The sequence below is a fragment of the Oerskovia turbata genome, from assembly GCF_000718325.1.
Lineage (GTDB): Bacteria > Actinomycetota > Actinomycetes > Actinomycetales > Cellulomonadaceae > Oerskovia > Oerskovia turbata.
Genome location: NZ_JOFV01000017.1, coordinates 1 through 56096, shown reverse-complemented (window position 1 = coordinate 56096; position 56096 = coordinate 1). Strand labels below are relative to the sequence as shown.

Sequence of the window (56096 nt, the reverse complement as noted above, 5' to 3'; positions counted from 1 at the left end):
GACGACGAGGTGCTGGTCATCATGGAGCGCGGCAAGATCGTGCGGTCCTCGGTCGACGAGGTGAAGCCGACGGGCCGCACGTCGCAGGGCGTCATCTTCGCCAAGCCGGACAAGAACGACAAGATCATCGCGGTTGCCCGTAATGTCGAGCGTCGACTGGGGGAGGATCGGGATACCGTGGACGAGGACGCGTCCGAGCAGGGGCAGTCCGACGTCGCCTCTCCCGCCAGCACCACCGGGCAGGAGGCTTCGTCGGAAGCGGCCCCCGGAGCCACCGAGGATGGTAGATGAGCAGCGAGAAGAAGTCCCCGCCGACGATCGTGCCGAAGGCGGTGCAGCCACGTCCTGACGAGGTGACGAGCACCGCGACCCGCCCACCGGCGAGCGACGGCACCGCACGGACCGCAGGGGGCGGGACGACCAACGGTGCGCAGCCCGGGGCGAGCGCCCCGGTACCGCCGCCTCCTCCGGCGACCGGAGCGATGCCGTCGGGCGCGGTGCCTGCGGGCGAGCAGCCCGTCCCGCCGCCACCGGCCGCGAGCGGTCCGTCCGCCCGGTCCGGCGCGCTGAAGGCGGCCGCGGCGGCCATGGCGACCGCCAAGGCCGCCGCCAAGAAGCTGGCCGAGCCCTCACCGGCGCCCGTGCCCGCGACGCAGAGCGAGAAGTCCTCCGACGAGATCGACGACCGAACGGTGCCACGCGTGAACACGACCCCGACGAGCGCAGGCGCGCCCCCTGCGGGCGGTACCCAGGAGGTGCCCGCCATGCACTACACCGCGGCGGGCTTCAGCGGGTCGGCGAGCCCGGTCACGGGTGCGACGCCGGCGGCCGCGGCGCCGGCCGGGCAGGCTCCGCGACCGGCGCAGCCGACGACCGGCGCGACGCCCGCGGCGCGACCGGCCGACGGTCCTCGTCGGGTGCGGCTCGCGATCTCGCGCGTCGACCCCTGGTCGGTCATGAAGCTGTCGTTCCTGCTCGCCGTGGCGATCGGGATCATGACGGTCGTGGCGACGGCGGTCCTGTGGACCGTGCTCGACGGCATGGGCGTCTTCACCGAGACCGACGCGCTGATCCGCAGCATCGTCGGTCAGGAGTCCACGGTCGACGTGCTCCAGTTCGTGGAGTTCAACCGGGTGGTCGCGTTGTCGACCCTGATCGCGATCGTGAACATGGTGCTCATCACAGCGCTGTCCACGATCATGGCGTTCATCTACAACATCGTCGCGGCCATGGTGGGCGGAATCCACCTCACGCTGACGGACGACTAGGACAAAACGCACCATACCGGGACGTCGTCCGGGGGCCCTGGGCCCGTTTCGGAGGACGTCGGACGATGTCCCGGTTTGGGTGCACCCCGAGAAGTGCGGTAGTCTCAAGCGCTGCCGCAGCACAGCAAGGGCCTATAGCTCAGACGGTTAGAGCGCTTCCCTGATAAGGAAGAGGTCAGAGGTTCAAGTCCTCTTAGGCCCACTGCAGGAAACCCACCCGAGGGGGAACGTCATGAAGAAGTTCTTCGTACTGCTGCTCGTTGCCGGAGCCGGATTCTTGATCTGGCGCAAGGTGTCCGAGGACAACAACGAGCGCGATCTCTGGGCAGAGGTCACCGACACCTTCGAGTGACGGTCTCTGCGAGGTAGTCCGCACGATCTGGGGCCATGGCGCAATTGGTAGCGCACCTGCTTTGCAAGCAGGGGGTTAGGGGTTCGAGTCCCCTTGGCTCCACAGAGTGAACAGGCCGTCGGCCGGGTCTCGACCCGGCGGGCGGCCTTTCGCGTGCCCTGACCACGCATCGGCCGAGGGGCGCGGGCCGCGAACGCAGAGAGCCCCGACCGGCGCCGCCGGTCGGGGCTCTCTGGCTCTGCGGGGTGGACTCAGACGGTCGGCTTCTTGCCGTCCGTGGCGTCGCCCTCGTCGCCCGACGGCGCAGCATCCTTGGCCCGCGTGGTCGCCTTGCGCGTCGCCTCCTTGGCGTCGCTCACGGCCTCCTGGACCTTCCCGGTGATCTTCTCCCCCGCGTCGGTGACGGCCTCCTGGACCTTCCCGCCCGTCTCGCGCCCCTTGGCGACGGCGGCACCTGCGGCCTCGCCGACGGCCTCCGCCGCGTTGTTGACGGCCGCGCGTGCGTCGTCGAAGGTCGAGGCGGGCACCTGGTCCCAGGGCTCGGCCCAGGGGTCGGTCGTCGGCTGCGCGCGGCGCCACAGGACGTAGGCGCCGCCCGCGGCGGTGACTCCGCCGACGACCCACCACAGGGTCTTGCTCTTCTTCTGGGGGTCGGCCTTCTCCGCGGCGGCCGTGAGCTTGGCAGGAGCCGCCTTGGCCGCCTTCTTGGCGGACCCGGCCGTCGCGTCGAGCCCCTTCTTCGCAGCCTTGGCGGCCTTCTTCGTCGCCCTCCTGGACATCTTCTCGGCGGTCGCCGCCGACGCGACCGTGGCCGCTGCGGCGGCCTCGACGTTGCGGGACGCGGCCTCCGCGGCGGCTGCCGCTGCGGCGTTGAAGCTCGCGACGATCTTCGGCAGGACCTCGTCGACCAGCTTGTCGTGGGCCGTGTCGATCGCCGGGCTGGCCTTCTCCGCAGCCTTCTCCACACGCGGGGCCGCTGCCTGGAGGCTGTCCTGCCAGGCCTTCTCGAGGCGGGGCGTGACCCACTCGACGAACGCCTCGACCTTGGGCTGGCCCCACTCCTTGGCCTGGTCGGCGAGCTGGGCCGCGGTCGTCTGGGCCTTGGCTCCTGCGTCACCGACGAGCGCGGCGACGTCGGCTGCCTGATCCTTGATCTTCTCCGAGTCGATCGACGAGATCGTGTCGTTCACGACACGAGCGGAGCGGCGGGTGCGGTCGGACATGGAGACTCCTGATGTTCGCTGTGCTGGTCATGGGCGCTGGAACTCCACTCTGCCACCGTGCCAAGGGACCCGCGAGACAAGCGCGCCGAGGCCCCCGGACACCAGTCGGGCGACTGGCCGTGGCCACAGCCCGTCGTGTGAGAATGAGGGCATGTTCGCAACCCTCCACACCACTGCTGGTGACATCCGCATCGAGCTCCTGCCGAACCACGCGCCCAAGACGGTGGCGAACTTCACCGGTCTGGCGAAGGGCACCACGACCTGGACGGATCCCCGCACGGGCGCCGAGAGCAACGCGCCGTTCTACGACGGGCTGATCTTCCACCGCGTGATCCAGGACTTCATGATCCAGGGCGGTTGCCCCCTGGGCACCGGGACCGGCGGTCCTGGCTACACGTTCAACGACGAGATCCACCCCGAGCTCCAGTTCGACCGCCCGTACCTGCTGGCCATGGCCAATGCCGGGTCGCGTCGCAACCCGGTCTCGGGCGAGGTCGAGGGGACGAACGGTTCGCAGTTCTTCGTCTCGACGATCCCCACGCCGTGGCTCAACGGCAAGCACACCATCTTCGGTGAGGTCGCGGACGACGAGTCGCGTGCGGTGGTCGACGCGATCAACACGACGCGGACGCGTCCGGGTGACCGCCCGGTCGAGGACATCGTCATCACGTCGGTCACCATCGAGGACTGACCATCTCCGTCCCCGCCTTCGGGACACCGGAGCCGGCCCAGCCGGCTCCGGTGTGTCCCCGACACCCCGACCGAGTCTCCTACGTCCGCTGCCAGCGCTGCGGACGTCCGGCCTGCCCCGAGTGCCAGCGGCCTGCCGCCGTCGGGGTGCAGTGCGTGGACTGCGTCCGGGAGCAGGCGCGCAGCGCTCCGCGCACCCAGACCGTCCTGGGGGGCGCGGTCCGTGGCGGACGTCCCGTCGTCACGTTGACGATCGTCGCGCTGTGCGTCGGGAGCTGGTTGCTCCAGCTCGCGACGGGCGGTGAGTGGACCCGGCAGCTGGCCTTCGCGCCCTTCATCGGTGAGGCCGAGCCGTACCGCTTCCTCACGGCCGCGTTCCTCCACTCCACGGGTGTCTTCCACATCCTGTTCAACATGTACGCGCTGTGGATCACCGGGCCGTTCCTCGAGCAGATGCTCGGCCGGGTGCGGTTCGTGGCCCTGTACGTTCTCGCGGCCCTGGGGGGCTCGGTCGGCGTCCTGCTGCTCGCGGACCCGGCGTCGCAGAGCTGGTACACGGCGGTCGTGGGGGCGTCCGGTGCGGTCTTCGGGCTCTTCGGCGCGATCCTGGTCGTCCTGCGCCGCCTGGGCCGGAACGCGACCCAGATCCTGGTCCTGATCGGGATCAACGTGGCGATCGGCTTCATCCCCGGCACCAACATCGCGTGGCAGGCGCACCTGGGCGGGCTCGCGGTCGGTCTGGTCCTCGGGGCGGGGTACGCCTACGCGCCCAAGGCGCGTCGTGCGGTGTGGAGCGTGGGCGTGACGGTGCTCGTCGCCGTCGTGCTCGTGGCCCTCACGGTGCTCAAGTACTCGTCGGTCCCGGGGTATCCGCTGTTCTGAACCGACTACTCGACCTCGAATAGTTATCCACAGAGTTACTCACACCTGTGGAACTACAGCGGTGTAGTTATCCACAGCCTCGGTCGACAGGTCGGATCGAGCACAGGGTGGGTCCGCAGCACTGCGGACCCACCCCGCATCGAGACCCACGACCGGCGGAAGACCCGTGCGACCGGCTACTTCCAGCGCGTCGTCAGGACGAATCCCGCGATGATGAGCGCGAACCCGATCGCCAGGTTCCACTGGTGGATCGCCGGGATCGGCAGCCCCAGGCCGCTGCTCGTGAGGTAGAAGATGACGATCCATGCCAGGCCCAGCAGCATCAGGGAGAGCATGGTCGGGACGAGCCAGCGGGGGTTGCCCGTGTCAGGCTTCTTCACCTGCGGGGCCTTCACCTTGACTGGCTTCTTGCGGGACTTCGACTCGGGCACGAGAGCTGGCTCCTGTCCTCGGTATGCGTGTTCCTGGCACGTGAGCTGTGCAGGAGCTGTGTCGGGTGGGACGAAGCGGCGCTGCGCGACGTCGTGAACGGCAACGCCATTCGACGTCTAGCGTAGTGGGCGGACAGAATGGCCGTGTGCACGGTGACCGGAGGTGAGTCAGGGAATGAGCCAGGACGACCGGAGTGACGACCGGAGCCTCGACGCGCCTCACCGCAGCGTCCGGGGCGACGGCGGCCGGGACGCGCCCGTCGAGGGCGACGCTCCCGAGGTGAGCCCACCACCGACCTCCCGCGGACGACGCATCCGGTCGGGCGTCACGGTGCTCCTGGTGCTCGCGCTCTCCGGACTCATGTTCACGGCGAGCGCCCGGCTCGCTCGCAACCAGGACGGGCGCCACCCCCAGAACCTGACCGACCTCGTGCAGAACGAGGAACGCCGCGTCGAGACGATGACCGGCCAGGTGGTCGCGCTCGAGACCGAGGTGACGGCCCTGGCCCAGGAGCTCGCCCCTCCCGAGCCGACCGTGCCCGAGGTCGTGGTGAACACGGGGATCGTGGCCGGGTCGGTCCCCCTCACCGGACCGGGCCTCAGCGTGACCCTCGACGACGCGCCGCCCACCCAGCAGTCCCGGAGCGCCAGCGTCGACGACCTCGTGGTCCACCAGCAGGACCTGCAGGACGTCATCAACGCCCTCTGGGCCGGAGGCGCGGAGGCCATGACCCTCCAGGGCCAGCGTGTGACCCCGACGACCGCGTTCCGCTGCGTCGGCAACGTGCTCAACCTGCACGGGCGTGTCTTCTCGCCGCCGTACGTCGTCGCCGCCGTCGGCGACCCCGCGGCCCTCCAGGCCTCGCTCGACCGTTCGCCGGCGATCAGCATCTACCAGGAGTACGTCGACGCGTACGGGCTCGGGTGGAAGGTCGAGAAGTCGACCTCGCTGGACATCCCTGCGTTCGAGGGCTCCACCGACCTGCGGTATGCAAGCGTGCCCGGCGAGAAGGACCAGGCGTGACGGCGTCGTCGGGACCGGTGCGCCACGTACGCCCCGACCGCGGCCGACCGCGCGCCCGCCGCAGCGCCGTCTCGACGGTCGCCGGGGTCGTCGGCGAGGCCCTGATCACCGTGGGTGCCCTCCTCGGCCTGTTCGTCGTGTGGCAGCTCTGGTGGACGGACGTCCAGGGGGCTCGCGAGCAGGCAGAGGTCCTGCAGAGCATGGGATGGGAAGTACCCACGGACGAGGCCGTCGAGGTCCGGCGCGACGAGCCACCGGTCGCCGAGCAGCCCGCCGTCGGTGACGTGTTCGGTCAGCTCTTCGTCCCGCGCTGGGACGACGCCGTGATCCCGCTCGCGCAGGGGACGGACAAGCGCACGATCCTCGACAAGGCGATGGCGGGCCACTACCCCGAGACGGCCATGCCCGGAGCCGTGGGCAACTTCTCGCTCGCCGCGCACCGCATGACGTACGGGGCCCCGTTCCACCGGGTCGAGGAGCTCGAGGTCGGCGACCCGCTCGTGGTCCGCTCGGACGACACCTGGTACGTGTACCGCGTGGCCGAGGGTTTCGTCGTCCAGCCGCACCAGGTCGAGGTCATCGCGCCCGTCCCCGGCGAGCCGGGCGTCGAACCGACGCAACGTTTCCTGACGCTCACGACGTGCCACCCGATCGGCCTGAACTCCCTGCAGGAGCGGTTCATCGTGCACGCCGAGCTCGACTACTGGCTGCCCGTCGCCGACGGGCTGCCGCCCGACCTCGTGGGCCACGTGCCCGACGAGCTCGTCGCGGCGCCCCCGGAGGCTGCCGAGGGCGCCGACGGGCCCGCTCCTGCGGGACGCGCAGGGGCGCGCGCCGTGGACACCGTGACCGGCCCGACGAACGGGGGACGATGATGTATGGAGCGCTCTGGCGTGTGCTGCCAGGTCCGGCGTGGCTCCGGGTGCTGCTGCTGCTCGTCCTCGCAGCGGCCGTGGTGCTCGTGTGCTTCGAGTGGCTCTTCCCGATCGTCGCCGAGTACATGCCGTTCAACGAAACGACCGTCGAAGGAACAGGTGGGTAAGGGATGGTCCGCATCCTCGTCGTGGACAACTACGACTCGTTCGTCTACACGATCGTGGGGTACCTGAACCAGCTGGGTGCCCGCACGGTCGTCGTGCGCAACGACGCCGTCCCTGCCGTGGGCGCGGACGGCCGTTTCCGGGACGACGACGGCGCGTTCGACGGCGTCCTCGTCTCGCCCGGTCCCGGCACCCCCGCCGAGGCAGGGCAGAGCGAGGACGTGATCCGGGCGTGCGCCGCCTCGCGCACGCCGATGCTCGGCGTCTGCCTGGGCCATCAGGCGCTCGCCGAGGTGTACGGCGCGACCGTGACGCACGCCCCCGAGCTCATGCACGGCAAGACGAGCCTCGTCGAGCACGAGGACACGGGCGTGCTCGCGGGCCTCGCCTCTCCCTTCACCGCGACGCGCTACCACTCGCTCGCGGTCGTCCCCGCGACGGTTCCGGCCGAGCTGGTCGTGACCGCCGCGACGCAGAGCGGGGTCGTCATGGCCCTCCAGCACCGCGACCTGCCGCTGCACGGCGTCCAGTTCCACCCCGAGTCGGTGCTGACCGAGGGCGGGCACCGGCTGCTCGCGAACTGGCTCACGCTGTGCGGGGCGTCGGACGCCGTCGAGCGCTCGGAGGGCCTCGCGCCGCTCGTGCGCCGCTGAAGGGGCGCCGGCAGGGTCTGCTGAGGGGGCGCTGCGGGCCGAGAGGTCGGCCCGGGGCGGACGGGCGCCGTAGGTCAGCTGCCGTGTCGCCTCGACACCTGCACCACGCGTGCGAGGGCCCGGCACCACAGGGTGCCGGGCCCTCGCACGTCGTCGTCCTACGGCTCGTGACGGGTCGTCACGGGGTCGAGTTCCCGCCGCCTCCGTCGTCCCCGCCGCCGCCGTTCCCGCCGCCGGCGGGCGGCCCGCTCGAGATCACGAGGTCGACCTTCGCTCCCTCTTCGAGGACGGCATCCTTCTCAGGGTTGGACGAGATGACCCGGCCCTTCGGGACCGTGGCGGACTCCTTCTCGGTGATGTTGCCAGGGTTGAGCTGGCGGCCGCCGAGCGCCTCGATGGCTTCCTCACGCGTCATCCCCACCACGTCGGGCACGTTCGTCATCTCCGGACCCGTCGGCGCGGGGGCCTCGGCGATGGTCAGCGTGACCTTCTGGCCTTGCTTGCCCGGGCCCGGGCCCGGGTTCTGCTTGATGACCGTGCCCTCGGTCTTGGTGCTCTCCTCCTCGACGATCGCGTAGCTGAGGTCGAGGTCGTCCAAGGCCGCTTCCGCGTCGGCCTGCGGAAGGCCGACCAGTTCCGGGATGTTGATGAGGCCGCTCGAGATGAAGATCTTGACCGACGATCCTGCCGGGGCGCTCGCACTGGCCGCAGGGTCGGTCCGGGTGACCAGCCCCTTCTTCACGGTGCCGTTGTCCTCCTGGTCGACCGTCGGGTCGACCACGAGTCCGGCGTTCTCGATCTCGGCGCGAGCCTGCTCCTGGGTCAGGCCCGCGACGTCCGGGACGATCACGGCGTCAGGGCCCGCCGAGAAGTACACCGTGACCTCGGTCCCCTCCTCGACGGACTCGCCGCTCGGGGGGGTCGAGCTGACGAACGTGTCCTTCGGAAGGTCCGACTCCTGGTCGATCGCCTTCAGGAACGTGAGCCCCACCTCGTCGAGGGCTTGCTCGGCCTGTTCCGGTGTCGTGGTCGCGCTGAACGGCGGGACGGTGACCATCTTCGGCTCAGGGGGCTGCTGGTTGAGCAGGAACATCGTGATGATCGCGGCGATCGCGACCGCGCCCACGGCGATGAGCGCCCACATGAGGCCGCGCTTCTTGCCCGACCCCTCGTCGTCGGGCTCGCCCTCGGTGAGCGGCCCGCCGGGCTGTCCCGGGGGGACGGCGGCGGGGACCCCGGTGGTCTCCCACGGGTTCGGCGGACCCGCGACGGCCGGACTCATGACCTGCGTCGCGTTCTCGAGGGGGCCCTGCACCTGGGTCGCGGCGAGAGCCGCGGCACCTGCGGCAGCAGCCGCTGCCACGCCGAGCGCGGGCGCGGTGATGTGCCCCCCACGGACGGCGTTCTCCAGGTCGTTGCGGAACTCGGCGGCGCTGCTGTAGCGGGCCGTGCGTTCCTTGGCGAGCGCCTTGAGCGTGATGCGGTCGAGGACCTCGGGGACGTCCGGGGCGAGGTCGCTCGGCTTCGCGGGGGCCTCGCGCACGTGCTGGTACGCCACGGCGACCGGTGAGTCGCCGATGAACGGGGGACGCCCCGTGAGGAGCTCGAAGAGCAGGCAGCCCGTGGAGTACAGGTCGCTGCGCGCGTCGACCGTCTCACCGCGGGCCTGCTCGGGTGACAGGTACTGCGCGGTGCCGATCACGGCGTGCGTCTGCGTCATGGTCGCCGCGGAGTCCGCGACGGCACGGGCGATGCCGAAGTCCATGACCTTGACGGCGCCGGTCGGCGTGATCATGACGTTGGCGGGCTTGATGTCGCGGTGCACGATGCCGGCGTGGTGGGAGTACTCGAGGGCCGACAGCACGCCCGCGGTGATCTCGATGGCCTCGTCGATCGGGACGGCCTGGCCGTCGCCGAGGATGTCGCGGACCGTGTGGCCCTCGACGTACTCCATGACGATGAACGGCACGTGCGCCGTCCCGCCGCCGGGCTCGACGTGGGTGTCCTCACCCGTGTCGTAGACCGCGACGATCGCGGGGTGGTTCAGCGCCGCTGCGGCCTGTGCCTCTCGGCGGAACCGGGCCAGGAACGACGGGTCGCGCGCGAGGTCCGAGCGCAGGATCTTGATCGCCACGGTCCGTCCGAGACGGGTGTCGTGGCCGATGTGCACCTCGGCCATACCGCCTCGGCCGATGAGCTCACCGACCTCGTACCGGCCGGCGAGTACCCGGGGAGCGTTGTCCACCACTTAGGAGTCCTTCGATGTCGTCGGGGCCGAGGACCCAGAAGGGCTCGGCACAGTACTGAGCATCATCCCATCGTCGGACGGAAGGTCCGGGGACGAATGCAACGATCTGGTCACGTTCGGGGCGTGTGCGGCCCCCTCGGAGCGTTCGTCGCCGCCCCCCACGAGGGTCGCGACGAGCACGACCAGCAGGAGCCCGAGGAGGGCGAGCAGCGGCCACGAGAAGCCCTTGGCGAATCCACCGATCCGCTGGCCCGTCGTGGTCGACGTCCTGACGGGCGGTGCGTCCTGGGACGCGCGCCGACGCTCGGCGCGGGTGACACCGGCAGGGGCCGCCCTGCCGGGGCTGCTCGCCACGGTGGTGCGCGACGGCGTCGGGCGGGGGTCCATGCGACGGGGACGTGTCGCCGACGCGCCACCGTGCATCTCCCGCCGGGGCGGGTACGAGCGCGGGGCGTCCGGAGGCGGGTCCGCCGCGACGGGGGCCGAGGCGCGCTCCCACGGGAGCGCGGTCGACTCGGCCGGTCCGGGAACGGGAGGTGCGGGAGGCGGCGGCGGTGGGGGCGGGAACGCCTGGCCGTCGAAGACGGGGGTGCTCGACGGCGCGACCGGCGCGACCGGCGCGACCGGGGCCACGGCCGGCGCTGCCGCCGATGCCGCGGACGGAGCCGAGAGCGCCGAGTGGCCCGTCTGGGCGGAATAGCCCGACGGGGCCGAGTAGCCCGACCGCGCGGAGTCCTGCGACCGCGGGGACGAGACCGTCGGCAGCGGGCGCGACCGCAGCTCCTCGGGGATCTCGAGCGGCGTCGGCGAGCTGGGCGGCGGCGCCGCGCCGTGACGGGCGGGCTGCGTGCGGCGCGACCGGCGCGACGGTCCGCCCGCGCGAGCGGTCGCCCCCCACGGGTCGCGTGCGATGGTCTCGACGAGGTCGTCGAGCGTCTGTGCGAGCGCCGACGCCGGCATGGGGCGCGCCTTGGGGTCCTTCGCGAGCATCGCGTAGATGAGCGAGGCGAGCGACGGGTGCACGTGCGCAGGCAGCGGCGGCACCTTCTCGTTGACGTGCGCGACCGCGATGTCCACAGGGGTGGACCCCGTGAACGGCCGGTTCCCGGCCACCGACTCGTACGCCACGATCCCCAGCGCGTACACGTCGGAGGCGCCCGTCGCGGCCTGCCCGATCGCCTGCTCGGGCGACAGGTACTGGGCCGTGCCCATGACCATGCCCGTCGCCGTCATGGGGATCTGGTTCGCGGCGAGGGAGACCCCGAAGTCGGTGATCTTCACGACCCCGCGCGGCTCGAGCAGGATGTTGCCGGGCTTCACGTCGCGGTGCACCACGCCCGCGACGTGCGCGGCGTGCAGCGCCCGAGCGGTCTGCGCCAGGATGGGCAGCAGCTTGGACGGCATGAGGACGGGCTCGCGCTCCAGGAGGTCCGCCATGGGTTCGCCCATGACGAGCTCCATGACCAGGTAGCCCGACTGGTTCTGCTCGCCGTAGTCGTACATCTGGGCGATGTTCGGGTGCGACAGCGCGGCGCTGTTGCGCGCCTCGGTGCGCAGGCGCTCCAGGAAGTCCTCGTTGCCCGCGTACTCCTCGCGGAGCAGCTTCACCGCGACCTCACGGCCGAGCGCGCTGTCGTTCGCGACCCACACCTCGCCCATGCCGCCGATCGCGATCCGGCGCACGAGGCGGTAGCGGTCGCCCAGCGCGAGCCCTTCCACGGGCCTCACGTGTTCAACACCGCCTCCATGACTGCCTTCGCGATCGGAGCAGCCACGGCGCCACCCGTGGCCTCGTTGCCGCTGTCACCGCCGTTCTCGACGATCACCGCGACCGCGACCTGCGGGGCGTCGGCGGGGGCGAAGCCCGTGAACCATGCGTGCGGGGCCTTCTCCGGGTCGTTCTCGGCCGTGCCGGTCTTCCCGGCGACCTGGACGCCGGGGATGCGCGCGGGCTTGCCCGAGCCGTTGTCCACGACCCCGACCATCATCGACGTGAGCTGCTGGGAGACCGTCGGGGAGACCGACGTGCGCAGGAGCGACGGCTCGGTCTGCTCGACCACGTCGAGGTCCGCTCCCCGGACCGTCTGCACCGTGTAGGGCGTCATCTGCTTGCCGCCGTTGGCGATCGCGGCCGACACCATGGCCATCTGCAGGGGCGTGACCTTGACCTCGCCCTGGCCGATCGAGGCACGCGCGAGCTCCGCCGCGTCGTCGGTGACCTCCGTGGACGGGAAACGGCTGGGCGTGACCGTCATGGGGACGGAGAGGTCCGTGTCGAACCCGAAGGCCTCGGCCTGGTCCCGGACGGCCTCGTCACCGAGCGTGACGCCGAGGTCCGCGAACGCCGTGTTGCACGAGATCCGCAGGGCGTCCGCGAGCGTCTGCTCGCCCGTCGGGGAGCAGCGGGTGCCGCCGAAGTTCAGGAGCGTCCTCGTCGAGTTCGGGTACTGGTACTCGTCCGGGGCGGGAACCACCGTGTCCGGCGTGTACTGCCCGGACTCGAGGGCCGCCGCCGAGGTCACGACCTTGAACGTCGAGCCGGGCGGGTACGTGTTGCCCGCGATGGCCCGGTTGACGAGCGGGTCGCCGTCGGCGTTGATGAGGGACGTGTAGGCCTCGCTCGCAGCCTTGGTGTCGTGGCTCGCGAGGACGTTCGGGTCGTAGGACGGCTTGGAGACCAGGGCGAGGATCTTCCCGGTCGACGGCTCGATCGCGACGACGGCGCCACGCTGCTCACCCAGCGCGTCGTACGCGGCCTGCTGTGCCGCGGGGTCGATCGTGAGCTCGACCGACGCCCCCTGAGGCTTCTGGCCGGTGATCATGCCCTGGAGCCGGTCGATCCACAGCGTGCTCGCCTGGCCGTTGAGGAACGCGTTCTCGCTGCGCTCGATCGCGGACGTGCCGTTGACGATCGAGAAGAACCCGGTGACGTGCCCGAACACGGGCCCGTTGGTGTAGGAACGCTGGTAGCCGTACGGGTCGTCGACCGGGGTCGAGAGCGCGACCGACTCCCCCGCGACGACGATGGGCCCGCGGAAGTTCCCGTACTCGCGGTACACCTGGCGCTTGTTGCGCGGGTCGTCGTTGAGCGAGTCCGCCTGGACGAACTGGATGTAGGTGGTCGAGACCATGAGCGCCAGGAACATGACGAGCACGACGGTCGCCACGCGGCGCAGGGGGACGTTCACAGGTTCTTCCGCTCGGTGTCGTCGATGATCTCGGTCGCCCCGGTCATCGGGTCGCCACCGTCCTGGGGGCGGTCGGTGCGCACGACCTGCGTGGGCAGGTCCTGGGAGGGAGCACCACGCGAGGGCCCGACGACGGCGCTCGCCTCGCCCGCCTCGACGGCGACCTGGGAGCCCGCTCCCACCGCGACGGGCTGGCTGCCAGTGGTCGGACCGGTCGCCGCCTGCGACGGGGCGACCTGGCCGCGCACGGGGAGGGACGACGGGCGGCGCGCGTTGTCGGAGATCCGGAGCAGCAGGCCGACCACGAGCCAGTTCGCGAGCAGCGACGAACCGCCCTGCGCGACGAACGGCATGGTCAGACCGGTGAGCGGGATGATGCGGGTGATCCCGCCGATCACGACGAAGAGCTGCCACGCCATGACGAACGCGAGACCGCCCGCGAGGAGCTTGCCGAACCCGTCGCGCACGCCGATCGCGGTCCGTAGTCCGCGCTCGACGAGCACGAGGTACATCACGAGGATCGCGAGCAGACCTGCGAGCCCGAGCTCCTCACCGAGGGACGTGTAGATGAAGTCCGAGTAGGCGTACGGCACGAGGCGCGGGTAGCCCTGCCCCCAGCCGGTGCCGGTCAACCCGCCGTTCGCGAGCCCGAACATCCCGCCCACGAGCTGGCCCGAGCCTCCCGGGTCGCGGCCGAAGATCTCGGGGGCCAGCGGGTTGAGCCACACGTCGACGCGCGCCTGGACGTGGGGGAACGCCGACGCGGCGACGACCGCACCCACCGCGAACATGCTCAGGCCGATCGCGACCCAGCTGAACCGCTCGGTCGCGATGTACAGCATGGCGACGAACAGGCCGAAGAACAGGAGCGAGGTACCCAGGTCGCGCTCGAAGATGAGGACCGCGAGGGAGGCTGCCCACACGATGACGAGCGGGCCGAGGTCGCGCAGGCGCGGCAGCTGGAGCCCGAGGACCTTGGGACCGGCGAGCGCGAGCGTGTCCCGGTTGGTCACGAGGTAGCCCGCGAAGAAGATCGCGAAGGCGATCTTCGCGAACTCGGCGGGCTGGAGCGACATGCCCGCGATGTTGACCCAGATGCGGGCGCCGTTGATGTTGCGGCCGATGACCGGGAGCAACGGCAGGACGACGAGCACCAGGCCGACGATCATCGCCGTGTACGAGTACTTGCGCAGGGTCCGGTGGTCCTTGAGCAGCCAGACGACGCCGCACGCCGCGACGACGCCGAGCACTGTCCACATGAGCTGCTTCGAGGCGAGGTCCGACGGGGACCCGACGAGCGAGCCGCCGATGGCGATACGACCGATCATCGCGAGGCCGATGCCGTTGAGCGCGACCACGACCGGCAGGATCACCTGGTCCGCGTAGGGCGCCTTGATCCGCAGGACCACGTGCGCGCCCACGGCGAGCACGACCAGGACCAGGCTGTGGACGACGAAGTCGTCCGGGAGCGCGTCCTGGAGCCCGAACCCGACCGAGGCGTAGGCGCCGATGCCGATCACGAGGGCGAGCACGAGCAGGCCCGCCTCGGCCCGGCGCGACGGGCGCCTCGTGGAGGGTGCGGTGTGCGGCTCGACCGTGGCCATCAGGGCGCCGCCGGGGGGACCGTGGTGTCAGCCGGAGGGGCTGCCGGATCGACGGGGGCTGCCGGATCGAGCGGTGCTGCCGGGTCGACGGGTGGCACCGTCGCGGTGTCCGCGGGGGCCGCGGGCTGCTCCGTGGTCTCGGAGCCGGTGTCGGTCTGGGCGTCGGCCACCAGACGGGTCGCGCGTTCGAGGGCGTCGTCGAGCGACGTGGCGCTGATGGTCTCGTGCAGGCGGTCGACGACGTACGGCGGCAGGTCGTCGACCTTGTCCCCCGTGAGCTTGACCGGGGTCGACAGCGTGAGCGGTCCCGCGCTCGTCGGGACGCCGCGGAAGACCGCGACCTGGCCGTCGGCGACACCCACGTAGTACTGCTCCTGGGTCCAGCGGTACCCGTACAGGGCGCCGGCACCGATCACCGCCAGGACGACGAGGGTCACCACCGGGGCGATCCATCGCCGGGTGCGCCTGGCGGGCCGCACGTCCGCGTCGTCGCCGGCCGGGACCGCGGTACCTTCCGTGCCGTCGGGCAGGGCCTGGGAGGTGTCGGTGGGCTCCTCGTCCGCGGCGGCCTGCTGCTGGGCGGCGCTCGCCGTCGCGACGAGCGAGGCCGCCCGCGCGGCCGGACCGTCCTGGGCGGACGTCGGGCGGTCGCGGTCGATCGCCGCAGAGCCGACGACGACCGGTGCCGTCGAGGGTCCGGCGCCGTCGGGCAGGGTGTCCAGGTCGACGACGTCGACGACGACGACCGTCACGTTGTCCGTGCTGCCCGCGCGCAGCGCGAGGTGCAGGAGTCGCTCGGCGCACTCGTCGGTGTCCTCGACCGCGACCAGGGTCTGCTCGAGCGTCTCGAGGCTGACGAAACCCGAGAGGCCGTCGGAGCAGAGCATCCAGCGGTCACCCGGCCGGGCCTCGCGGACCGACATGTCGGGCGTCAGGTCGACGTCGAAGTCGCCGAGGACCCGCATCACGACGTTGCGCTGCGGGTGGTACTCGGCCTCCTCCGGGGTGATGCGGCCCGTGTCGACCAGGTGCTGGACGAACGTGTGGTCGGTCGTGACCTGGTTCAGGACCCCGTCGCGCAGCAGGTACGCGCGCGAGTCGCCGAGGTGCGCCATCGCGAGCGTGTTGCCGCTGCGCAGCAGGGCCGTGACGGTCGTGCCCATGCCCGCGAGCTCAGGTGTCTGCTCGCTGCGCTCGACCAGGTCGAGGCGGGCGTTGTCGATCGACGACTCCAGCAGGGCGAGGGCCTCGTCGGGGCCGTGCGACTCGCCGTCGAGCGGGGCGAGAGCCGCCACGGCGAGCGACGACGCGACGTCGCCCCCGGCGTGACCGCCCATCCCGTCCGCCACGACGACGAGGTGCGGACCCGCGTAGCCCGAGTCCTGGTTGTTCGACCGGACCAGGCCCACGTCGGAGAGAGCGGCGTACTTCAGCGCGATGTTCATGCCGGGCGCTACCGCTGCAGCTCGACGATGCTCTGACCGACCCGCACGCCCACACCCGGAGGAAGGGCTTCGATACCGGTGATGCGTCGATCGTCGATGTACGTGCCGTTCGTCGAGCCGAGGTCCTCCACGTACCAGGACCCACCCTGGGGGAAGATCCGGGCGTGCCGGGACGACGAGTAGTCGTCGTCGAGGACGAGGGTGCAGCTGGGAGCGCGCCCCAGCAGGATCGAGGAGGCCGAGAGCGGGACGGTGGTGCCGCGCAGCGGGCCCGCGGTCACGACGAGCCGCGTCGGCCCGGTCGGCGCAGGAGCCGCCGGCGTGGGGCCCGACGCCGCAGCGCCACGCGACGGCGCGGAACCACGCGACGGGGTCGCCCCCGTGGTGGGATGCGTCTCCTGGGTGCCCCGGCCCTTGCGCGCCGTGATCTTGGTGCCGTACAGGTCGCGTCGCAGCACACCGATCGCGGCGAACACGAACACCCACAGGAGGACCAGGAATCCCAGCCGCAGCAGGGTGAACGTCAGCTCGGTCATGCGGAGGGGATCACCAATCCTCGTTGTCGGGCGCACCCGTCCAGAACATGATGCGGGTCCGCCCGATCGTCAGGCTGTTCCCGTCGAGCAGGGTAGCGGCCGGGACCTGGTGGCCCTCGACGAAGAGGCCGTTGGTCGAGCCGAGGTCCGTCGCGATCACACCGTCCGGCGTGACCCGGATCTCGAGATGGCGACGGGAGACGCCCGGGTCGTCGACCACGATGTCGGCCTCGGAACCACGCCCGATGACCGTCACGGGACCCGTGAGCAGGTACCGCTGCCCGTCGATGTCGACCAGGGGATGCCGAGCACTGGGCGCCGAGCTCGTCGCGGGCGCGACGTTCCCTCGCACGCTCGCGGACCGCAGCTGGAAGCGCCCCGTGTCCAGGGAGTCCTCCCGCTCGAACGACACGCTCACCGGACCGACGAACGCGTAGTGCTGCGACGCCGCGTGCTCCGTCACGTTCGCAGCGAGCTCGTCGGCGAGCGACTCCGCCCCCCAGCCCTCGACCTGCGCGTAGTCGTCCGGCGACAGCTCGATGGTGAACTGGTTGGGCACGACCGTCCGGTCGCGGTCCACGACCGCGGCCCGGTCGTCGACCTCACGACGCAGAGCGCTCGCCAGCTCGACCGGCTTGACCTCGCTGCGCCCGACCTTGAAGGCGTTGTTGACGACGCGTTCGACGCCCTTCTCGAAACGATCCAGGACTCCCATGCCACCTCCTCCCACATCGACGGTGCTTCGACCGGGTACACGGTCCCCGGGCAGACTACCTAGATCGTAACGACCCGGGGCCTCGCCGAGCCGGTGATCGACTGAAGTGGACGGGGAGATCACGGGGAGATCAGGTGCCGCGCGCGTGAGACGCCCGCCGGAGCGGGGTACTGTTCTCTCTGGTGCAACACCGGGCTCCGGCTCCGGCGAAGCACCAGCGGAAGACCTCTCGAAGGTGGTCCGACGACCGATGCAGGTCCGGACCGGCTCTCGTGATAATCTTCTGCGGCACGCGCGAGTGGCGGAATGGCAGACGCGCTAGCTTCAGGTGCTAGTGTCCGAAAGGGCGTGGGGGTTCAAGTCCCCCCTCGCGCACGTGAGAAGGGTTTCGGCTTTCGAGCCGGTTCGCCTTCGGGAAAGTCCCGGTCAGGTTCTCCTGGCCGGGATTTTTTGCGTCCGGGGGCGTCCGGGGGCGGTCGTGGGCGCGGTCGGTGGCCGCAGTGACTGGCCACTGCGCGGTGCGCCGGCCGGATGTGCGCTGATCTGGGGTTGTGCGGCTGGTTCGTGGCGCGACGGTGCGTCCTGGTGGTGCGAGGCCTGGGGTGTGGTTGCTCAGGTGGTGGTCGTTCGGGTGTGGCGTGGGCCTGGTGGGGCCCGACGGTGTCCGCGGGCGGATCGGGTGGTGCGGCCGAGGGGCGTGGACCGGAGATCGACGGCGATCATCACGGGATCGATGCCGATGCTGAGTTCGCGTTGACGGAACACTCCCGCCCAGATCCAGACGTTCTCGTAGAGGCTTGCGTGCAGATCCCGCAGCATCCAGTCGGTCAGTAGGTCGGCCAGCGGCAGTTCGCCTTCCGCGGCGCGTAGCACGAACGCTTCGCGCACGGCATCCTCGGACGCTTGCTCCAACTCGTAGACCGCAGCCTTGGTCGGAGGGGTGCTGATTGCCTCGGCAACTTCCGGCAGGAGGGCGTCAAGTTCCTCGAAGTCGAGCGGAGTGCCGCCGTAGTCCGGGTCGAGCCCCGTCACTTTGTGCGTGCGGGGCGCGCGGCGACGTAGCGGCTTGTCACCGCGGAGCGTTTCGCGAAGCTGACGACGCGAACCTCGAGCTTCGCCGTCGCCTTTGTCGAGCGAACCGCTGCACGGGCCGCGCCGCTCGCACTGACCTTCTTGGCCATCTGGCCCACCTTCTTGACCGGTCGCCTCCAGGACAGCGCTGAGCTCTGGCCCTCGATTCCGTAGATCCTCCTCCTGCCGTGGGTACCGCTACGTGCGAGGAGGTCAGGCCGTTGAGCGCCCTGGGGCCCGGCTCGTGTTCCACCACGACGCGACCCGCCCACATGATGTGCGAAAGGCCCCGGATCATCGATCCGGGGCCTTCGTCGCACCTGGCGGTCTGCGCGGTCTGCGCGGTCTGCGTGGTGTGCGCAGCCTGGTGTCCGCCTCGCTCGGTCTGACGTGGTGTCAGCCGAACACGTGGTGGTAGAACTGCCCCACCCAGTCGGCGAACTCGGGGCTGATGTTGACCTCTTCGTCGACCGAGTACTTGCTGAAGACGCCGTTCACCACGGTGGGGTCCTCGGCCGTGAACCACGGCCCCCCGCTGCCTCCGGCGGTGAGGTTGTCCTCCTTGGTGACGGTCGACGGGAAGGTGTCTGCGACGCGCCGTCCGAGGCTGTGCCACATGTGCTCGCCGTCGAACGGGAACCGGGGGGTCGGGCGGGCCGGGTAGCCCGTGTTGTCCCAGGTGGTGCCGGTGCTCCCCCACCGGACGCCGGCCGTGCCGACGACGTCGCCGACGCCTCGTCCGTCGCCGTCGGGGGCGACGACGCACAGCCCGAGGTCCCATGCGGACGACTCGTCCGTGGTCCACGCGCTGGGCCACACCGACCGTGTGACGGCCCACTTCTCGTAGGGTGCGGCGCCGGCCGTGTAGGCCGGGACGAAGACGATGTCGGTCGCCTGGTTTCCCCCGAGCACGAGGCAGTGCGCGGCGGTCATGATGCCGAAGCGGTGGACGACGACGGCCGACGCCGTGTGCGGCTTGCCGCCCATGACGAAGAAGAGCTTGCCGACGGTCCGTTCGGGGAAGGACTGGGGGTCCTTGACCCGGGAGGTCTGGGCTGCGCCGAGCAGGTCGAGCCGCCCGCCCTCGGACGAGGCGGTGCCGGAGATCGTGCCGCCCGCGCCGGTCGAGGTGACGTCGGTGACGGCCAGGGAGTCCCGGTCGATCGTGACCGAGCGGTCGAGCGGTTCGGCCTCTTCCATGCGCTCAGGGGTCCAGTAGTCGGTGCCCTCGGCGTCGGTCGCGTGGAGTGCGCGGGCGAGCGCGTCGGACTCGACGAACTCCGGCTCGTGCGTCGCGGTCAGCGCCCAGGGGCCGGCCGGGTACAGGTTGGCGTCGACGGTGTACCAGACGATCGTCCAGCTGCAGCCGCGGTCGTAGTCGCTCTTGACGTAGACGTTGCCGTTGTTGCGACCGATGATCGTGGCGCTGCGCTTCTGCCAGTCGCCGCCGTTGTCGGTCCAGTTGCAGATCACGTCCCACCCGACGATCACCTTGGAGGTGTCGCGGAACGTGAACACGTTCTCCCGCCATCCGATCTTCCAGTCGGCCGCGTAGTTCTGGGTGACGCTGGCCACGTCGATCCCCGGGGCGTTGCCGCGCTGGAACCCGTAGCCCCAGCGCACGCGGCCCTTGTCGGCGTCGAAGTTCTCGCTCTCGGCCGGCTCGGTCTTCGCTGCCGCGACGACCTGGGTGTAGAACGTCTGGCGGTTGGCGACGACGTCGAGCTCGCCGAGGAGCCGCTTGGTGTCGGCCGTGAAGGCCTCGATCCGGGGCTGGTCGGTCGGGAGCGAGGCCTGGTAGGCCTCGAGGTCCTTCTCGAGCTTGCGGAACGGGTCGTCGACGAGCTTCTTGCCGAACTCGGGGCAGGTCTTGACGCGGCTCCGGGCGAGCCAGAACTGGCCGTAGAGGTAGCCGATCTGCGAGAACACGTCGGGGCTGATGGGCACCTCGCCCGAGATCGACGGGTCGATCATGCGGTAGGCCATGAGGTAGGACTCAAGGGGGGCGGGCGTCTGGGCCCCGTTGAACCAGGGCAGGAGCGTCGAGACGATCGTCTCGGCCGTCCACGTCGATCCTGACGGCGGGTCGGGGAAGCCACCCTTGACCCCGCGTGCCGTGATGTGGATGCTGACGTTCGCGCCGTGCTCCGAGGCGACCTTCTCGAACGCGGAGCTGCCCTCGGTGCTGAACACCTGCGGGACCTCGGCGGCCACGGCGGCCGAGAACTTCGTGCGCTGCTCGGTGCTCGTGAACCGGCACTGGTAGGTGACGTACAGCGAGGAGCCTGAGCGGTAGCCGGCCACGAAGTAGTCACCGTACTTCTCGCGGAAGCCGGGTCCGGGCTGGACCGCGAGCTCGTACGACGGGGCGAGGGAGTACTGGCCGTCCTCGACGGACACCTCGGCGACGAGGGTCACCGCGAGGTCGGAGACCGCGAGCTCGTCGAGGAACGAGGTGCTGGCGCTGACCGTGATGCCCTCGATGTTGTACGAGCCCTTCAGCGAGGCGCTGATGAGGGACTGGACGTCGCTCTCCGCCTGGATGAAGGAGTACATGAACTCGGGGTTCTGCGTCGTGCTGGGCGTGACGGTGAACGGCTTGACGGCCGAGGCGCGGAGCTGGCCGGTCACGGCGTCGACGCCGAGTCCCGGCTTGTAGCTCGGCTGCCACGGCTGGCCGACGACCGTGGTGTTGAGGAGCGTGGTCGGTTGTGTGTTCGAAACCTGTCTCATCATCGATCCCCTTGCGTGTGCGAGTGACTACGGATGGTCGTGCTCAGCTCGTCATCGATGCATCACCGGTCCCCTGGTCCGGGTGGCTGCGAGGGCCTCGTCGTCGCCGCCCGGGAGGGGCGGTGGGGCGGGAGCCTCGCGCACGTCGTCGTGCGTTCCCCACTCTGCTCGACGGCGTCAGGTGTCGTCGTCCCCAGAATTGGTGAACTGTGCCGGGGCCTCGTGGAGCCAGGCCATGTGGCCGGAGCGGCGGGCGACGGCCACGGCCTCGAGCTGGGACCGCACCTGGAGCTTGGTCAGGATCGACTTGATGTGGCTGCGGATCGTGTGGGTCGAGAGGTAGCGCTGGTTGCTGATCTGCGCCGCGCTGAAGCCGGCGATCATGGCGCGCAGGATGCCGTCCTCGGCGGTGGTCAGGCGGCCCAGGCCGATGTTCTCGTCGCGTCGCCGCTGCAGCGTGCGGGAGAACGCGGCGGACTCGTGCTCGGTCCGACCGGGCGCCAGGTGCGCCCTCTCGACGAGCCGGAGGAGCGAGAGCAGCGACGCGGACTGGTTGAGGACGGTGGCGCCCCGCCCGTGCAGCGTGAGGAGGACCGACACGGAGCGCACCGAGCCGACGCAGACGCAGGTCGTGAGCGACCCGGACGTGGGCAGGTCCAGCCGGGGGGTGCCGTCGTCGTCCTCGATGACGACGACCGTCCTCGTCCGCAGGTGCGTGGGGTCGGCTCGAGAGACGGTGAGCAGGTCGGCCGTCCACCCGCGGGCCACGAGGCCGGCGTGGAGCGCGGGGCCGAGGGCGGTGCCGTGCGGCGCGAGGACCGTGATGCTCGGCCGCGAGTTCTCCACGGTCGTCTTTCTGGCACGGGTCGTGAGGGTCGGCAACCGCGCGGCCTGTCGGAGTGCCCCGCGACGCAATACCTAGATCTGCTAGGTTAGACACCCCTAGCAGTCCTAGGTATTGGAGCATCATGCACATCGACAAGGACCTCGTCGCCGCCTCGGCCACGCCGCTCGTCCTCGGCATCCTCGCGGACGGGGAGTCGTACGGCTACGCGATCGTCCGACGCGTCAACGAGCTCTCGGGCGGTCACATGCAGTGGACCGACGGGATGCTCTACCCCCTGCTCCACCGGCTCGAACGCCTCGGGTTCGTCGAGGCGACGTGGGGAGTGTCCGACGTCGGGCGGCGGCGCAAGCACTACGCCCTGACGCCTGCGGGCCACGAGGCGCTCGCCGAGCGCCGCGCGCAGTGGCAGGTCGTCGCCGACGCGCTCCAGCAGGTGTGGAAGGACATGGGCGACGCCCAGCCACCCCGCGCCGTGGCCGAGGGGTGGGCATGATGGTCGGCACCCCTGAGCTCGAGGCCCAGATCGACCAGTGGCGCAGCTACGTCCAGCGCCGTCAGGCGATCTCCACCGCCGACGTCGACGAGATGGAGGACCACCTGCGGGAGCAGGTCGCCGACCTGACCGCGACGGGCCTCGACGACGACGAGGCCTTCCTCGTGGCGGTCAAGCGCATGGGCAACCTCGACGAGGTCTCGCGCGAGTTCGCTCGCGAGCACTCGGACCGCCTGTGGAAGCAGCTCGTGCTGGTCCCCGACACGGCCGCGACCGGGCAGGGCGGGCGGTCGTGGCGCGAGCTCGCCGTCGTCCTCGCGCTCGCGGTCGGCGCGGGCGTCGCGGTCAAGATCGCCTCCGAGACGATCGGCGACGAGACGGTCCTGCTGCGCAACATCAGCCTGCTCGTCCTCCCGTTCCTCGCGGGGTACTTCGCCTGGAAGCGCCGCCTCACGTGGGGCGTGGGCGCGATGCTCCTGGTCCCGTTCGCGGTGCTCGCGGTCGTGCTCAACGTCTACCCGTTCGAGGCCGACGGCTCGACCCTGCTCCTCGCCGCACTGCACGCCCCCGTCGTCCTGTGGGCGCTCGTGGGGATCGCGTACGTCGGCGGGCGGTGGCGCTCGGACAGCGGCCGCATGGACTTCGCCCGGTTCACGGGCGAGCTCGCGATCTACTTCACGCTCCTCGCCCTGGGCGGCGGCGTCCTGCTCGGTCTCACGTTCGGGACCCTGAACATCGTGGGGATCGACCCCGAGCCGTTCTTCGAGGGCTGGGTCCTGCCCTTCGCCGTGCCCGGCGCGCTCGTCGTCGCGGCCTGGCTCGTCGAGGCCAAGCAGAACGTGGTCGAGAACATCGCCCCCGTCCTGACCCGCGTCTTCACGCCGCTCACGATCGTGATGCTGCTCGTGCTGTTCGTGGTCCTCGCGTCTTCCGGTTCGCTGCTCGACGCCGACCGCGGGCTCCTCATCCTCCTGGACGCGATCCTGGTCCTCGTCCTGTGCCTGCTGCTCTACTCGGTCTCGGCACGCGACCCGCTCTCCCCGCCCCACCTGTTCGACGCGCTCCTGCTCGCCCTGGTCGTCGCGGCGTTCGCGGTCGACGCGGTCGCGCTCGCCGCGATGGCGACCCGCATCGCCGAGTTCGGGTTCAGCCCCAACAAGGTCGCGGCGCTGGGGCTCAACCTCCTGCTGCTCGTGCACCTCGTGGGGTCGGCGCTGCTGCTCACCGGGTTCCTGCGGGGACGGCGCCCGTTCGCGGCCCTCGGGCGCTGGCAGACGCAGTTCCTGCCGGTGTACGCCGTGTGGGCGGCGGTCGTGGTCGTGGTGTTCCCGCCGGTCTTCGGGTTCGTCTGACCGGTGCCCCGACGGCGCAGAGCGACCCTGCGCCGTCGGGCCCGAAGGGACTCCCGACGGACGGACTTCCTTCCTCTCCCCCGGTGTGTGACAGTGGGCCGGATGCCCTGGGCGCACCCGCGCCCGCGCTGCTCGACCCTGGAGGAGCCATGACCGACGTGCACGTGCCCGTCGCCGCCGACCACGTCGTGACCGTCGACACCGACGGGAACCGCAAGGGGACCTTCGCGCGCAGCGACGTCCACACCACGGAGACGCCGCTGCACCTCGCGTTCTCCTGCTACGTGCTCGACGGCGCAGGTCGCCTCCTCGTGACACGTCGCGCCCTGTCGAAGCGCACGTGGCCGGGCGTGTGGACCAACTCGTTCTGCGGTCACCCGCGCTGGACCGAGACGACCGAGGAGTCCATCACGCGGCACGCCGCGCACGAGCTGGGACTGCGGATCGAGGGTCTCGAGGTCGCCGTGCCGGGGTTCCGGTACCGGGCGGTGGACGCGTCTGGCGTGGTCGAGAACGAGATCTGCCCCGTGTACGTCGCGCGCGCAGCGAGCGACGTGACGGCCAACCCGGACGAGGTCGCCGAGCTCGAGTGGGCCACGCCGGGTGCGCTCGGGAGCGCGGTCGACGCGACGCCGTGGGCGTTCAGCCCGTGGATGGTCCTGCAGGTCACGGCGCTGCGCGACGCGGCGAGCGGGCCCGACGGCGCCGTCTCGCCCCTGCTGGCCGAGGTCGCCGCGGCCCTGGACTGAGCGGGCTCAGCCGACCCGGGCGCCGACCTGGACGATCGTCGAGCGGAGCCGCTCGGGCAGGCGCAGGTGGTCGGCGTCGGCGACGCTCACGCGAAGCCGCCGCGCAGGCAGGGCGTGCGGCAGCACGAGCTCGGCACCCGGTTGGCCGGACCGGTGCAGCGCCTCAGCGAGCTCGTGCACCAGGATCTCCTGGCGACGAGCGTCGCGCACCGAGAACACCCACAGATCCTGCTCCTCGGGCTGGGGCTGCCACGTCCCGGTCCTGGTGAACGCGCGGGAGGACTCCGCCGTCGGCCCGACGAACGTCACAGACCGCAGCGACCACAAGGCCGTCCGGTTGGTCGCCGACGCCCCCTGGTCGGCCTTGAGCAGCGTCACCGGACGCTGGGTGCCGACGATCGCCGAGACGCTCGGCGCGACGACGTCCGCGTACGGCACCGCGTAGGGCGTCATGAACGGTCCGAACGAGCCCACCACGAGGCCACGCTCCAGCACGAGGAGCTTCTCGCTCGCGACGAACCGCAGGACCACGGCCAGGACCAGACCCATCGCGAGGGCGAAACCGATCACCTCGACGACGCGCCCGTTGAAGACCATCGTGGCGACGACCGCGGCGAAGATCCCGGCGACCGTCCCGATCGCGCGCGCCGAGAGCGTGCAGGACTCGACGTGGCGCAGCTCGCCGAGGGTCGCGCGGTGGCGGTCCGCGACGGCACGGACCTTGCGGGTCGCGCGGTCGCTGAGGGGGTGGGGTGCGGGGCTCAGGGGGATTCCTCGGGTCGGGCGGGCTGTGCGGTGCGCGCACCTGCGCAGAGGCGGCGCACGAAAACTACCGCTTCGTCCCGGTCCGTGGCTATGTCGAGGGCGGCGGTGGACGGCGCTGGTGGACGGCGTCGGTCGACAGCGGCGGTGGACGTCGGATGGACGTCGGGTGGACGTCGGGCGGACGGCGCCCCGGGTCGTGCGGGACGGGCGTGCCGTTTCGACCGAGCGTGCTCCGCCGGGGGAGAATCGACGCATGTCTGAAGCCGGAGTCCTGCCCGTCCCCGACCGCGCCGCCCCGTTCGAGGCGCACGTCGAGTGGGCGCGGGCGACGCCGGTCGTGGGCTTCGACCTGTCCCCCATCGACGACCGCTGCATCGAGGACCCCCTGCCCTGGGACTACCTGGTGCTCGCGCGCGAGCTCGTGGGCAGCGGTCGAGGTCCGGTCCTGGACCTGGGGACCGGTGGTGGCGAGGCGTTCGGCTCGCTCGCGCCCTTGCCGGAGGGTTCGGCCGCGACGGAGGGCTGGCCCCCGAACGTCCCCGTGGCCCGACGGCGCCTCGAACCTCTGGGCGTGGACGTCCGGCAGGTGGGGAGCAGCAAGGGCGAGGGGCTCATGCTGCCGTTCCTCGACGGCCGGTTCGCGGTCGTGCTGGACCGGCACGAGGAGTTCGAGCCGTCCGAGGTCCTGCGCGTCCTGGAACCGGGAGGCGTGTTCATCACCCAGCAGGTCGACTCCCGGGACGGCATCCGGGTCAACACCGCGCTCGGCGCGCAGCTTCCCTGGGACCCGGACGACGTGACGCTCGAGGGCGCGGTCGCCGACCTGGCCGAGGCCGGCTTCGTGATCGACGTGGCGCGCGAGCACGTCGGGACCCGGCACTTCCACGACCTGAGCTCTCTGCTCTGGTACCTCAAGGTCATCGCGTGGCAGGTCCCGGAGATCGCGAGCCTGTCGTCCGAGGCGATCGGGCGCTTCGAGGCGCCGCTGCGCGCGCTGCACATGCACTTCGCGGCGGGCAACGACTTCGTGGACGAGGCCCCGCGGTTCCTCGTGGTGGCGCGCAAGCCGTTCTGATCGCCGAGGGTGACGGTCCCGCGTGCCGAGGGTGACGTCGGGACCCGCCGAGGGTGACGTCGGGACCCGCCGAGGGTGACGGTCACGCTCGCCGAGGGTGACGGTCACGCTCGCCGAGGGCGTCCAGCCGGAGACGGCGCACTCGACCAGGGCGTGAAGAAGCCCGCGGGCCGGTGGATTCCTCCACCTGTCGCGCTGGACAAGGGCGCGACTCCCGCGGGCTCCGGTGGTTGCTCGGTTCTCGCTGGTCGTGGGTGACGTGACGGTCACCTGTCGGCCGCGGGTTCCTCGCAAGGTCCGTTGCTCGATGGCACGACTAGCGTGCAACCACCTCATGCGTCCGAAGATTCTTCACTTCGTGGACCACCTCCTTTCCCTTGTGCCGACGACGCTACGCCCGCCGTCCGCCGGGTCGCCAGGGTATTTCTCGACAGGTTCGGACCCGTCACCGTCGGCACCTGAGTCGGTCACCCTCGGCGGGTGGGGGCGTCACCCTCGGCGTGCGGAGCCACGGGCTGGGCGGTCAGGCCGGGAGGAGGCGGTCCCACTCCTCGGGGTAGTCGTCGAGCCACGCGGCGAGACCCTGGGCGGGGCGCCCGGCGAAGCGTTCGACGACGTCGCTCACCCCGGCCAGCTCGCCCGCCGCGATCGCGGTGTAGGACGAGACCCAGCCGTCGACCTCGAACGGCGGTGCGGCGTAGACCGCGCGCGACGCGTAGGCCTCCTCGATCGTCTCCGGGTGGTACGTGATGGTGCGGCCCGTGACGCCGGAGAGCACGCTCGCGACCTCGGTGAGGGTCAGCGCCTCGGGGCCGGTCACGTCGTACGTCTTCCCGTCGTGCACGTGGGGGCGTTCGTCGAGGAGGATCGCGGTCGCGACGTCGGCGATGTCGTCGTGCGACACCGACGCGAGCCGCCCGTCGCCGCCCGGGCCGCGGATGACGCCGTCGTCCCCGACCATGTGGACGAGGCCCTGGTGGTAGAGGTTGTCGCGCAGGAACGTGTACCTCAGTCCCGTGCCTTCGATGTACTCCTCGGTGTGCCAGTGGTCGCGCGCGAACGTGAACGTGGCCTCGGGGGACGCGCCCACGAACGACACGTAGACGATGCGTTCGACGCCCGCTGCGACGGCCGCGTCGACGGCTGCCCGGTGCTCCGCGACACGGTCAGGAGCCTCGCGCGCCGACACCAGGAAGACCGAACGGGCGCCGCGGAAGGCGCGGACCATGCGCTCGGTGTCGGTGTACCCCGCGGTGACCGCGACCTCGGAGTCCGGCAGAGGGGCGCCGTCGGGCAGGCGTGGCGTCCGTGCGGCGTCCCGCACGACGAGGCGTTGGGCGGCGCCCTCGGCCGCGAGCCGCATCGCGAGCTTCGATCCGAGCTGCCCGCTCGCGCCGGTCACCGCGACGATCCCCGAGTCCGTCCTGATGGTCATGCGTCCACGGTAGGCCGGGCGCGCGGGAAGTGCCCGGGGGCGGGCGCGCGGCTCGGGCAGACTGGTCGGGTGACGACTCCCCAGGACGCGACCCCCGACCCCGCCCACGGCCCCTACCGCGTGATGACGGTCTGCACGGGCAACATCTGCCGCTCACCCATGGCGGAGATCGTGCTGCGCGACCGGTTCGAGGCCGCGGGGCTGGGCGGGCGTGTGGTCGTGGACTCGACGGGCATCAGCGCGGAGGAGCACGGCAACCCGGTGGACCGCCGCGCGCGTCGGGTCCTGGCCGAGCACGGGTACGACACGGGCGACGGCCATCGGGCCCGCCAGGTCCGTGCGAGCGACCTCGTGTCCCGCGACCTGGTGCTGGCCATGACGTCGCAGCACGCGCGCGCCCTGCGCCGGATGCACGGCGACGGGAACGTGCGCATGTACCGGACGTTCGACCCGGCCGCGCCCGTCGTGCCGGCCGAGCGGGCCGAGCGCGACGAGCACCTGCTCGACATCGACGACCCCTGGTACGGCGGCATGCAGGACTTCGAGGACTGCCTGGCGCAGGTCGAGGCCGCCGCGGACGGCGTGGTCGACCTCGTCCGCGGGGAGCTCGCGCGACGTCAGGCCTGAGGCCCCGCCCCGGGCACGTACCCGCGCACCCATGTCGCGATCTGCGCGTAGGCCGCTGCCCGGACGGGAGCGGCCGAGAGCACGACGTCGTGCAGCGCACCCTCGATGCGGGCGAGCACGACGAGGCTCCCGAGGTCGGTCGACCGCCGTGCGATCCCGACGACGTCGAGCGCGGTGTCGCTGTGCATCATCTCGGGGGTCCACCGGGGCAGGAGCGTGCTGCTCGTGGACAGCAGCACGAGCACGGGTACGCGGATCCCGAGCCCCAGCTCGACCGCGGCCTGCCCGCGCAGGATCGCGGCGAGCCACCCGCCGTGCACGACGAACCCGCGCACGGGCCGCCACGTGAGGTCGTAGTCCCACTCGCCGTCGAGCGTCCTGGACACGGACCGCGTGTAGAAGCCGAGGTCGACCTGCGGCAGGGGGACGCGGGGGTCGAGCCGGGCCCGGAGCGTGATCGCGGGGGCGAGCACCTTGCGCCCGATGTCGCGCGCCTGGAACTCGAGCCACGGGCTGTTGAGGACGAGCCCTGCGACACGTCCCTGGTGGCGCGCGGTCCACAGGCTCAGCGTGAGCCCGCCCGTGGAGTGGCCCATGAGGAGCAGGGCACGCTTGCGCATCACGGGGTCGGCGGTCAGGACGCCGTGCCCCGTCGCGGCGAGCGCGGCCTCGATGTCCTCGTCGTAGGTCAGGAGGTCCGTCACGAACCCGGGGGTCTGGCCCGGGCGCAGGCTGCGGCCGTACTTGCGCAGGTCGAGCGCGAAGAACCGTGCGCCCTGCGCCTCCCAGAAGTCCGCGAGCCCGGTCTGGAAGAAGTAGTCGGACCAGCCGTGCACGTACAGGACGTCGATCCCACGGTCGGGCACGCCTGCGGGGTGTGGTCCCCCGGGGAGCGCGGTGCCGGCTTCGTCGTCCTCTGCGCCCCGACGGCGTCGCACCAGCGTCGCGACGACCTCGCCCTCGTCGTCGGGGTCGAGGGGCAGGGTGAGCTGCTCGAACCCGTCGAGGACGTCGGGTACCCAGCCCGTCGTCTCGGCGGTCGGGGCGTGAGGTTCGGGCATGTCCCGAGGGTAGGAGCCGGTGGGTGGGCGCGCGCGCCGGGAGCGGGTGGTTCAGGTCGCCTCGGTGCCGTCCGCCGGTCCGCCCCGCCGACGGCGCCACCACCGTCGCGTACCCGTCGCGTCCGAGCCGTCGCCCGCCCGGGGCGAGCGGTCCCGGGGCGAGCCGTCCCGGGAGGTGCGCTGCGCCGTCGGGCCGGAGGACGACGCAGCGCTGCGTGCCGCCCGCCGTCCGTGCCAGAGCGACACCTCCTCCTCGACGTCCCGCAGGGGCGTGACCACGGGCGGGCCGCCCAGGAGCTGGCGCCGCGCGTCGACCACGCGTGCGTTGAACTCGGCGAGGACCTCCCGCACCGACTCCTCGGAGAGCTGGCGGTCGAGGTCGTCGCGCAGCCGGGCGTCGTCGGCCCGCAGCTGCGCCGGCGGCAGGATGCCCGTGATCTGCTCGCGCTCGACGAGGTTCTTGAGCCACCAGTCGGGGTCGTACCGGGCGCCCAGGCCCGGGATGGGCTTGCCCGCGAGCGGCAGGTCGTCGAACTCGCCGCGGGCCATGGCCTGGCGGACCAGCTCGTCGACCCACTGGCCGCGGTTCTCGAGCGGGAGCCGCGGGCGCGCGGCGCCGTCACCGTCGGTCGTGCCCCCGCCGTCCGTGCCCTCGCCGTCCGACGGGGCACCCGCAGCGGCCGAAGCCTCCGCCGCCTCGCGCGCGGTCTCGCGGTCCACGCGGTACTGCGCGGCCCGGCGCACCGGGTCGTCCTCGGTCATCGGGTCCTCCCACGGTCGTCGCTCGACGGGCACTCCTCCCATCCTCGCCGATCGCGGGCGTTGTACGCTGGGCCACCCGTGCATTTCCTGACGGGCGTGCTCGTTCCCGGTGATGAAGCCCGCTGGGACCTGGTCGGCAGTCCGCTGCCGTGAACGGCCCGCACCTTGCGGGAGCTGGAGTGCACATGACACAGAGCACCGACGAGGAGCTTCTCAGCCCGGCCGAGGCGATCGACCTCGAGAACTGCGCGCGCGAGCCCATCCACGTCCCCGGACGGATCCAGCCCCGGGGCGTCCTCCTCGTGGTACGGGAGTCCGACGGGCGCGTGCTGCAGTGCTCGACCACCGTGCACGAGGTCCTGGGGTCGGCCGTGGAGGACGCGCTCGGCGCCCACCTGGCCGACGTCCTCGGCGCCGACGACGGCGCGAGACTCCTCACGCACGTCGCGCAGCACCCCGACCTCGCGCCGCACAACCCCGTCGAGATCCGCACAGGGGCAGCCCGCGACGTCGCGACCGACGCGATCCTGCACCGCCCGCCGCTGCCGGACGGCGCCGAGCCCGTCGTCGTGATCGAGCTCGAGCCCGCCGTCGTGCGCCCCCTCAGCTTCCCCAACACGTACCAAGCCGTGCGCGCGGCGCTCGCAGACCTCGACCGGGCCGCGACGCTGCCCGCGCTGCTCGGGAACGCGGCGCAGCACGTGCGGCACCTGACGGGCTTCGACCGCGTGATGATCTACCGCTTCGACGCCGACCACAACGGCGAGGTCGTCGCCGAGGCCAAGCGTGAGGACCTCAACTCGTTCTACGGGCTGCACTACCCCGCGACGGACATCCCGCGCCAGGCCCGCGCGCTGTACGAGAAGAACTGGATCCGGTTGATCGACGACGTGGGCTACGTGCCGTGCGACGTCGTCCCGACCGCCCTCCCGACCACGGGGCAGCCGCTCGACCTCACCTTCTCGACGCTGCGCAGCGTCTCCCCGATCCACCTCGAGTACCTCGCGAACATGGGTGTGGGCGCGTCGATGTCGATCTCGCTGCTGCGCGACGGGAAGCTCTGGGGCCTCATCGCGTGCCACCACTACGCGGGGCCGCACCACCCGCCGTACGCGGTGCGCGCGGCCGCGGAGTTCCTGGGGGCCGCGCTGTCGGTGCTGCTCGTCGCGCAGAGCGAGGAGGACCGCCTGGCCGCGTCGCGTGCGTCGGCGCGCCTGCTCGCGGGCCTCGTCGCGGACAGCCGCGACGAGGACACGTCGCTCGTCGAGGCGCTCACGGCCGACGGCCGGCTGCTCGACCTCGTGGGCGCCGACGGGGCCGTGGTCGTCGCGGAGGGCCGCTCGGCCTCGGTCGGGCACGTGCCCGACGACGCGGGGGTCGCGCTGCTCGCCGGGTGGTTCGCGGACCGTCTCGCGGCCGCGGACGACGAGGTCGTGGCGATCGACTCCCTGCGCGTGGCCGCCCCGGACCTCGCGGAGCGCCTGCCCGACGTCGCGGGGGTGCTGGGCGCGCACCTCAACGACGGTCAGGTCGTGCTCTGGCTGCGCGACGAGGTGCTGCGCAGCGTCGACTGGGGCGGCGACCCGCACAACAAGGCCATCGCACGCAGCGAGGGCGACACGGTCCGGCTCAGCCCTCGTAAGTCGTTCGAGCGCTGGCGCGAAGTCGTGAGCGGGCACAGCGAACCCTGGGCCGAGGAGGCCGTCGAGACGGCCGGAGCCCTGCGCAGCCACCTCGTCGAGGCGCTCTACCTGGCAGGGCGCCGGGACGTGCGTGCGGCCGAGGCCCTGCAGCGAAGCCTGCTCCCCGCGTCGCTCCCGGACACACCGGGCTGGACCGTCACCGCGCGGTACGAGCCGGCGGGCGGCGGTTTCGTCGGCGGCGACTGGTACGACGCGCTGCGCCTGCCCTCGGGGTCGCTCGGGCTCGTCGTCGGGGACGTCACGGGCCACGGGCTCCAGGCTGCCGCCTCGATGGGGCAGCTCCGCAACACGTTGCGCGCCGCCCTGGTGCAGGCCGGGACCGCGCGCGGGGCCGTCGAGCAGGTCGCCGAGACCGTGCGATGGACGATGCCGGGGCAGGTCGCGACGCTCGTCGTCGCGGTCGTCGACCTCGACGAGGGCTCGGTCGAGTACGTGACGGCGGGTCACCCGCCGCCCTTCTTCCTCGTGCCGGGCGAGGGCGTCGTCTGGGGGCGCCTGCTGGGCGGTCCGCCGCTCGGCCTGGGTGCGCTGCGGTTCGAGGCCGGGACCACGTCGGTCGCGCCCGGCGGTGCCCTCGTGCTCTACAGCGACGGGCTCTTCGAGCGCCGCGACGAGTCGCTCAAGGTGGGGTTGCGCCGGCTCGCCGGGACGTTCGCCGAGCACGTCGGCGACGTCGACGCAGTGCTGCGCGAGACTCGGGACCCTACGTCGGAGGACGACGCGACGCTGCTGGTGCTGCGCCGTCGGACAGAGGACGAGGGGGACGACGAGGCCGACCACGGCCGAGGGCCGACCTGCGCCTCGCGCAGACCGGCCCTCGGGTGGAGCGAGCGGTCAGGGGACCGCCGCAGCGGGTAGGGGCGGGGCGACCGCCTCGCGCGGCACACCCAGCCTCGCCCAGACGTGCTTGCCGTCCTCGACGAACCAGCCCACGTCCAGGGCGATCCGCTGCGCGAGCACGAGCCCGAACCCGCCGTCCCCGGGCAGGCGCGGGGCCGCGACCACGGGGGCCCGGCTCGTGTCCTGGTCGATCACGTCGATGATGTACTCGTCGCCGTCGGTCAGGAGCTGGACCGTCGTCGGCGGGCGACCGTGGCGCAGCGCGTTGGTCGCGAGCTCGCTCGCGACGAGCACGATCTTCTCGGGGACCTCGGCCAGGGCGCCGTCCGGGGCGAGCGGGCGCCCCGTCAGCTCGAGGTGGAGCGAGGTGCGCAGCGTCGAGAGCTCGTCGATCGAGTCGAGCTGCCAGACGCGGACCACGTGGAAGCTCTCGGGCGGACGGGACGAGGCGATCGAGGTGTCCATGAGTTTCCTCCGATGGGTCCTGGGGGTGTGCGGTGGGAAGGGGTCGACGACGCGGCCGGGGGTGGTGGCCGGTGCGCCGGGAAGTGGTCAGTCGACGAGCGTGAACCGTGCGAGGACGCCGCTGATCTCGAGCAGGTCCTTGATGCGTTCCGGGACGCCGACCAGGACCGGGGCCTCGCCGCCGGCCAGGAGGGACAGGTACAGCAGCCGCAGCCCGCCCGAGTCCATGAAGGTGACGTCGGACAGGTCGATCGTCACGGGGCCGTCGGCGCGCTCGAGCGAACGGACGAGGTCGCCCTCGGAGCGGTCCTGGACCGCGGCGTCGACCTCGCCCCACATCGTCCATCGAGGTTCGGAGTCGTCGATGCGGACTCCCCCTTGCGTCGTGTGCTCCGGCACTGCTCGCCTCTCGATCGTGACCTGCGGGACGTCGTGCCCGGTCGTGCGACGACCGGGACCGTGCCAGGTTACGGAACTTCTGGCGCGGTTTCCTTCCAGGACTCGCGCCGTCACCGGAACTACACAGTTCACCCGGGGCTCGGCGGGGCCCACGAGGCCCGGAATCCCGGGCATGATGGCCTCATGAAGGTCTCGCGCAGGTCGCACGTCCCCCCGTTCGCCGTCATGGAGGTCCTCGCCGCGGCGAACGCGCGCCGCGACGCCGGCGAGTCGGTCCTCAACCTGTGCGCCGGGGAACCCGCGACGGGGGCGTCCGACGTCGTGCGGCGCCGGGCGATCGAGCTGCTCGAGTCGGGGGACCTGGGCTACACCGAGGCGCTGGGCGTGCCCGCGCTGCGCCAGGCCGTCGCGGAGCACTATGCGCGTACCTACGGCGTGCACGTCGACCCGTCGCGCGTCGCGGTGACCACGGGGTCGTCGGGCGGCTTCGTGCTCGCGTTCCTCGCCGCGTTCGACGCCGGCGACCGCGTCGCGCTGGCCCGCCCCGGGTACCCCGCGTACCGGAACATCCTCACGGCCCTGGGGTGCGAGGTCGTCGAGCTCGACTGCGGCCCGGAGACCCGCTACCAGCCCACGGTCTCCCAGCTCATGGAGGCGTACTACGGGGGCGGCCTCGACGGCCTCGTCGTCGCGAGCCCGGCGAACCCGACCGGGACGATGATCCCGCCGTCCGACCTCGCGGAGCTCGCGGCCTGGTGCGCCGACCACGACGTGCGCCTGATCAGCGACGAGATCTACCACGGCATCGTCTACGCCGACCCTGCGTCGGAGGCCGGGGAGACGGCGACTGCGGCGCAGTACCTCGACGACGGCGCGGTCGTCGTGAACTCGTTCTCCAAGTACTGGGCCATGACCGGGTGGCGGCTCGGGTGGCTCGTGCTGCCCGAGGACCTCGTGGCCCCGGTCGACGCGCTCGCGGGCAACATCGCGCTGAGCCCGCCCGCCCTCGCGCAGCACGCGGGCGTCGCAGCGCTGTCCGCCGAGGGGTATGCGGCCGCGCTCGCGAACGTCGCCCGGTACGCGGACTCGCGCGCGCTCGTGCTCGACCGGCTCGCCGACCTGGGCTGGGACCCGGTCGCCCCGGCCGACGGCGCGTTCTACGTCTACGCGAACGTCGCGGAGTCGGGGATGGACTCGGTCGCGTGGTGCGAGCGGCTGCTCGCCGACACGGGGGTCGCGCTCACCCCGGGCACGGACTTCGACGGCGTGCGCGGCCACGAGTGGGTGCGGTTGTCGTTCGCCGCCGCACCAGGGGTCGTGGCCGAGGCCGTGGACCGGATCGTCGCGTGGCGGGCGGCGGGCTACCGGCGGGTGTGAGGAACGGTCAGGCCGCCAGGTCGACGGCGCGCGCGTGCGCGGCGGGCACCTCGAGCGGGACGACGACGGCCTCGGTCGCGCGGCGCCGTCGGGCCTTGACGAGCACCAGGATGGCCTGACCGCCGATGACGATCCACACCACGTTCGCGACGGCCGAGGGCCACACGCCGTTGACCGCGGCGACCAGGCACATGAGGCCCGCGCCCACGAAGTTCGTGAGCTGGAACCGCAGCGAGTCGCCCGACCAGCGTCCCCGGGTGACCATCGCGTACGCCGTGACGGCTGCGATCGCGCCGATCCATCCGAGCGGGGTCACGACCAGGTCGACGAGGGCGGGGGAAGCGGACATGGCGGTCTCCGGGCAGGGGTCATGAAGGGATCGGGGAGGGGGGTCCTGGTGGGAGCTGCGACGCTGCAGCGACCAGGTGGATTGTGGGCGCCAGCCCCTTTTGAGGAGGACCAGCCGGCGCCACGTCACAAGTGTGACCCCGAAAATCATTCAGCACAATTGAAGAACTCTGACGTGGCCGTTTAGCATCTCTACATGGCCACGGACCCACGAAGACTTGGTTTCCTGCTTGCCGTGCACCGGTCCGGAGGTGTCCTGGCAGCAGCCGACCTGCTGCACGTGACGCCCTCTGCCGTGTCTCAGCAAATAGCGCGTCTGGAGGCCGAGGAGAAGGTCCAGGTCCTCGACCGCGGGCCCCGTGGCGTGACCCTGACACCCGCCGGCCGCATCCTCGCCGAGGCCGCCGAACGCATCGAGTCCGAGATGGTCGAGGCCCGCAAGGCCATCGTCGCGATGAGCGAGGAGATGACGGGGACGGTGTCGGTCGGATCGTTCCAGACGGCGATCCGCGCGGTCGTCGGACCCACGTTCACGTCGCTCGAGTCGCGCTACCCCGGCGTCGAGCTCGACGTCCAGGAGCTCGAGCCCGCGGAGGCCCTGCGGCTCCTGCGCAGCGGAGACCTCGACGTCGTCCTCCTCGAACGCGACGAGGACGCGGACTCCCCCGCGCCACGCGGCATGCGCGAGGTCCCGCTGCTCGACGAGCCGTGGCGCGTCGTCGTGCCCGTGACGTTCCCGACGCCCGCACGCCTCGACGACGTGCGCGACGCCGTCTGGCTCGGCCCCGAGCCCAGCACGGCCGCCGCCCGCGCCCTGCGCCGCCTCTCGCGCACGCTCGGCACGACGCTCCGCACGCGCCACTCCTACTACGACTTCGACGTGGCGCTCGCCCTCGTCGCGGCCGGACAGGGCGTCGCGATGCTCCCCGCGCTCGCCGTCCAGGGCGAGATGCCCGACGGCGTCACGGTCGTCCCGCTGCCGGGCCTCGGATCGCGACGCCTCGTCGCGCGGCACCGGGCCACCCGGCACGAGCCCCGGCCCGTCGTGAACGCGGTCATCGACGAGATGGTCGCAGCAGCGGCGGCGATCGAGCTGGGCTGAACGGGCCGGGCCTGCCGGCCGCGCAGGGCCGGGCCGGGCCGCTCAGCGGCTCCCGAGCGACAGGCCGCCGTCGTCGAGCACCGACAGCTCGTCCAGGACCCGGGTGAGGGTGCCCGCCGACCGGTCCCAGCGCATCGACCGAGGATCCGCGGGCAGGTCGGCGCGTCGCGCCGGTGCGACCTGTCCGGTCGGAGCAGCTGGTGCGACCTGTCCGGTCGGCGCGGTCGGCGCGGCCGGTGCGGCCAGGTGCCGAGGGACGTAGGCGGTCGTCCGGGGCTGCGGGTCCTGCGAGGTCATGTCCATGCTGGGTGAAGCCCCCTCGGGCGCTCGTGGTGGTCCCCGACGCGGGCACGCGACGAGGTGAGCAACTCATCCTGCCCGCGCCGCGGGCGGCTCGACGGAGGCGCGCCCTCGGACGTGGGCGGGACAGTGGTGAGAGTCGTGGAGATCGTGTGGCTGCTACTCACGGACGAAGACCTGGTAGCGCTCCGGGTCCTTCTGGGCCGCGATGGTCTCGGCGACCCGTGCCTCGGCCGCCTCCCTGGTCGGCAGCACGTCGCAGTCGAACGCGTCGTACAACGTGATCGAGGTGTGCGCCCAGCCGAGGAACGGTTCGGAGTCCGCCGGGCAGCCCCCGACGAGCGGGTACACGAAGACGATCTGCTTGCCGGTCTGGAGACCGACCTTCCGGGCGATCCCCTGCGCCGTGTCGACGATCAGGCTGCGGTTCGTCGTGATCTGCCCCGGAACGCCCGGGTCCTGGACCGTCCTGTCGACCTGACCCTGCACCCACGCCCGGACGCGCTCGGGCAGAGGTTCGTCGCTCGCGACGACGACCCGTGTCTCGTCGGGCAGCACGAAGGCGCGCTTGCCGGGCGGAAGCCTGTCGACGTCCTCGACGGCGATCGTCTCCCCCGTGGCGACGGCCAGCTCCTCGGGCGGGGCCGAGGCAGCGGCGTCGGCCACGGACGACCCGTCGGCCGGTCCCGTCGTGCTCGCACGATCGTCCCCGACGCAGCCCTCGAGCAGAGCGAGGAGCAGGAACATCACGAGCGTGGCCGTCGTCAGCAAGAACCCCGTGCGGCGATTCTCGGGGTTCGTCACCGGGCGCACCTCCGTCGATCTCGGGCGTGCTCGCCGGGAGCACACGTCGGTTTTCCACCTCCTATGCGGCACGCGCGGCGTCGGCCTGCTTCACGCCCTGCCGGGGCCGCTCCCGGGGCCGCGCCCGGTCCAGAGCCCGTGCCTGCGGCGCGGACCGACCGGACGTAGCCTGCTCGGATGGACGTAGCGGTGCTCGGAGCGACCGGCGACGTCGGGCGGCAGGTCGTCACGCAGCTCGTCGAGCGGCGCGTCCTGCCCACGACCTCCCGGCTGCAGCTCGTCGGCCGCCCCGGCGGCGCGTCGGGTCGTGCGGTCCACGGGCTGCGCGCCGACCTCGTCGACGCCTACGACGAGCACGCCCCCCTCATCGACGTGGCCCACTCCCCCGCCGACGTCGTCGCGGACGTGGTCGTCGTCGCAGCCGGGGCGACGACGCCCGCCCGCTCGGGCGCCTCGCTCGACCGGACCGTGCTCGCCGTCGCCAACCGTGAGGTCTTCGCCGAGTACGCCGACGCGATCGCACGGCACGGCTCGGGGCACGAGGTCGTGATCGTGGTGTCCAACCCCGTCGAGGTCGGCGTCGCCGTCATGGCCCGGACGCTGGGCGCGCGCCGCGTCGTCGGGATGGGGGCCTGGCTCGACACGCTCCGCTTCCGGCGCGAGATCGCCGTCGAGCTGGGCGTCCGACGGCACCGGGTGGGCGGGTTCGTCGGGGGGCAGCACGGCGAGGACGCCGTGCCGCTCTGGTCGACCGTCCGCCTCAGCGGGCACGACCTCGCCGAGCGGGCTCGTGCCGTGCGGCTCCTGCGGCGCGGGCGCACGCTCGACGCGTTCCCGGACGAGGTCGCGGCCGCCAAGGCCGAGCTCGTCGAGCTCGCGGCCACCGACGTCGGCGCCGCGTACCGCCTGATCGACACCTGGCCCGCCGACCTGCGCGTCGTCGCACGCCCCTGGATGACGCACCAGAGCGGCGCCAAGACCGCGACCGCCACGGCGTCCGCTACGGTCGACCTCGTCGAGGTCGTGCTCGACGGCCGCGAGATCGTCGTCGCCGGGCAGGTCGCGCTCGACGGCGAGGTGGCGCTCGCGGGCGAGCAGCAGCACGGGGTCCTGGGCGTCCCGATCGTGCTGGGCCCCGAGGGATGGACCCGCGTCCTCCTGGACTCCCTGCCCGACGACGAGACGCGCCGCCTGCGCGGAGCGGCAGCGGCCGTAGGGTCGGCTTTGCAGGCGGCGGGAGCGGAGGGCGGACCGGCTGCCGGGCCCCCTGGGGCGGCAGCGGTTGCCGGGGCCGCAGCGAGTGCTGGGCCGGCCCGACCCGAGGGGACCACAGGGCACGGCGGCCTCGACGGGACCGGTGACCTCGAGGCTGACGAACCGTCCTGGGTGGCCCAGGTCGAGGGCGTGCACCGCGCGGGCACGCTGACCGGTCTCACGGGTGTCTTCTCGACGCGCGGCGTGAGCTTCGAGCACCTCGCGACCGAAGAGGTCGACGGCGACGGCGACGCGGGCACGATCCACGTGGGCTTCCGGGCCAGCGAACGCCGCGCCCGGGCGCTCGAGCGTGCGGTGGGACGCCTCGCGACGGTGCGCTCCGTCGTCGTGCACGGTGGTCCCTGCGAGAAGGCCGCACCGCCGCCCGACCACGGGCGCTAGGCTGAGCCCACAACCACATACTGCTGCTCGAACCACTGCGGGAGAGCCCGGCCACCTCAGGGTGAGGTCGGCGCCGAAGGAGCAACTCCTCCCCGAGAATCTCTCAGGCCGACGTACCGCGGTGGCGAGGCAACTCTGGAAAGCGGCGACCCCGCGTCCGCCCTCGGGCGGAGGGGTCCCCTACCGACGGTGCAAGCCGGCGCGCCCCGGGTCCGCGAGGACCATGGCGGACCGGCAAAACTCTCAGGTCGACGCTGCGCGTCCGATGACAGAGCGGGGAGGAACCGGCAGGCCCCTGGGCGTGCCGTCGTCTTCCTCGCCGACCCCCGGAGACCTCCGTGACACAGCAGTCCAGCGACGCGTTCGACCGCGCGCACTTCCCGTTCCGCCACCTCGGGCCCCGCCCGGTGAGCGCTGACGAGGCCGCAGCGCCCTCGGGCGAGATCGCGACGATGCTCGCCGAGCTCGGGTACGACTCGCTCGACGCGCTGATCGACGCCGCCGTCCCGGACTCGATCCGGACCGACCGCCCGCTCGACCTGCCCGCGGCCCGCACCGAGTCCGAGGTCCTCGCGGACCTGCGTGCGATCGCAGCCAAGAACGTCGTCAAGACCCAGATGATCGGGCTCGGCTACTACGGGACCATCACTCCCCCGGTCATCCGCCGCAACGTGCTCGAGTCCCCCGCCTGGTACACGGCGTACACGCCCTACCAGCCCGAGATCTCGCAGGGCCGCCTCGAGGCGCTGCTGAACTTCCAGACCGTGGTCCTGGACCTGACGGGGCTCGAGGTCGCGAACGCGTCGCTGCTCGACGAGGCCACCGCGGTCGCCGAGGCCGTGGCGCTCATGTGGCGCGCGGCCAAGGGCGGGGAGGGTGTCGTCGTCCTGGACTCGGAGCTGTTCCCCCAGACGATCGCGGTGACCCGGGCACGGGCCGAGTCGGTGGGCCTGCCGGTGGTCGTCGTCGACCTGTCCGAGGGCGTGACGGCGGGCCTCGTCGCCGCCGGGGTGGCGGATCGCAGGCTCATCGGCGTGGTGCTGCAGCAGAGTGGCGCCTCGGGCGTGGTCCGGGACCTGCGCCCCCTCGTCGCCGAGACCAAGGAGCAGGGCGCCCTGGTGACGATCGCGGCCGACCTCCTGGCCCTCACGCTGCTCGTCTCCCCCGGCGAGCTCGGCGCGGACGTCGCGGTGGGCTCGGCCCAGCGCTTCGGCGTCCCGTTGTTCTACGGCGGCCCGCACGCCGCGTTCATGGCGGTCCGCAAGGGTCTGGAGCGCTCTCTCCCGGGCCGCCTGGTCGGGGTGTCGGTCGATGCCGACGGCGACCTGGCCTACCGCCTGGCCCTGCAGACCCGTGAGCAGCACATCCGCCGCGAGAAGGCCACGAGCAACATCTGCACGGCCCAGGCGCTGCTCGCGATCGTCGCGTCGATGTACGCGGTCTACCACGGGCCCGCGGGGCTCAAGGAGATCGCGGAGCGCGTGCACTCGCGGGCCGTGGCGCTCGCCAACGGGCTGCGGGCCGCGGGCGTCGAGGTCCGGCACGACGTCTTCTTCGACACCGTGGCCGCCGTGGTGCCGGGCCGCGCGGCGGCGCTGGTCGCGGCCGCCGCCGACGCCGGCATCAATGTGTACAACCCAGATTCCGAACATGTACAGATCGCGTGCGACGAGACCACGACGCCCGACGACGTGCTCGCGCTCGTCGAGGTCTTCGCTGCCGGCCAGGACCTCGGGTTCGTCGGCGGCGGCAGCGTGCTCACCCCGGACCTGCTGCGCACGACCGGCTACCTGAGCCACCCGGTCTTCCACCAGCACCGCTCCGAGACCGCGATGCTGCGCTACCTGCGCGCGCTCTCCGACAAGGACCTGGCGCTCGACCGCACCATGATCCCGCTCGGCTCGTGCACCATGAAGCTCAACGCGACCGCCGAGATGGAGGCCATCTCCTGGCCCGGGTTCGCGGACCTGCACCCGTTCGTGCCCGCCGACCAGGCGCTCGGCTACGCCGAGCTGATCGACGGCCTGCAGAGCCAGCTCACCGAGATCACGGGCTACGCGGGCGTCTCGGTGCAGCCCAACGCGGGCTCGCAGGGCGAGTTCGCGGGCCTGCTCGCGATCCGTGACTACCACCGCTCGCGCGGCGACGAGGGGCGCGACGTGTGCCTCATCCCCGCGTCGGCCCACGGCACCAACGCGGCCTCGGCGGCCCTCGCGGGCATGCGCGTCGTGGTCGTGGCGACGTCCGGTGCGGGCGAGGTGGACCTGGGCGACCTGCGCGCCAAGCTCGACCAGCACGGTCCCCAGGTCGCCGCCATCATGATCACCTACCCCTCGACGCACGGGGTCTACGAGGAGCACGTGCGCGAGGTCTGCGATCTTGTACATGAAGCCGGTGGTCAGGTGTACATCGACGGGGCCAATCTCAACGCGCTCGTCGGGCTCGCCCGGCCGGGCGAGTTCGGGGGAGACGTGTCGCACCTGAACCTGCACAAGACGTTCTGCATCCCGCACGGCGGCGGCGGCCCCGGCGTCGGCCCCGTCGCGGTCGCCGAGCACCTGGTCCCGTTCCTCCCCGGCAACCCGCTCACGGGGGAGGGGGCGGCTCCTGTCTCGGCCGCACCCTTCGGCTCGGCCGGCATCCTGCCCATCTCCTACGCGTACGTCGCGCTCATGGGACCCGACGGCCTCGAAGCCGCGACCAAGACCGCCGTGCTCGCCGCGAACTACCTGGCCAGCCGCCTGACCGCACACTTCCCCGTGCTCTACACGGGCGAAGCGGGCCTGGTCGCGCACGAGTGCATCCTCGACCTGCGCCCGATCACCGCGCAGACCGGGGTCACGGCCGAGGACGTCGCCAAGCGCCTCATGGACTACGGGTTCCACGCTCCCACGCTGTCCTTCCCGGTCGCGGGCACGCTCATGGTCGAGCCGACCGAGAGCGAGGACCTCGCCGAGCTCGACCGCTTCGTCGCGGCGATGGTCGCGATCAAGGCCGAGATCGACGAGGTCGCGGCAGGTACCTGGAGCCTCGAGGAGTCGCCGCTGCGCGGGGCCCCGCACACCGCGGCCGCTGTCGTCTCGGACGCCTGGGACAAGCCGTACCCGCGCGAGGTGGCGGCCTACCCGCTCGCCACGCTGCGCTCGGGCAAGTACTGGCCGCCCGTGCGGCGCATCGACGGGGCGCGCGGCGACCGCAACCTCGTGTGCTCGTGCCCTCCGATCGAGTCGTACTCCTGACCACCCACCGACGTGTCAGAACCAGCGTGACCTCGAGCTCTCGCTCGTTCTGACACGTCGGACCCACCTACCCCCGTGTCAGAACCAGCGTGATGCAGAGGTCACGCCGGGTCTGACAACACAACGAGAGGACCACCCATGTCGGACTCCGAGAAGCAGACCGGCGCGTCCGCGGGTCTGGCGGCAGCTCCGGCTGTCGACCGCCTCAGCCCGCTCCACGAGGAGCACGTCGCCCTGGGCGCCTCGCTCACGAGCTTCGGCGGCTGGCAGATGCCGTTGCGCTACACGAGCGACCTGGCCGAGCACCGCGCGGTGCGCGAGGCCGCAGGCCTGTTCGACCTCTCGCACATGGGCGAGATCGAGGTCAGCGGGCCGCAGGCTGCCGCCGCCCTGGACCACGCGCTCGTCGGCAACCTCACCGCGGTGGCCGTGGGGCGCGCGCGCTACACCATGCTCTGCGCCGAGGACGGCTCGGTGCTCGACGACCTGGTCGTCTACCGCCTGGGCGAGGAGCGGTTCCTCGTTGTCGCCAACGCCGGGAACGCGCCGCTCGTGACCGGCGAGCTCGTCCGCCGGTGCGAGGGCTTCGACGCGACCGTCACCGACCAGGCCGCGGACACCGCGCTGGTCGCGGTCCAGGGTCCGCGTGCCGAGGAGATCGTCGGCTCGCTCGTCGCCCCCGACGATGTACAGATCGTCAGGGACTTGAAGTACTACGCGTCGGTCGAGCTCAGGGTCGCCGGGATCGACGCCCTGGTCGCGCGCACCGGCTACACGGGGGAGGACGGGTTCGAGCTGTTCGTCCCCGCCGGTCGGGCGCGCGAGCTGTGGCAGAAGGTGCAGGCCGCGGGGGAGCCTCTCGGCCTCGTCCCGGCGGGCCTCTCGGCCCGCGACTCGCTGCGCCTCGAGGCCGGCATGCCGCTCTACGGCCACGAGCTCGACACGACCACGACGCCTTTCGAGGCAGGACTGGGTCGTGTCGTCAAGCTCGACAAGGTCGATGCCGAGGGCGAGCCGCTCGACTTCGTGGGCCGCGCAGCCCTCGCCTCGCGCAAGGGGGCCCAGCCCGCGCGCGTGCTCGTCGGTCTCCGTGGCCTGGGCAAGCGACCCGCTCGCGCGGGCTACGCCGTCGTGATCCCGGGCAAGGAGCCCGACGTGCAGATCGGCGTCGTGACCTCGGGGGCTCCCTCGCCGACCCTCGGGCACCCCATCGCGATGGCCTACGTGACGCCCGAGTTCAGTGCCGAGGGCACCGAGCTCGCGGTCGACGTCCGGGGCCGTGAGGAGCCGGTGGTCATCGTGCCCATGCCGTTCTACCGTCGTCCTCAGACGTCCTGACCCGGGCCTTCGGCCCGACCGCCCAACTCGTCCAACCCGCCGATCGTCCACCAGCAGACCAGGAGCACCTCATGGCAGACTTCCCCGCCGACCTGCAGTACACCGCCGAGCACGAGTGGCTCGACGACTCGACTCCCGCCGTCGTCGGCATCACGAGCACGGCCGCCGAGGCGCTCGGCGACATCGTCTACCTCGAGCTGCCGGAGGTCGGGGCGACCGTCACGGCGGGTGCGGTGATCGGCGAGGTCGAGTCGACCAAGTCGGTCTCGGAGCTCTACTCGCCCGTCACCGGGACCGTGGCCGAGGTCAACCAGGCCGCGATCGACGACCCGTCGCTCGTCAACGCCGAGCCCTTCGCCGGGGGATGGCTCATCAAGGTCGACGTGACCGAGACCGGTCCGGTGCTCACGGCCGACGAGTACAGCGCGCTCGTGGGCGGCTGACCGGCCACTTTCTCCCGAGGCTCCTCCCGAGGTTCCCGCCGAGGGCCGCTCAGCGACGTCGTCGCCGGGCGGCCCTCGGTCGTCTCCGGTTGTCACTCGGCGCGCGGGCGCGCCAGACTGTGAGGCGGGTCACATTTCTTGTCGCAAGGAACAGGGAGTGATCCGTGCCACAGAGGAGAATTCGTCTGTCGTCGTCGGCACCCTGTCTTTGGGCGCCTGACCTGCGTGGATACTGTGCATCACGCCGCGGGTGACCCCGTCGTGAAAGACCGCTGAGATTGAGGGTGAAGAACCGCGTCATGAATCGCTGGTTCGCCCATCTCTCCCAGTAGCAGCACCTCACCGGATCGACCCATGACGCGATGGGAAGACCGGTCAGCACATGGAGGAAGCATGAGCATCATCGAACTGGCCCGGACAGAGTCGCCGGCCGTCCAGCTCGCAGCACCACTCACCCGCCGTGAGCAGGTCGTGCTGTCGAACCTTTCCGAGGACATCACCTTGGAGCAGATCGCCACCAAGCTGTTCGTCACCCGCAACACCGTGAAGTCGCAGGTGCGCAGCCTCTACCGCAAGCTCGGTGTCTCGACGCGCGCCGAAGCCGTCCAGTGGGCCAAGGACGCGGGCGTCCGCTGACCTCTGCTCTCGGGGGAGGGCCCGCCCGTTCCGCGGGCGGGAGCGTGGGGTCGACCAGGTCTCGTCGTGGTCGGCGTGAAACACTGCGCACATGATCTCCCGCCGTCTCGTGGTGGCCGCCGCCGTCGTCGACGACCTCGCGAGCCCCAGCCTGCTGCTCGCCGCCCGACGTTCTCGGCCGGTCGAGCTCGCGGGACGCTGGGAGTTCCCGGGGGGCAAGGTCGATCCGGGGGAGACGCCCGTCGACGGGCTGCACCGCGAGCTCCGCGAGGAGCTGGGGGTGCAGGTCGAGCTCGGTGGCGAGCTCGTCGGGCCCGACGACGGGGGCTGGTACATCACGGACCGGCACGTCATGCGCCTGTGGCTCGCGCGCATCGTCGCGGGGGAGCCCGAGCCGCTCGTCGAGCACGACGCGCTGGCCTGGCTGCCGACCGGTAGCTGGGGGAGCGTCGACTGGCTGGACGGCGACGTCCGGATCGTCGACGCGCTCAGCGACTGGGTGGCGCAGGAAGCCGTCTGACCCAGGTCTCGACCTGACGCCTGCTGCGCAGGCGGACGAGGATCGGCGGTGGGTCCTGGCGTGCGACCGTGGCCGGGAGACCGCGCAGCGAGTGCCTCGTCGACCACGCCCACCGGACGACGTGGCCCGGGTCCCGGAGGACCGTCCGCAGCGGTGGCTCGACATTGCCGTTCCACAGCACCTCGTGCCGCCACGCGCGCCGCACCGTGCGTGCCACGACCTGGCGCATCGTCGTCGCCACCGGCAGGTCGAGCCACACGACGAGGTCGGCCTCGTCCAGGAGAAGCTGTCGCGCCGCGCGGTACTGCCACTCGACGACGAAACTCTCCTGCCCGACGACGTCGCGCACGTCGTCGAGGAACGTCGCCCGAGGAGTCCAGCCCGGGCCGTGGAAGAGCGCGTCGATCTCGGTGTGCGGCAGGCCCAGCCGTGCGGCGATCCGCCGCGCGAGGGTCGTCTTTCCCGACCCCGAGACCCCGGCCACGAGGACGCGGCGAGGGCTGTGCCCGAGGTGCGCGACGACGTCGTCCAGGGGGCCGAGAGCGGTGTGCACCCGGGGACCCTACCCGACGGGCGTGCCAGCCATCGCCTCGTGCGGGGAGGCTTCGCCGCGCGGTCACGTCCCGGCGCTGGTATCACGGAGGGACGCAGAACGCGGCGCGCGGGGTAGCAGGCCCGGGTGTCGCACCACCTCCGACCGCCCGACCGGGACTCGTGCACGCACGGCGTCCTCACGCAGAGAGGTGACCCGCATGAGCGACCTCACCGGACTGGGGCCCCCGGCGCGGCCCACGAGCGTCACCGTCGCGGTCGTCCTGACCTGGATAGCCGCGGTGACCGACATCGTGGCCAGCATCTCGCTGTTCCTGCTCGCGGGCGACGCCGCCGTGACGGACGCGCTCGCCGCGACCCGCGCCGAGGTCCAGTTCTTCGCGCTCCTGAGCCTCGTGGTCGGGGTGCTCGTCATGCTCGTCGCGCTCGGCCTCCAGACCCGGGGGAGGTGGGCGCTCATGGCGATCACGGTCGTCATGCTGGTCCGGGTCGGCGTCGGTGTCTACCTGCTGCTGCGGTTCGGGCCGCACCACCTGACGGGGGCCGTGCTGACGATCGTCGTCGCGCTCCTGGTGCTCGCGCTGCTCTGGAACCGGGCGTCCCGGCGGTACTTCCGGGCCTGACCGGCGCCACCGCACGGGACGACCGACGCCCCCGCGCCCCGTCGAGGGGAGCGGGGGCGTCGTCGACCGCGGTCGGGCTGGTGCGTGCGTGGGTCAGCCGTCGGCGGGCTCGCGCGCGGGATCTTCCTGCGCGGGGGCCTCGCCGGCCGAGACCTTCTGCTCGCCCAGGTGCCTCGGGGTCCAGCCCTTGCTGACCGAGCCGATCAGCTGCGGCGGCGTGTGCTTGCGTGCCCAGGCCTTGAAGACCAGGTACATGACGATCACCAGGGCGTAGCGGGCCAGGGCCAGGAGCGACTGGACCGTCGGCTCGCCGCATCCCAGGGTCGCGCTGGTGTCGTTGAGCGAGTGGACGACCATGACGAGCACGATCCCGCCGATCGCGGCAGGCATCCCCTTGCGGCCGTAGAGGTGCCACGCGCGCCACGCGATCGCGACCGCGATGCCCGTGAAGAGCCAGTGGAACGGCGAGACGCCGAAGATGCGGGCGACCTGCGCCGCGATGACCGACCCGGTGGTGACCGCAGGGGTCTCGCCACCGCAGAAGTCCGGCCCCGAGGCAGCGGCCATCTGGTAGGCGTACAGCGTGGTCTCCGCGATCGCGAAGCCGAACCCGGCCGCGAGGCCGATCGCGACGCCCGCGCGCGGGTTGCGGTAGGTGCCGAGCAGGAACAACGCGATCGGGACGAGGAGCTTGGCCGTCTCCTCGGTGAACCCGACGAGGGCCGTCGCGAGCGAGATCCCGCCGATCGCCCCGGTGAGGTCGTTGAGGTTCAGGGCGACGAGGAACGTGGCTCCGGCCGAGGCGACCGCGACGGCCGCGACCTGGCGGAGGCCGATCACGTCGCGCAGCGAGAGCTGGCGGTCGACGAAGCCGTAGAAGGCCCAGCACACGAGGGCCATGGCCAGGAAGCTCGTGACGGCCATGACGTGCACGTTCTCGGTCGCCTGGTAGGTGATGATCCCGATACCGAGGACGACGAGCGCAGCGGCGAGGATCCAGACCCACCGGCCCCAGAACCGGCCTCGGAAGCGGTGGCCGCGGTTCGTCCGCTCGGCACCGTCCGTGACCCGTGCCGTCCAGGCCTGGCCGTCCCAGAGGCGGCGGCGCGGGGACTTCGAGGCGGGGTCGGGGAACCAGCCTGCGGCGGGGGCGTCGGGGCGCCGCGGGGCGAGGCGCCACGCGGCGTAGAAGCCGACGATCAGCAGGACCGCGCCGAGGATGTTGAGCATCATGACTTCAGCCAATCACCAGGATCTGTCGTCGAGCCTCCGAGCGGCACGACACGCCGAACGCGGCGTGCGGGAGTGCGGTGCGGCCGTGGCCGGTCGTCGAGGCGGCGTCGAACGTGCACTTCGGGTCGTCCCCGGCTGCCACGGACGACCCGAACCGCACGCTCGGCGCGGGCGTCCGCCGGACCACCACGGGCCCCGGTCGGGGGACGATCCTGGCCGTCCCCCCGCGCGCGCGTGATCGGCATCTGTGCCCTACTAGTGAGCGGCAGGTTTCGACTTTTGATTGACAGGCGATATAAGTCGCCCTAGATTCCTACCAGGTGGTCGAGGAAGACCGCCGTTCTCGCACGTAGATCCACCCTGATCCATGACATACCGAGCATCTCGCCTTACGGCAGAACGCTCGACCTGACGGGGGAGACCCCGGTGTGCTCAGTCGGTGCGACCCGCCGGGTCCCACCACCACTCGACGGCGAGGGGAGGACAGCAGCAGCGGCGCGGGCACGCAGACCCCGATGCCGCCCCGTACAGACACAGACCGAGCCACCCGTGATCCCGCTGTTCCAGCAGCGAGCGGTGGCTCGGTCCGCGATGAACCCCCGTGAGGAGCTGCATCAGCGTGAAGTCTATTCCTGAACGAAGGTCCGCGAGAGCAAGGGTGGTCGCCGCCTCCCTCGCCGGCGTCCTGGCCCTGACCGGCCTCGCGGCCGCGACGGCCCCGGCCACCGCGCACGACGGCGTCGACCACGGCAGCGAGCCCGGTGCGCAGGCCGCGCTCGACTGGTCCAACTACGAGAAGATCCTGCTGACCAAGGACGTCGGCGAGCCGATCGACCTCGCGATCCTGCCCGACGGCAAGATCCTGCACACCGCACGCAACGGGGACGTCCGGCTCACGGACCCCCAGACCGGCGTCACGTCGGTCACCAACAAGATCCCCGTGTACGCGAACTCCGAGGACGGCCTGCAGGGCATCGCCGTCGACCCGGACTTCGCCGAGAACAACTGGGTCTACCTCGTCTACGCACCGCTCAGCGGCACGCCCGCGGGCTCGGCGCCCAACACGCTGCCTGCCGGCGCGGACGCGAGCTACTGGGACCAGTGGAAAGGCGTCAACCGCCTCTCGCGCTTCCAGTGGACCGGCACCGGGCTCGACCTGGCCTCCGAGCAGAAGATCCTCGACGTCGAGGTCCAGCGCGGTCAGTGCTGCCACGTCGGTGCCGACATCGACTGGGACGGCGACGGCAACCTCTACCTGTCGACCGGTGACAACACGCCCGCCAGCGCACCCGGAGCCAACGGCTTCGCGCCCAACAACGACGCCCCCGGGATGAACCCCGGCCTGGACTCGCGTCGCGGCGCCGGCAACACCAACGACCTGCGCGGCAAGATCCTGCGCATCACGGTCGAGGAGGACGGCTCGTACACGATCCCCGAGGGCAACCTCTTCCCGGTCGGCACCGAGAAGACCCGCCCCGAGATCTTCGTGATGGGTGTCCGCAACCCGTTCCGCATCGACGTCGACCCCGAGACGAACAGCCTCTCGTGGGGCGACTACGGACCGGACGCGGCCAACGCCGACCCGAACCGTGGCCCCATGGGGTACGTCGAGTGGAACACCGTGAGCCTCGACGACCCGCACAACGCGGGCTGGCCCTACGTGCACGGGCCCAACGCCGCCTACAACGAGTGGAACTTCGCGACGAGCACGCCCGGGGCGTTCTTCGACCCGGCCGCGCTCAAGAACAACTCGCGCTGGAACACGGGCCTCGTCGACCTGCCGCCGGCACGCGCGGCGACGCTCTACTACGGCGACCGCCCCGGCGACCAGCCGTGGGACGAGCTCGTGAACTTCGGGGCCGGCAGCGGCCAGGCTCCCATGGGTGCCCCCGTCTACCACTACGACGCCGAGAACCCCTCGACGTCCAAGCTCCCCGAGTACTGGGACGACAAGGCGTTCTTCGGTGAGTTCTCGCAGGACTACCTCGCGGCCTTCACGGTCGACTGGGACTCCTACGAGGTCACGCACATCGAGGACTTCACGCCCAACGCGCAGCTCGCGAAGAACGCGCAGCCGCTCAACGACAACATGATCGACATGGAGTTCGGGCCCGATGGCTCGCTCTACGTGCTCGACTACGGCGACGGCTTCTTCCGCGCCAACCCGGACGCCGGCCTGTACAAGGTGTCCTACGCCGAGGGGAACAAGGCCCCGCAGGCCCGGTTCACCGCGAACCCGACCTCGTCCTCCGAGGCCCCGCTCGCGGTGGCCTTCGACGCCGGCACCTCGAGCGACCCCGACGGCGACGCCCTCACCTACCAGTGGGACTTCGACGGCAACGGCTCGTTCGACGCCACGGGCGTCACAGCGAGCTACACCTACACGACCCTCGGCCAGTACAACGCCCGCCTGCGCGTGACCGACGCCCAGGGCAAGTTCACGCTGACGTCGAAGGTCGTCTCGGTGGGCAACCAGGCACCGACGGTCACGGTCGACTACCCCGGCGACGGGTCGTTCTTCAGCTGGGGCCAGGCCGTGCCGTTCAAGGTCTCGACGAACGACGCCGAGGACGGGACCGCGACCGCGTGCAACCGCGTCGCATGGACCTACGGCCTGGGCCACGACGAGCACGCCCACCCCGAGGTCTCGGGCACGGGCTGCACGGGGGCGTGGAGGACGTCTCCCGACTCGCCGCAGCACGGTGAGGGCGCGCACATCTACGGCGCCGTCGTCGTGTCCTACACCGACAACGGGCACAACGGGCTGCCCGCCGCTCCCGGCGAGGCGACCGTCCAGCTCAACCCGTTCGTCCAGCAGGCCGAGCACGCCAAGAGCAAGGGCGTCGTGGCGTACGAGGACGAGACGGCGGGTGCCGGTCGGGCGATCCGCGGCCTCGGCAACGGTGACCACCTGTCCTACAGCCCGGTGAACTTCGCCGGGATCACGGGCGTCAAGGTCGTCGCCAACGGCGGCGGTGAGCTCCAGCTCCGCTGGGGCGCGGCCGACGCGGCACCGTTCGCGACCGCGCAGATCCCCTCCGGCGCAGGCTGGAAGGAGGTCACGGTGCCGTTCACGAACGCCCCGCAGGGTTCGGGCACGCTGTTCGTGACCTCGGCCAACGAGCTCGCCGTCGACTCGTTCGACTTCCAGGGCGTGGGCGTCGGCGACGTCAAGGCGCCGACGATCACGCACTCGCTCGACCCGGCGGCGCCCACGGGCGTGGGCGGCGTCTACAACAGGGCCGTGCGCATGAACCTCGACGTCAAGGACGACGGCGCTCTCGCGAGCGTCCAGTACTCGACCACCAACGGTCAGACCTGGACGAACGTGGCCGCGGCCGGCGGCGCGTACGGCGTGAACTTCACGACCAACGGCGCGCGCACCCTCCAGTACCGCGCGACCGACACGGGCGGCAACGTCTCGACGGTCGGGTCGGTCTCCTTCACGATCGACCTCGCGGCCCCGAACGAGCCCACGGTCTCGTCGGTCACCAAGGTCGCCGTGCCGGCTGCCCGCGTCTCGTACGGGGCGCCGGGCGAGGCCATGGTCACCGTCACGGGCGAGGGCGGTACGCCCACGGGCGACGTCGTCCTCACCTCGGGCGGCACCGAGGTCGGTCGCGGGACCCTCGTGGAGGGCACGGCGACGATCGCGCTCGACCCGTCGCTCGCCGTCGGGACGCACACCCTCACGGCGAGCTACCAGGCCGACCAGGTGTTCAAGAAGTCCTCGTCGACCGTGCGCCTCACGGTGGCCGCGGCCTCCTCGACCGTCACGGCGTCGGTCTCGCCCAACCCGGTCAAGCCGTCGATCGCCGCCAAGGCGACCATCGCGGTCGAGAGCTCGACAGGTGTCGTCGCCACGGGCGACGTCACGGTGACGATCAAGCGCAACAACGCCACGGTCGCGACCCGCACCGGGACGCTCGACGCCGAGGGCGGCGTCGTCGTGACGCTCCCGAAGCTCCCCACGGTCGGCACGTACAAGGTCGAGATCGCCTACCAGGGCTCGACCGGCGTCACCAAGAGCGCGACGTCGCTCAACCTCACCGTCCGCAACTAGCCCGCGCAACCAGCACGTGGTGGCCCGGGGCTCGCGCCCCGGGCCACCGAACCTCACCTCGAAGGAGAGACATGAGTTCACACGAGCACCACCACGAGTCCATCCCGGCTCGTCCGATGAGCCGGCGGAACCTGCTCAAGGCCCTCGCGGCCTCGACGGTCGCCGTGGGCGTCGGCGCGGCCCTGGGCCCGACGGCGGCTACCGCCCTCGGCGGGGTGGCCGCGGCCCCCAGCAGCGGACGCAACCGGCTCGTCCCGGTCAACCGCATCGGCATCCAGCTCTTCACGATCCGCGACAAGGTCAGCTCGCTCGGCTTCCGGGCCGTGTTCGAGGAGCTCGCCGACATCGGGTACTCCGAGGTCGAGTTCGCCGGGTACACGCAGGGCCAGGTCGGCGCGATCACCCCCGCGCAGATCCGTCAGCTCCTCGACGACAACGGCCTGCGGGCCGTGGGGTCGCACGTCAACCTCAACCCGAACACCATCGACGCCGAGATCGAGAAGGCGCTGATCCTCGGCATGCCGCACCTGGGCCAGGGCGGCCCGATCAACGGCACCAACACGGTCGCGGCGTGGACGGCCGCGGCGCACACCTGGAACGCGATGGGGGAGAAGGCCAAGGCGGCGGGCCTCAAGCTCTACGCGCACAACCACGACGGCGAGTTCCGTTTCACGTCCGACGACCCGAGCCGTCGGGTGTACGACCTGCTGTGGGACGAGTTCGACCCGTCGCTCGTCTACTTCGAGATGGACGTCTACTGGGCACACGTCGGACAGCACAAGTACCCCGGGTTCGAGCCCATCGAGTACATCAAGCGCGACCCGCGGCGCTTCCCGATGCTGCACCTCAAGGACGGCAAGGCCAACCCGAGCAGCGCCAACGGCTACGACATCATCGAGTTCGGCGCCGGCAGCATCGACTACCAGTCCTTCCTCTCGCAGCTCCGCACGCGCGGCCAGCACTTCGGCCTGTACGAGCAGGACAACGCGAGCTCGGTCGCCGAGCCGCCGAACCCCGTGAACTCGCTGGGCAACGCACGACGCAGCTACACCTCCATCTACGGCCTTCGCGGCTGACCCACCGAGATCACAGGAGAATCGACATGAAGTGGAAGGTTTCAGCAGCCGCTGCCGCAGCGTTCGCGCTGCTCGCGGTCGCCGCACCGTCGGCGCACGCCGCGGTCACGCAGTGCACGACCGAGCTCGACGACACGGTCGTCGCGGGCGACCTGGTGGTCCCCGCGGGCGCGACCTGTGTCCTGGGCGGCACGACGGTCCAGGGGTCGATCACGGTCGGTGACGACGCGTGGCTCGACGCGACCGAGGCGGTCATCGAGGGCGACGTCGTCGCGACCGACGCGTACGGCGTCCTGATCGACGGTGCGAGCGTCGGCGGCGACATCAGCTCGTACACCGTGGGCTCCCGCACCGGGTTCCTCTACCTGTACGACCTGCGCGTGGGCGGCAGCGTCGCGACGGGCGGCGTCGACGTCGAGATCTCGGACACCAGGATCACGGGCAACCTCACGACGCAGGCCGCGACCTACGTCGACGTGCTGCGCACGAGCGTGGGCGGCGACGCGACGCTCGGCGACAGCGACTTCGGCGTGAGCGTCGGGGGCGCGGTCGTCGGGGGCAGCCTGTCCGTGACGGGCACCTCGCGCGACGCGCTGATCGGCGCGAACGCCGACGGGACCGCCGACCAGTGGGGCAACACGGTGGGTGGGGACCTCGTCCTGACCGGCAACACCGCGAACCTCCAGGTCGCAGGCACCACGGTCCACGGGGCCGTGCGCCTCGCGGACAACACCCCGGCGGCGAACTTCGGCCTGGGCAACACCGCGGGCTCGGTCGAGGGCGACCTCACCGGCACGGCCCCCGGCGCGCTCGCGGCGGGCGACCAGTCGGTCGCGGTCGTGATCCCCGAGCCGCGCCCGGGCGAGCTCACGTGGAGCCTCGAGGGTTCGGCGGGTCTCGTCGACCTGGGTGTGGCCGAGGAGCAGGGCGACCACTTCGCGGCCTCGGGCGACCTGGTGCCGGTCCGTGTCACGGACACGCGTATCGACGCCCCGGCGTGGTCTGTCTCGGCGCAGGTCGGCGACTTCGTCGCGGGCGGCGAGACCGTGTCCGGCAAGTACCTCGGGTGGACGCCCGAGCTCCTGGAGAACGACGGCGGAGCGGTCGCGGGTGCGGCCGTCGCCTCGGGCTTCGTCGAGGGTGACGGCCTGTCCGTCGCCCGCACCCTGGGCAGCGCGGAGGCCGGGCACGTCCGCGGCTCCGCGGTCATCGGGGCGGAGCTGGATCTCAAGCTCCCGCTCTCGGTGAACGAGGGGACCTACAACGCGACGATGACGCTGACCGCGCTCAGCTAGTCACGCCGTGACCGTGGTGCCGGCCGGCCCGTTCCTCCACAGGCCGGCCGGCGCCACCGCTCGACAGCCCGTCCGACCGGCCCCGCGCGCCGCCGGACGGGGCGAACGACCCGGCCCTCCCTGCCGGACCTCACGAAAGCAGGCACGACCATGGCGATGCAGCAGCCCTTCCTCCGGCCCGAGCGGGACACCGACGGGCGGTCCGCGCTGACCAACGTGCGCGCGCACCAGCGGGAGAACGGCCACAGCCATGCCCTGTGGATCCTCGCGGTCCTCGCGGTGACCCTCGTCGTGGGTCTGCTCGTCTCGCTGCTCGCCCCGGGTGCGTCCGCCCTGGGGGCGTCCTCGCGGTCCGCCGCGCTCCCGCACGCGGTGAGCGCCGCCGTCGGGCCCGAGGATCCGGCGCCCGCGACTCCGGTCACGTGGGGTGTGCGGCCCGCCGACACCGTGCACGGCACCGAGCGTCCCAACTACGCCTACTCCCTGGAGCCGGGCGCGAGCCTGGACGACGGGATCGTCGTCTCCAACTACACGCAGGGGCCTCTGACGTTCCGCGTCTACGCGGCCGACGGGTTCATGACGGACGCGGGAGAGCTCGACCTGCTGCCCGCGGGCGAGGAGTCCTCCGCGCTCGGCGCGTGGGTGTCCTTCGCGGGCGAGGAGGTCACGGTCGAGGGGGGCGACAGCGTCGTCGTGCCGTTCACCCTGACCGTCCCGGCCGACGCGACGCCGGGCGACTACGCGGCGGGCGTCGTGTCCTCGCTGCTGGTGGAGAACGCCGAGGGCGTGAGCGTCGACCGCCGCCTGGGCTCGCGCATGCACCTGCGCGTCGCAGGCGACCTGGTCCCCGCCGTCGTGCTCGACGACGTCTCGGTCACCTACGACGGCACGCTCAACCCGTTCGCGGCGGGCGACGCGACCGTGACGTTCACCGTCACGAACGACGGCAACACGCGCCTGGCCGCCGGCCAGGTCGTGCGGGTCGCGGGCCCGTGGGGGGCCGGTGCGCAGGCCACCCCGCGCGTCGAGCTCCCCGAGCTGCTGCCGGGGACGTCCGTGACGCGCACCGTGACGGTCGACGGCGTGTGGCCGCTCGGCCGGGTCTCGGCCGACGTGCGGGTGACCGCGGAGGTCGTCACCGCGATCGGCGCGACCGACGCGGAGGCGGTCCCGGTCGTGGCCCCCGCGACGGCCTCCGCGTCGACGCTCGCCGTGCCGTGGGCCGCGCTCGCGCTGCTCGTCCTGATGGTCGCGGCGGTCGTCCTGCGCCGGCGTGCTGCCCGACGGCGCCGCGCCCGCGACGAGCGCAAGGTCGCCGAGGCCGTGGCCCAGGCCCTCAAGGAGCGCGACGAGCAGCCCGTCGCCTGACGCGCTGCCGTCACGTCGCTCGTCGGGCGGCCACGCCCGACAGATCATGCGCTCGGATCGACAGGTTGTGCACGGCGGGCCGGAAGCGCGCCGCAGGAGTGCTTGACTGCCGACGACGCCACTCCCGGACGGGGAGACGGCGCCGCAGTACTCACGACCCCCACCACGAGGACGACTGCCGCACCTGCGGCCGGGCGTCCGGATCGGGTGCACGGGCGACACGTCGTCCGTGCACCCCGTCACCGAGGAGCACGACGGCGCACCCGAACGGCAAGGAGGCCGATGACGATCGAGACGTTCCCGTCCCCGCGGTCCCGGCATCCCTCCACGCTGCGCGGTACCCCTTCATCCTGAGAGTGAGTGTGTGATGTTCGGTCGGTTGGGTCAGGCGTGGTCGGGGTTTGCTGAGCGGCGTCCGGGGGCGGCGCAGTTCGTGGTGTTCTTCGT

The 56096-nt window shown here is 71.9% G+C and carries 52 protein-coding genes, 3 tRNA genes and 1 riboswitch (1 of these 56 running past the window's edge); of the genes, 31 read left to right on the top strand and 24 right to left on the bottom strand.

Annotated elements, in window-relative coordinates; translation table 11 throughout:
* The 5 genes from gyrA to IE95_RS0115915 all read left to right on the top strand — a co-directional run.
* Positions 1-291, top strand: partial view of a DNA gyrase subunit A gene (gyrA, locus tag IE95_RS0115935; protein ID WP_084690352.1) — the end only. 2394 nt of this gene lie to the left of the window's left edge; 291 of the gene's 2685 nt are visible here — the last part of the coding sequence; its start codon lies beyond the left edge, outside the window; it ends in the stop codon at positions 289-291.
* Positions 288-1268: a DUF3566 domain-containing protein gene (locus IE95_RS20915; protein WP_030152605.1), complete on the top strand. Its 981-nt coding sequence runs from the start codon at positions 288-290 to the stop codon at positions 1266-1268. Before gyrA ends, IE95_RS20915 begins: the two co-directional genes overlap by 4 nt.
* A gap of 128 nt (positions 1269-1396) precedes the next feature.
* Positions 1397-1470, top strand: a tRNA-Ile gene (locus IE95_RS0115925).
* Positions 1471-1500: 30 nt separating this feature from the next.
* Entirely contained in the window at positions 1501-1620 is a 120-nt protein-coding gene (locus IE95_RS20910) for a DLW-39 family protein (RefSeq protein WP_210410998.1), read from the top strand.
* 29 nt (positions 1621-1649) lie between these two features.
* Positions 1650-1722, top strand: a tRNA-Ala gene (locus tag IE95_RS0115915).
* Between the two features lie 149 nt (positions 1723-1871).
* Here IE95_RS0115915 and IE95_RS19765 read toward each other — a convergent pair.
* Complete coding sequence (locus IE95_RS19765; RefSeq protein ID WP_084690351.1) at positions 1872-2843, bottom strand: hypothetical protein; 972 nt, start codon at positions 2841-2843, stop codon at positions 1872-1874.
* A 151-nt stretch (positions 2844-2994) separates the two neighbouring features.
* Here IE95_RS19765 and IE95_RS0115905 point away from each other — a divergent pair, with 151 nt between their 5' ends.
* Together IE95_RS0115905 and IE95_RS0115900 are read left to right on the top strand one after the other, a co-directional pair.
* Positions 2995-3534 (top strand): peptidylprolyl isomerase, encoded by a 540-nt coding sequence (locus tag IE95_RS0115905; RefSeq protein WP_030152603.1) that lies wholly within the window; start codon positions 2995-2997, stop codon positions 3532-3534.
* Between the two features lie 155 nt (positions 3535-3689).
* Complete coding sequence (locus IE95_RS0115900) at positions 3690-4415, top strand: rhomboid family intramembrane serine protease (protein WP_420819397.1); 726 nt, start codon at positions 3690-3692, stop codon at positions 4413-4415.
* Between the two features lie 176 nt (positions 4416-4591).
* Here the strand turns inward: IE95_RS0115900 and IE95_RS0115895 are convergent, their stop codons facing one another.
* Entirely contained in the window at positions 4592-4846 is a 255-nt protein-coding gene (locus IE95_RS0115895) for a cell division protein CrgA (RefSeq protein WP_030152601.1), read from the bottom strand.
* A gap of 175 nt (positions 4847-5021) precedes the next feature.
* Here IE95_RS0115895 and IE95_RS0115890 point away from each other — a divergent pair, with 175 nt between their 5' ends.
* Genes IE95_RS0115890 through IE95_RS0115875 form a run of 4 tightly spaced genes read left to right on the top strand, consistent with a single transcriptional unit; the run spans position 5022 to position 7563 of the window.
* Positions 5022-5870 carry a DUF881 domain-containing protein gene (locus tag IE95_RS0115890; protein WP_084690350.1) on the top strand — a complete coding sequence of 283 codons (849 nt, stop codon included), beginning with the start codon at positions 5022-5024 and terminating at the stop codon, positions 5868-5870.
* Positions 5867-6745, top strand: coding sequence for a class E sortase (locus tag IE95_RS0115885; protein WP_084690349.1), 879 nt, complete (start codon positions 5867-5869; stop codon positions 6743-6745). Before IE95_RS0115890 ends, IE95_RS0115885 begins: the two co-directional genes overlap by 4 nt.
* Positions 6742-6912 carry a hypothetical protein gene (locus IE95_RS20535; protein WP_157283436.1) on the top strand — a complete coding sequence of 57 codons (171 nt, stop codon included), beginning with the start codon at positions 6742-6744 and terminating at the stop codon, positions 6910-6912. The genes IE95_RS0115885 and IE95_RS20535 overlap by 4 nt, the downstream gene beginning before the upstream one ends.
* A 3-nt stretch (positions 6913-6915) precedes the next feature.
* Entirely contained in the window at positions 6916-7563 is a 648-nt protein-coding gene (locus tag IE95_RS0115875; protein ID WP_030152598.1) for an aminodeoxychorismate/anthranilate synthase component II, read from the top strand.
* A gap of 178 nt (positions 7564-7741) precedes the next feature.
* On the opposite strand, the gene pknB is transcribed toward IE95_RS0115875, so the two are convergent.
* The 7 genes from pknB to IE95_RS0115840 are packed head-to-tail and all read right to left on the bottom strand — an operon-like array spanning position 7742 to position 17299.
* The gene (gene pknB, locus IE95_RS0115870) at positions 7742-9811 is read right to left on the bottom strand and encodes a Stk1 family PASTA domain-containing Ser/Thr kinase (protein ID WP_030152597.1); all 2070 of its coding nucleotides are present in this window, start codon (positions 9809-9811) and stop codon (positions 7742-7744) included.
* Positions 9812-11539, bottom strand: coding sequence for a serine/threonine-protein kinase (locus IE95_RS19760; protein ID WP_051703198.1), 1728 nt, complete (start codon positions 11537-11539; stop codon positions 9812-9814).
* A complete protein-coding gene (locus IE95_RS0115860; protein ID WP_030152595.1) occupies positions 11536-12999 on the bottom strand; it encodes a peptidoglycan D,D-transpeptidase FtsI family protein in 1464 nt (487 codons plus the stop codon). The genes IE95_RS19760 and IE95_RS0115860 overlap by 4 nt, the downstream gene beginning before the upstream one ends.
* On the bottom strand, positions 12996-14603 hold the full coding sequence (locus IE95_RS0115855; protein WP_084690348.1) for an FtsW/RodA/SpoVE family cell cycle protein: 1608 nt from the start codon (positions 14601-14603) through the stop codon (positions 12996-12998). The genes IE95_RS0115860 and IE95_RS0115855 overlap by 4 nt, the downstream gene beginning before the upstream one ends.
* Positions 14603-16048, bottom strand: a complete 1446-nt coding sequence (locus IE95_RS0115850; RefSeq protein ID WP_036572304.1) for a PP2C family protein-serine/threonine phosphatase — start codon at positions 16046-16048, stop codon at positions 14603-14605. Before IE95_RS0115850 ends, IE95_RS0115855 begins: the two co-directional genes overlap by 1 nt.
* 8 nt (positions 16049-16056) lie before the next feature.
* Positions 16057-16584 (bottom strand): FHA domain-containing protein FhaB/FipA, encoded by a 528-nt coding sequence (locus tag IE95_RS0115845; RefSeq protein ID WP_030152592.1) that lies wholly within the window; start codon positions 16582-16584, stop codon positions 16057-16059.
* A gap of 10 nt (positions 16585-16594) precedes the next feature.
* Entirely contained in the window at positions 16595-17299 is a 705-nt protein-coding gene (locus IE95_RS0115840) for an FHA domain-containing protein (RefSeq protein WP_030152591.1), read from the bottom strand.
* Between the two features lie 292 nt (positions 17300-17591).
* Between IE95_RS0115840 and IE95_RS0115835 the strand changes: the two genes are divergently transcribed.
* Positions 17592-17674, top strand: a tRNA-Leu gene (locus IE95_RS0115835).
* A gap of 237 nt (positions 17675-17911) precedes the next feature.
* Here IE95_RS0115835 and IE95_RS19755 read toward each other — a convergent pair.
* The 4 genes from IE95_RS19755 to IE95_RS0115820 form a co-directional block, all read right to left on the bottom strand.
* Positions 17912-18331: a hypothetical protein gene (locus IE95_RS19755; RefSeq protein WP_051703197.1), complete on the bottom strand. Its 420-nt coding sequence runs from the start codon at positions 18329-18331 to the stop codon at positions 17912-17914.
* Positions 18328-18480: a hypothetical protein gene (locus tag IE95_RS20530; RefSeq protein ID WP_157283434.1), complete on the bottom strand. Its 153-nt coding sequence runs from the start codon at positions 18478-18480 to the stop codon at positions 18328-18330. The genes IE95_RS19755 and IE95_RS20530 overlap by 4 nt, the downstream gene beginning before the upstream one ends.
* Before the next feature lie 286 nt (positions 18481-18766).
* Complete coding sequence (locus tag IE95_RS0115825) at positions 18767-21103, bottom strand: trypsin-like serine peptidase (protein WP_129429653.1); 2337 nt, start codon at positions 21101-21103, stop codon at positions 18767-18769.
* Between the two features lie 177 nt (positions 21104-21280).
* A complete protein-coding gene (locus IE95_RS0115820) occupies positions 21281-21949 on the bottom strand; it encodes a helix-turn-helix transcriptional regulator (RefSeq protein ID WP_030152588.1) in 669 nt (222 codons plus the stop codon).
* 122 nt (positions 21950-22071) lie between these two features.
* On the opposite strand from IE95_RS0115820, the gene IE95_RS0115815 reads away from it, so the two are divergent.
* The 3 genes from IE95_RS0115815 (at position 22072) to idi (ending at position 24544) form a co-directional block, all read left to right on the top strand.
* The gene (locus tag IE95_RS0115815) at positions 22072-22443 is read left to right on the top strand and encodes a PadR family transcriptional regulator (RefSeq protein ID WP_030152587.1); all 372 of its coding nucleotides are present in this window, start codon (positions 22072-22074) and stop codon (positions 22441-22443) included.
* Positions 22440-23795 carry a permease prefix domain 1-containing protein gene (locus IE95_RS0115810; RefSeq protein ID WP_036572338.1) on the top strand — a complete coding sequence of 452 codons (1356 nt, stop codon included), beginning with the start codon at positions 22440-22442 and terminating at the stop codon, positions 23793-23795. Before IE95_RS0115815 ends, IE95_RS0115810 begins: the two co-directional genes overlap by 4 nt.
* A 149-nt stretch (positions 23796-23944) precedes the next feature.
* Entirely contained in the window at positions 23945-24544 is a 600-nt protein-coding gene (idi, locus tag IE95_RS0115805; protein WP_030152585.1) for an isopentenyl-diphosphate Delta-isomerase, read from the top strand.
* A gap of 6 nt (positions 24545-24550) precedes the next feature.
* Here the strand turns inward: idi and IE95_RS0115800 are convergent, their stop codons facing one another.
* Entirely contained in the window at positions 24551-25141 is a 591-nt protein-coding gene (locus IE95_RS0115800) for a hypothetical protein (protein WP_030152584.1), read from the bottom strand.
* Between the two features lie 421 nt (positions 25142-25562).
* On the opposite strand from IE95_RS0115800, the gene IE95_RS0115795 reads away from it, so the two are divergent.
* Complete coding sequence (locus IE95_RS0115795; protein WP_051703196.1) at positions 25563-26384, top strand: class I SAM-dependent methyltransferase; 822 nt, start codon at positions 25563-25565, stop codon at positions 26382-26384.
* 523 nt (positions 26385-26907) lie between these two features.
* Here the strand turns inward: IE95_RS0115795 and IE95_RS0115790 are convergent.
* Positions 26908-27819, bottom strand: coding sequence for an SDR family oxidoreductase (locus IE95_RS0115790; protein WP_030152582.1), 912 nt, complete (start codon positions 27817-27819; stop codon positions 26908-26910).
* Positions 27820-27942: 123 nt separating this feature from the next.
* Between IE95_RS0115790 and IE95_RS0115785 the strand changes: the two genes are divergently transcribed.
* Positions 27943-28446 (top strand): low molecular weight protein-tyrosine-phosphatase, encoded by a 504-nt coding sequence (locus tag IE95_RS0115785; RefSeq protein ID WP_030152581.1) that lies wholly within the window; start codon positions 27943-27945, stop codon positions 28444-28446.
* Here IE95_RS0115785 and IE95_RS0115780 read toward each other — a convergent pair.
* On the bottom strand, positions 28437-29507 hold the full coding sequence (locus tag IE95_RS0115780) for an alpha/beta hydrolase (protein ID WP_030152580.1): 1071 nt from the start codon (positions 29505-29507) through the stop codon (positions 28437-28439). The genes IE95_RS0115785 and IE95_RS0115780 overlap by 10 nt on opposite strands.
* Positions 29508-29558: 51 nt before the next feature.
* On the bottom strand, positions 29559-30269 hold the full coding sequence (locus IE95_RS0115775) for a DnaJ family domain-containing protein (protein ID WP_084690357.1): 711 nt from the start codon (positions 30267-30269) through the stop codon (positions 29559-29561).
* Between the two features lie 185 nt (positions 30270-30454).
* Between IE95_RS0115775 and IE95_RS0115770 the strand changes: the two genes are divergently transcribed.
* Complete coding sequence (locus IE95_RS0115770) at positions 30455-32830, top strand: SpoIIE family protein phosphatase (RefSeq protein ID WP_084690347.1); 2376 nt, start codon at positions 30455-30457, stop codon at positions 32828-32830.
* Here the strand turns inward: IE95_RS0115770 and IE95_RS0115765 are convergent.
* Positions 32807-33277, bottom strand: a complete 471-nt coding sequence (locus IE95_RS0115765; RefSeq protein ID WP_051703195.1) for an ATP-binding protein — start codon at positions 33275-33277, stop codon at positions 32807-32809. The genes IE95_RS0115770 and IE95_RS0115765 overlap by 24 nt on opposite strands.
* An 87-nt stretch (positions 33278-33364) precedes the next feature.
* Complete coding sequence (locus tag IE95_RS0115760) at positions 33365-33676, bottom strand: STAS domain-containing protein (protein WP_030152576.1); 312 nt, start codon at positions 33674-33676, stop codon at positions 33365-33367.
* Between the two features lie 183 nt (positions 33677-33859).
* Between IE95_RS0115760 and IE95_RS0115755 the strand changes: the two genes are divergently transcribed.
* Positions 33860-35053 carry a pyridoxal phosphate-dependent aminotransferase gene (locus tag IE95_RS0115755; RefSeq protein WP_030152575.1) on the top strand — a complete coding sequence of 398 codons (1194 nt, stop codon included), beginning with the start codon at positions 33860-33862 and terminating at the stop codon, positions 35051-35053.
* Positions 35054-35060: 7 nt separating this feature from the next.
* Here IE95_RS0115755 and IE95_RS0115750 read toward each other — a convergent pair whose 3' ends face one another.
* Complete coding sequence (locus tag IE95_RS0115750; RefSeq protein WP_036572300.1) at positions 35061-35402, bottom strand: CBU_0592 family membrane protein; 342 nt, start codon at positions 35400-35402, stop codon at positions 35061-35063.
* A 195-nt stretch (positions 35403-35597) separates the two neighbouring features.
* Here IE95_RS0115750 and IE95_RS0115745 point away from each other — a divergent pair, with 195 nt between their 5' ends.
* Positions 35598-36503, top strand: a complete 906-nt coding sequence (locus IE95_RS0115745) for a LysR family transcriptional regulator (protein WP_030152573.1) — start codon at positions 35598-35600, stop codon at positions 36501-36503.
* 42 nt (positions 36504-36545) lie between these two features.
* On the opposite strand, the gene IE95_RS0115740 is transcribed toward IE95_RS0115745, so the two are convergent.
* Positions 36546-36800, bottom strand: coding sequence for a hypothetical protein (locus tag IE95_RS0115740; protein WP_129429654.1), 255 nt, complete (start codon positions 36798-36800; stop codon positions 36546-36548).
* Between the two features lie 162 nt (positions 36801-36962).
* Entirely contained in the window at positions 36963-37607 is a 645-nt protein-coding gene (locus IE95_RS0115735) for a hypothetical protein (protein ID WP_129429655.1), read from the bottom strand.
* A gap of 177 nt (positions 37608-37784) precedes the next feature.
* Here IE95_RS0115735 and IE95_RS0115730 point away from each other — a divergent pair, with 177 nt between their 5' ends.
* The 6 genes from IE95_RS0115730 to IE95_RS0115705 all read left to right on the top strand — a co-directional run bounded on the left by IE95_RS0115730 (position 37785) and on the right by IE95_RS0115705 (position 45439).
* Positions 37785-39263: a lactate/malate family dehydrogenase gene (locus tag IE95_RS0115730; RefSeq protein WP_030152570.1), complete on the top strand. Its 1479-nt coding sequence runs from the start codon at positions 37785-37787 to the stop codon at positions 39261-39263.
* A 28-nt stretch (positions 39264-39291) separates the two neighbouring features.
* Positions 39292-39392: riboswitch (glycine riboswitch) on the top strand.
* Between the two features lie 209 nt (positions 39393-39601).
* On the top strand, positions 39602-42502 hold the full coding sequence (gcvP, locus tag IE95_RS0115725) for an aminomethyl-transferring glycine dehydrogenase (protein WP_030152569.1): 2901 nt from the start codon (positions 39602-39604) through the stop codon (positions 42500-42502).
* A 138-nt stretch (positions 42503-42640) separates the two neighbouring features.
* On the top strand, positions 42641-43840 hold the full coding sequence (gcvT, locus tag IE95_RS0115720) for a glycine cleavage system aminomethyltransferase GcvT (protein WP_051703194.1): 1200 nt from the start codon (positions 42641-42643) through the stop codon (positions 43838-43840).
* 71 nt (positions 43841-43911) lie between these two features.
* Positions 43912-44283, top strand: a complete 372-nt coding sequence (gene gcvH, locus IE95_RS0115715) for a glycine cleavage system protein GcvH (protein WP_030152567.1) — start codon at positions 43912-43914, stop codon at positions 44281-44283.
* A 393-nt stretch (positions 44284-44676) separates the two neighbouring features.
* A complete protein-coding gene (locus tag IE95_RS0115710) occupies positions 44677-44919 on the top strand; it encodes a LuxR C-terminal-related transcriptional regulator (RefSeq protein ID WP_030152566.1) in 243 nt (80 codons plus the stop codon).
* A 91-nt stretch (positions 44920-45010) separates the two neighbouring features.
* Positions 45011-45439 (top strand): (deoxy)nucleoside triphosphate pyrophosphohydrolase, encoded by a 429-nt coding sequence (locus IE95_RS0115705; RefSeq protein WP_030152565.1) that lies wholly within the window; start codon positions 45011-45013, stop codon positions 45437-45439.
* On the opposite strand, the gene IE95_RS0115700 is transcribed toward IE95_RS0115705, so the two are convergent.
* On the bottom strand, positions 45408-45992 hold the full coding sequence (locus IE95_RS0115700; RefSeq protein WP_240666422.1) for a P-loop NTPase family protein: 585 nt from the start codon (positions 45990-45992) through the stop codon (positions 45408-45410). The genes IE95_RS0115705 and IE95_RS0115700 overlap by 32 nt on opposite strands.
* A gap of 199 nt (positions 45993-46191) precedes the next feature.
* Here IE95_RS0115700 and IE95_RS0115695 point away from each other — a divergent pair, with 199 nt between their 5' ends.
* The gene (locus tag IE95_RS0115695) at positions 46192-46614 is read left to right on the top strand and encodes a hypothetical protein (RefSeq protein WP_030152563.1); all 423 of its coding nucleotides are present in this window, start codon (positions 46192-46194) and stop codon (positions 46612-46614) included.
* Between the two features lie 93 nt (positions 46615-46707).
* Here the strand turns inward: IE95_RS0115695 and IE95_RS0115690 are convergent, their stop codons facing one another.
* A complete protein-coding gene (locus IE95_RS0115690) occupies positions 46708-47847 on the bottom strand; it encodes a PrsW family glutamic-type intramembrane protease (RefSeq protein ID WP_129429656.1) in 1140 nt (379 codons plus the stop codon).
* Between the two features lie 658 nt (positions 47848-48505).
* On the opposite strand from IE95_RS0115690, the gene IE95_RS0115680 reads away from it, so the two are divergent.
* The 4 genes from IE95_RS0115680 (at position 48506) to IE95_RS0115665 (ending at position 55649) form a co-directional block, all read left to right on the top strand.
* Positions 48506-51910 carry a PQQ-dependent sugar dehydrogenase gene (locus IE95_RS0115680; RefSeq protein ID WP_240666421.1) on the top strand — a complete coding sequence of 1135 codons (3405 nt, stop codon included), beginning with the start codon at positions 48506-48508 and terminating at the stop codon, positions 51908-51910.
* Between the two features lie 71 nt (positions 51911-51981).
* Positions 51982-52986, top strand: a complete 1005-nt coding sequence (locus tag IE95_RS0115675) for a TIM barrel protein (RefSeq protein WP_240666420.1) — start codon at positions 51982-51984, stop codon at positions 52984-52986.
* A gap of 26 nt (positions 52987-53012) precedes the next feature.
* Positions 53013-54281, top strand: coding sequence for a hypothetical protein (locus IE95_RS19750; RefSeq protein WP_030152558.1), 1269 nt, complete (start codon positions 53013-53015; stop codon positions 54279-54281).
* Positions 54282-54431: 150 nt separating this feature from the next.
* Positions 54432-55649: a hypothetical protein gene (locus IE95_RS0115665; RefSeq protein ID WP_129429657.1), complete on the top strand. Its 1218-nt coding sequence runs from the start codon at positions 54432-54434 to the stop codon at positions 55647-55649.
* Positions 55650-56096: the final 447 nt, after the last annotated feature.

Bases quoted from the DNA above. Each gene is read 5' to 3' on its own strand.
- IE95_RS0115745 (WP_030152573.1), top strand. From the start codon at position 35,598: ATGGCCACGGACCCACGAAGACTTGGTTTCCTGCTTGCCGTGCACCGG.
- IE95_RS0115810 (WP_036572338.1), top strand. From the start codon at position 22,440: ATGATGGTCGGCACCCCTGAGCTCGAGGCCCAGATCGACCAGTGGCGC.
- IE95_RS0115730 (WP_030152570.1), top strand. From the start codon at position 37,785: ATGGACGTAGCGGTGCTCGGAGCGACCGGCGACGTCGGGCGGCAGGTC.
- gcvH (WP_030152567.1), top strand. From the start codon at position 43,912: ATGGCAGACTTCCCCGCCGACCTGCAGTACACCGCCGAGCACGAGTGG.
- IE95_RS20530 (WP_157283434.1), bottom strand. From the start codon at position 18,480: ATGGCCAAGAAGGTCAGTGCGAGCGGCGCGGCCCGTGCAGCGGTTCGC.
- IE95_RS0115695 (WP_030152563.1), top strand. From the start codon at position 46,192: ATGAGCGACCTCACCGGACTGGGGCCCCCGGCGCGGCCCACGAGCGTC.
- IE95_RS0115775 (WP_084690357.1), bottom strand. From the start codon at position 30,269: ATGACCGAGGACGACCCGGTGCGCCGGGCCGCGCAGTACCGCGTGGAC.
- IE95_RS0115890 (WP_084690350.1), top strand. From the start codon at position 5,022: ATGAGCCAGGACGACCGGAGTGACGACCGGAGCCTCGACGCGCCTCAC.
- IE95_RS0115905 (WP_030152603.1), top strand. From the start codon at position 2,995: ATGTTCGCAACCCTCCACACCACTGCTGGTGACATCCGCATCGAGCTC.
- IE95_RS0115800 (WP_030152584.1), bottom strand. From the start codon at position 25,141: ATGGTCTTCAACGGGCGCGTCGTCGAGGTGATCGGTTTCGCCCTCGCG.
- IE95_RS0115690 (WP_129429656.1), bottom strand. From the start codon at position 47,847: ATGATGCTCAACATCCTCGGCGCGGTCCTGCTGATCGTCGGCTTCTAC.
- IE95_RS20535 (WP_157283436.1), top strand. From the start codon at position 6,742: ATGATGTATGGAGCGCTCTGGCGTGTGCTGCCAGGTCCGGCGTGGCTC.
- IE95_RS0115855 (WP_084690348.1), bottom strand. From the start codon at position 14,603: ATGGCCACGGTCGAGCCGCACACCGCACCCTCCACGAGGCGCCCGTCG.
- IE95_RS0115780 (WP_030152580.1), bottom strand. From the start codon at position 29,507: ATGCCCGAACCTCACGCCCCGACCGCCGAGACGACGGGCTGGGTACCC.
- IE95_RS0115840 (WP_030152591.1), bottom strand. From the start codon at position 17,299: ATGGGAGTCCTGGATCGTTTCGAGAAGGGCGTCGAACGCGTCGTCAAC.
- IE95_RS0115785 (WP_030152581.1), top strand. From the start codon at position 27,943: ATGACGGTCTGCACGGGCAACATCTGCCGCTCACCCATGGCGGAGATC.
- IE95_RS19750 (WP_030152558.1), top strand. From the start codon at position 53,013: ATGAAGTGGAAGGTTTCAGCAGCCGCTGCCGCAGCGTTCGCGCTGCTC.
- IE95_RS0115790 (WP_030152582.1), bottom strand. From the start codon at position 27,819: ATGACCATCAGGACGGACTCGGGGATCGTCGCGGTGACCGGCGCGAGC.
- IE95_RS0115815 (WP_030152587.1), top strand. From the start codon at position 22,072: ATGCACATCGACAAGGACCTCGTCGCCGCCTCGGCCACGCCGCTCGTC.
- IE95_RS0115825 (WP_129429653.1), bottom strand. From the start codon at position 21,103: ATGAGACAGGTTTCGAACACACAACCGACCACGCTCCTCAACACCACG.
- IE95_RS0115770 (WP_084690347.1), top strand. From the start codon at position 30,455: ATGACACAGAGCACCGACGAGGAGCTTCTCAGCCCGGCCGAGGCGATC.
- IE95_RS0115875 (WP_030152598.1), top strand. From the start codon at position 6,916: ATGGTCCGCATCCTCGTCGTGGACAACTACGACTCGTTCGTCTACACG.
- IE95_RS0115740 (WP_129429654.1), bottom strand. From the start codon at position 36,800: ATGACCTCGCAGGACCCGCAGCCCCGGACGACCGCCTACGTCCCTCGG.
- IE95_RS20915 (WP_030152605.1), top strand. From the start codon at position 288: ATGAGCAGCGAGAAGAAGTCCCCGCCGACGATCGTGCCGAAGGCGGTG.
- IE95_RS20910 (WP_210410998.1), top strand. From the start codon at position 1,501: ATGAAGAAGTTCTTCGTACTGCTGCTCGTTGCCGGAGCCGGATTCTTG.
- IE95_RS0115665 (WP_129429657.1), top strand. From the start codon at position 54,432: ATGGCGATGCAGCAGCCCTTCCTCCGGCCCGAGCGGGACACCGACGGG.
- IE95_RS0115705 (WP_030152565.1), top strand. From the start codon at position 45,011: ATGATCTCCCGCCGTCTCGTGGTGGCCGCCGCCGTCGTCGACGACCTC.
- IE95_RS0115845 (WP_030152592.1), bottom strand. From the start codon at position 16,584: ATGACCGAGCTGACGTTCACCCTGCTGCGGCTGGGATTCCTGGTCCTC.
- gcvT (WP_051703194.1), top strand. From the start codon at position 42,641: ATGTCGGACTCCGAGAAGCAGACCGGCGCGTCCGCGGGTCTGGCGGCA.
- IE95_RS0115710 (WP_030152566.1), top strand. From the start codon at position 44,677: ATGAGCATCATCGAACTGGCCCGGACAGAGTCGCCGGCCGTCCAGCTC.
- IE95_RS0115755 (WP_030152575.1), top strand. From the start codon at position 33,860: ATGAAGGTCTCGCGCAGGTCGCACGTCCCCCCGTTCGCCGTCATGGAG.
- IE95_RS0115795 (WP_051703196.1), top strand. From the start codon at position 25,563: ATGTCTGAAGCCGGAGTCCTGCCCGTCCCCGACCGCGCCGCCCCGTTC.
- idi (WP_030152585.1), top strand. From the start codon at position 23,945: ATGACCGACGTGCACGTGCCCGTCGCCGCCGACCACGTCGTGACCGTC.
- IE95_RS0115750 (WP_036572300.1), bottom strand. From the start codon at position 35,402: ATGTCCGCTTCCCCCGCCCTCGTCGACCTGGTCGTGACCCCGCTCGGA.
- IE95_RS0115850 (WP_036572304.1), bottom strand. From the start codon at position 16,048: ATGAACATCGCGCTGAAGTACGCCGCTCTCTCCGACGTGGGCCTGGTC.
- IE95_RS19765 (WP_084690351.1), bottom strand. From the start codon at position 2,843: ATGTCCGACCGCACCCGCCGCTCCGCTCGTGTCGTGAACGACACGATC.
- IE95_RS0115765 (WP_051703195.1), bottom strand. From the start codon at position 33,277: ATGGACACCTCGATCGCCTCGTCCCGTCCGCCCGAGAGCTTCCACGTG.
- IE95_RS0115675 (WP_240666420.1), top strand. From the start codon at position 51,982: ATGAGTTCACACGAGCACCACCACGAGTCCATCCCGGCTCGTCCGATG.